This is a genomic window from Pseudoselenomonas ruminantium, assembly GCF_900104055.1.
GTDB classification, from domain to species: Bacteria; Bacillota; Negativicutes; order Selenomonadales; family Selenomonadaceae; genus Selenomonas_A; species Selenomonas_A ruminantium_C.
Genome location: NZ_FNJQ01000028.1, coordinates 1 through 46,733 on the forward strand (window position 1 = coordinate 1; position 46,733 = coordinate 46,733).

Below are 46,733 nucleotides of genomic sequence, written 5' to 3' on the forward strand. Positions count from 1 at the left end.
GTGCCCACCATGTGCCTTTGCGCTTTTGGTTGAGTTTTTCGGCTCTGTCGGTCAGGCGGCCTGTTTCATCATAGAGGTATTTTATCAGCTGGGTTTCTTCTGCATTGACCTTGCGCTCCTCACTGGTTCGTTTTCCTATGCTGTTGTAGGTGTATTTGACCTCTGCGCCTAAATTGTCTGTAACCCGGATAAGCCTATTCTGCTTATCATAGGTGTTGCAGATTGTGCGTGTCAGACCGCTGGCACTGGTTTCGCTTTGCAGGGTAAGCCATGTTTTTTCTTCGGTGATATTGTTATGAACATCATACGTCCAGCACCGCAGGCTGTACTGGATCGCACCATCTTTTTCGGAAACGGCCTTACGCTCCTCCAGCTTGTTGCCCACCAAGTCATAGCGATAGGTGGTGGCATAGACCATGCCCTCACGGCTGGCTTCAAGCTGGCCTGCATCCTGATGATAGATACAGCGGCCTTTGGCATCATAGCGGGAGACTTCCAGCAGGTCGCCAGCTTCATTTGTCACGGAAGTACGGCGATTGCCTGCGTCATAAGTGTAGGTCGTTCCTGCGCCATCATCGGTTGACGGATCATAATGGTTCGGCGTTACCTTCTTGATGAGATTCCCCTCTGCATCATAGAAAGAGCGCTCCACGCCGCCGTCCGGGTAATGGGTACGAATTTTGCGGCCATCAGCATCGTAATCATAAGAAATGCCCTCACCGGTTTCTGCCTCTGGGTGAATTTCTTTGGTTAGGCGGCTTTCGCCGTCGTATTCCTTTGCATAAACTATGCCCAATGGGCTTTCCGTGTGGATGGGATTGTCCATGCCGTCATAGGCATAACGCCAGTAACGAGACTGCTCCTCGCTGGCATTTTCCTTAGGGCTGCATTCCCGGCGCAGATTGCCCATCAGATCAAATTCTGCCGTATAAGAGTTCCCCAACGCATCGGTATCGCTGACGATATGGTCAAGGCTGTCATAGCCGAAACTGCGCTCACCGAATTCGCTAGCAATTATGCTCAAACGATTTGCGTCATCATACTCATAGCGGAATTCATCCCCACAGGGAGTGCGCATAGCACAGGGAACAGGGGAATCCTCCTTATACCAGTAGCGCGTTTCCTGACCATTTACGGTCTTACGAAGCATACGCCCCTGATAATCGTATTCGTAGGCTTCCACCTGCCACTTGCCTTCGGACTGTTTCGTTTTCTTTTCCCTGAGCCAGCCTTCCTTGGTGTAATTATAGCATATCTCACCGCCAAGATTGTCCTGTGTACGAATGCGTTGTCCCTGTTTATCATAGGTATGAGTGGTGATTAAGCCATCCGGTTTTATTTCCTGCAAAAGTTGGCCTTGGGCGTTGAATTCCCAACGCGTCTCACGCCCTAGGCGGTCTTTTTGATAGACCTGATTTTCCCATTTATCATAGCCACGTTCTTCCACTGTACCATCGGGATAGGTGATAGAATCCACAAGCTTCTGCCGGGTATAATGCACGGTCATTCGCTGGCCGGTATGTATTTCTGTGTAGATATTGATTCGATTCTGCGGATCATAAAACAGAAGATATTCTCCACCATTAATCATATCCTGCCGAATAATACGACAATCTCGATCATAGGTATTCTTTACATATGTCTTCCCATTAAGATCCCGGACAGACAGAATCAGTCCATTTTCATCATAGGTGTATTGGAAATTCCCTCCGTTCGGATATGTAACCTTGGTCAGCAAATCGCCATCATATGTATAACGCAGCACACGACCAAGCGGATCTGTGATGGAGCTGATCTTATCGTTATCGTAGGTAAAACGAATCTCCTGACCGCAGGAAAGGGTGATATGCTGGATAAACTTCCCCTGATAGGTAAGTTTTACTGGCCGCTGGTTATTCTGCTGAATGGAAATCAGCTTGCCCTCCGAATCAAAGGTATAGCATTTTCGTTCAGCAGGAAGTATAATCTGGTAGCCCGTTTTATCCTCACGGAGCTTCAAAGCTTCACTGCCGCCACGCTGGTTTTGCCATGTGCCATCTTCCTGTAGCTGGAATTTTTCCAGATGCAGGTCAGGCATCAGAAGCGTAATCCGGTTATTATCGCGGGAAAGGCACATCCCTACATTTATCAGCCAGCGGCGGCCAAGGTGCTGGTCTTTATTTTCATAGAGGGATTCATAACAGCGGGTAAGGACAAAGTATTCACCTAAATCTTTAAACGCCAAATCTGTTATATCAAGAATAAAACTCCCCGTTACTAAGTCTACAGGATCTGCAACCTTATCTTTAAATTTTCCCCATCCTCCTTTGACCATTTCTTTCATACGTTGCGTACCATTTTTAACCGTTTGAATAGCTTTTTCTGTTCTTCCTGCAAGCTTTTCTCCTATTCTGGAAATATCATCAATATGTGGCACCGCCTCTTTGGCTGCTTTAAGCACATCATCAGCAGCCCGGCTCACACGTTTTCCCGCTTTAAGTGCTACCTCTGCAGCTCCTGTCATTACATGTTCGATACTTTTGACAATGCCTTTAATCTTCTTGTCGATTTTAGCCATTACTTCAGCGGCTTTAATCAGTCCCTCACCGGCTTTGACTGCAACTTTTCCCACCTTTCCTAATTTCTCAGCAGCCTTTAGCCCCTTTGCACCAGTCTTCAATCCTTTTGCTACATTCCCCGGTCCGGGAATCGCGCAGAAAACATCCAAAGCGGCCATTCCCCAGTCGCCATTTTTGGCATCCTGATAGGCATCATAAAGACTCATGACATTCCCAACCACCGGAATCATTTCCGCTCCAGCCCAAAGCAATTCCTTGCCTACATCCACAGCAAGCTGTTCTGCTTCTTCTGCATCCATATGGTCAACAGCAATTTCATGCGTTCCTTTGATATAGCCGCTTTCTTCAAAAACCGGCGTTTCAATCTGTATATTGCCTTCCTTACTGATATCAATAGAACTTGCTCCCACCACCAGCGTCAGACCGTCTTTGCCTGTTGCCTGTATAAAACCGCTGGCAGGAGTTTCGCCTGCCGCTGGTTTTGCTTCTGCTTGTGCATGGGTTGTGCCGGTAGCTGCATCACAGACTTTCGCCTGTTCGGAGGCAACCACGGGCTCTGCGGGGGCACTACCGGATTTCAACTCGCCAACATCGGAACCAATTTCTGCATCACTGCCCATATCAACGGGAATATTGGCTCCACCATGTGCGGTATAATCGGACATTCCCTTTTCATAGTCAGCAGCAGGCTGTCCATGCTGTTCCGGTGTTTTGCTTTGCGCCGCCTGTATTTCTATGTCCTTATCGGCTTCAAAGATAATATCCTGCGTGGAATGAATGCTGATTCCTGCATCATCGCTCATGCTGATAATGGAACTATTGCACCCCTGCCGTCCTGCCAGCAATATCACACTTCCCGGCTGAAACTGCAACAGATTATTGGTACTGGTCAGGGAGCGATTCTCCGGCGTATCATAGTCGCTGTTACCATCCGTAGATGCGCGGTGGCTGCCCTGCGCCATCTTCTTGCCGTTTTCTTCCTGATAGACAAACACCTTGTCTCCTACATCCGGCATGGAGTACATATAGTTGTTGACAATATTCTCATAGGGAATCCAGCAGGCTTCTCTTTCATCCTGACTCTTATCCACATCAAAATGCACTTTGACATTGGTGCCATCCACGGCAAGAATTTTTCCACCCAGATATTTACCACGATTCCTATCCTGCAATTCTGCCAATGCAGATACCCGGCAACCTTCTTTATTGACCAGCTCCAAATGGTTTACCAGCAATCCGTCACGAGATTCAATATGGCTGCTCATAATAATCTGGTCGCGTTCGCCATTTTTTATCCCATAGCCCACGCCCAGAGAAATGTCTGGCGAATCGATAACCGTATTCGTATATTCACAGGGCAAGGCCCGGTGTACGGTATTATTTTCCTGTGCCAGCAGGCATTTTTCCAGCTGAACCTGCTGCCCCAGAACAATATCTTCGGCAGCAATTTTCCTCTGCCGAAAGGGAATATAGCCTAAACTAAGACGGATTCCCTTGCTTTTGGCATCAGCAAAGGTATAACGCCCGGTGCTCTCTGCCAAACGGCATAGAAATTCCCAATCCGTCTGTTCTTCCTGATAGACCAGACGGGAAACTGTTTCATCCTGCTGAACTAATACTTCTGCCTGATAGGGCTGCGCAATACTGTTCGCCATATCTGCTAAAGTCTTGCTTTCTGACTGGAAAGTTCGTGATTTTTTCCCAATATCCAATAAATAAGATTGCGAATACAATACCATCTGCAAGCGTTTTTCTTCTGCCTGACTGGTCAGCTGGCAGCTGACAACTACACCATTAAAAATTACTTTATCGTCAGTAGATACCATGATACACTGCTGTTCCAGCCGCAATATATCCTGTTCCGAAAATGACTTATCAACGCTGAGAAGCAGTACGCATTTCCCGTGATTTCCTGCTTTCTCAATAATTTCCAGTTCTTCAATCTTCCGATATGCAATGCCCGAAAGCCTAACCCGCCCTAGCGGAGTCTGCTCCATAGAATACCTTCTTTCTTAATTGACAGCAGGAATTATTCATAATATATTACTGGCTTCTTTTCTATAAACAAGCCATTCTGTCGTATTATTTTTAAATATTTTATGATTGACCGAATAGAATATCCCTTTATAAACACAATATACATATAGTAATCATATCCAAAATGCACCTCAACATTTTCGTTTATTAACTTACACCATACTTTTTCTCTGAGAATTGCTCTTACTAATTCTTCTATCTTATCTCTGGTAATTTCATCATCATCTTGCCATCTATCTATGTTTTTGTCGATCGGCTCCAGCCCCTCTATATGCAAGATTAACGAAGGATATATTTCATATAAATTCTTTATCACATTTAAATACCCATTCTCCACGGCTAGATACTGCTCTTCAGTAAATACCTCTCCTTCAAAGCATTTACCTATGTCATAATAGGATATCCATTCACTTTTTTTATAAGCTCCATTTTTATCTCTAAAAATCGGATTATACTTTGATACTCTTATACTAATCACACTAATCTCCTATCCTATTCAAATGCTTGTCATATGTTCCTTTTCGTGAAGTCCTATTTTTCAAAGCATCTACGGATTTTGCCATTTTCCAAAATCCACCATTATGCCTATTAACATCTGGTGTTATAAAATTATGTCCCTTTTTATAAATAGGCTGACCATGCGAGCGTTCACCAATTCGTTCATACCCTAATTCCTTTGCTGCTTTATCATAATCTTTTGATGAGCCACTGCGTTTGTCATTCAATGCGCCCTTTTTCATTGAATTTTCATTTACACTATTAGATGGTTGTTTTAATGATTGGCTATCTTCATCCATACCTTCATCAGAATATGCTTCCTGCTCTTTCATTTTCGCCTGCACATCAGCCGGCGGACCACAGAAGGTAATCACACCACCATGCATGCACATCAATTCACTTTGTTCGGTCAAGGCTGGTGCACCCTCAATCAGGTGTTTATTGGCAGTTTTGAGCCATACTTTCGGTGTTTTTGGCTTACAAACGCCGATTCGTTGGCAGAAACGATATCCATGTATATTCCTCTCCGGACCTTCATATTTATGGTCATTTGCATTAAGCAGCGGCTGCCCTGTTGTCATAGCAGTCACGCCATGATCAACGGGCAGATTGATATATTCCTCGCGGGAACCAAAGGAACATTGGGTAAAGTGGTAGCATGTCATATATTCATCAGCCATTTCATCACCTGATTTCTACAGAAGTAATCTGAACACCAGTCTGCCCCTTCCATAGCATTGCTTCTACGGCTGTAAGCGAGGCAAACCAAAGCTGACCTCCAGCCAGCGTGATATGCAGGAAATTTTTCTCTGCAAGTTTTTCTCTGCGCAGAACAGGCTCTACTGCCCGACCTAGTTCTATCTTCGTTTGGTCATGCAAAGCATCTTCCTCCGAAGGCAGAAACGGAACCCAGTAAAGTGGCATCGGAGCATTTTCCCGATTATTTGCTTCAAAAAACTGTACAGCCTTACCTAAAATATCCGGTTGCAGTTCCTGCCAGATTTTATACATGCTATCTTCAACCATAAAAGTCGGGTCAAATAAAAAATCTGGCTGATATAGCGGCTCCTTCATCTCATAATGGGTAACTGCATCTTCCATCTGTATAAAATGTTTTCCGCTCATAATGGCCGGATATTTACTTTGTTCCAGCTCCGTTGCCTGTATCACATGATGTAATGTTTTATCCTGTCCCAGTAAATACCAAGGCTCAATCATCGTTCACTGCCTCCTGTCCCATATGCTGAAAATCCGATGATTCCACCTGACAGCAATAGAGCGTTACATAGTCCTCTATGTCATCGCTCAAACGGGCATGACTAAGGTCACAATGGTCAAAAATACAATTCTCCCAGTGACAATCCTGCCAGCCTACACCTTTGTATATTTTTGTATCCGGCAGTTTGTCTGACTCAGGATTGCCATCACAGGATTGAAAATTACAGCCAACAAATTTACAGTCCGTAAATCTGGCACCGGCCAAACAGCAATCCGTAAAATCCACCTGATAAAACCGGCATTTCACAAAGATTGCATCCGCAAAGTTCACATCCTGCAACTGGATTGCTTCCCACTTACAGTCCCAAAAACGTGCCTCTGTCACATCCTCATGACAAATCGGCTTTGCCCGATAAACCGCCCGATAAAAATCCGTTGCTATCAGACTTTTGCCACCATGCAGATAGATATCCTGCGAAGGATTTATGGTATATATCGGTTCCTGCCAGCCACGATACTGCCCTACCATCATCTGAAACTGCGCTGACAGTCTTAAATCATGAAAGCCTCCACGCAGTACAAGGTCACCAGCCCAATAATGCCAATGACGCGAAAGAAGATACAGGACTTTTTCCATAGTTTGCGGAAAGAGACTGCAAATTGCCGCTGCTGAATAATAACGGGAAATCCAGTTGTTCTTTGCCAAGGCTTTTTCTGTAAAAGGTTTCCAAATAGCAAGCATGTCACTGGTATCCAGCCAGCTCATCAGCCAAGGCTCCTGCTGCTGCTCATCATAGAGTTCCACTTGAAATACTGGCTTATCCTGATAAAGAGAAACATATAGGAAAGAACATTGCAGATAGCGGCAATTCACGCACTGGCCTTCCTCTTTCAGCTTTGTCTGCGCCTGCGCTGCCTTGTGCAGAATATCTTCCATGGCCGCCAGCCATTTAATTTTTGACTCCTCCTCATTCACGCCCAGCCAATGATTAAAGTCCTGTAATAATTTAACTTCTGCGGCTGCATAATATTCTTTTTCATACTCATCAAGAGAAGAAAACACTTGTCCTGCTCCTTTCACGCATCAGGTAATGACTACATTTTTGGCCCCTAATACAATCTGATCGGTCTTCATCGCAATCTTGGAATCCCCAGTCTGCAACGTAAGCCCTTCCTTCGCCAGCATGGTCAGTTTCTTCTCCGCCGACAGTGTGACATTGGCATCAGAGGACACATGAATATCTTTGGACGATACGATCTTGATACCGTCGCCCTGTGTCAGGTCGATAAAGATGCTCTGGTGCTGGCACATGATGTAGATGCCCTCATCGGTCAGCAGTATCTCCTTGCCGCCGGGGGCTTTGAAGCTTTTATTTCTCGTGCTCTCCGGGGGGGATGAGTTGATGGAGCTGGCGGCAAAGCCGTCCGTTTCATTCTTCGAAGGGAACATGATGCGCACATAGTCATCTTTTTCCGGCATGACATACCAGCCGCTGCCGTCACTGCTGGAATACGCCGTAGAATAGGGGAACCACCAGTCGCCGCTACTGTCGTATTCCGAATCGATTTCAAAGAGATGCGCCTGAATCTGATCCCTTTTTACGGCCTTGACCTGCGCTTTCAACACTCGGCCTGCGCAGTTGGTATTCTTTTGCAGCGGCGCTACGAAGCCTTTTTCCCCAGTCAGTGCATAGGTCATCTGCATCAGGCCGTCCACCAGTTTGGCTTCCACTTTGCGAACAACATATTCTTCGCCATTCAATTTGACTTTGTCGCCAATCTGGGCATAGTCATAGGACTGCACGGAAATATCGGCAAAGTCCTGCCGCATCGCCTCGTTCCCTTCTGCCAGATAGTTTTGGCTGACACGCTGGAAATTCTTTTCCGAGCGACCATAGCTGATGGCTGCCGCTGTAAGTTCCAAAGTTCTGCGTGCGTCCGGGACGCCGAAGTAAATCAAGGGTTTGGTTGCGGTGATATCGGAAATCACGGGTACATTGAAGCGGGAGGCCATACGCTTGGTGAATTCCCAATTGGTTTCATCCATCTGCAAGATCAGCCCGCCAATCGCCTGGTCACTGCCCGTCACCTGCAGGGTTCCGCTATCGCCATAGGCCTGCTGCAAAATATCGCCATAGCTTTTGCCCGTGTTCTGGTAACTGCAGGAACATTTACGGATATCCAGCAGATAACTGGCATCTTTGGCCTCGATAATCAGGCGGCTGTAGTCAGCCTGCTGCTGAATCTGCATGCTGGTCACATAGCCGGAAAAATAAGTCACAGCCTGTCCGCCGCTTGTGCCAATCACGATATCCTGCATGGTATCAGCCCGCTGGATATATTCCTGCGCACGAGCGGTCGGAAGTTCTCCCACCACATGGGCGGCAGCATGTTCATTCGGCTCCTGCTGAATCTCAACCTCCAGTATCTTCTGGAAGTCAATTCCTTTGATTTCAATATTATTATGCTGGGTACTCACTTGACCGCCCCTTCTTCCTTCTTCGTCAGGTCACAGTAAGAAGCCATGATTTCTTCGGCCAGCGGCACCATCCATTCGCTGTCTGCCAGCGAGAAATGCAAGCTCCCTACCAGCATCCGGTTCTCCAGCGAACCCAAAAACATGATCTGATAGACCTTCTCCAGCAGGGTTTCATGGACATATTCCAGCACGCCCAAAGGCGCATTCTGGGCCTGCATGATTTTGGCGGATAGCAGCTGGGCATTATGGGCACTGTAGGGGAATACCTTCTTCATGATATTCATGGCAAAATCCAGCTGATTTTCTGTTATTTTTGTCTCGGCCTGCTTGAGTCCCAGAACGAAACAGCCCTGCTCGTTGCTGTAAAGACACCCCGGCGTATCGCTTACCGCATAGATTTTTCGCCGGGTGGCTTCATCCAGCAGCGCAAAATCCTCGGGTATCACGATAGATACTTTCCCCTCCAGCAGTTCCTGCCGGGTAAAGACCGTCCTTTTGTCATGCAGCATAACAAAGGGATCATATATGGATTGCTTTTTTTCTTCACTCATCGTCAAAATCTCCTAAAACAGCGCGATTTTATCCTTCATGGTTCCGTCCAGGCCGATAATACCGAAATGCACCTGCCAGAACACCCGGACGGAAAAGTCCAGCGGCAGGAACAAGCGGCAGAACAGCTGCCACTCCGCCTCCCGTGCCTGCAATTTTGGCTCGTCCAAATAAGCATACAGCTCGTTAGGTGTCAGCCGGCTTTGGTAGAGGATTCCCTTGGGGAACAGACGACGAAAGGCGTGGCTGAAGCCCTGCAGGCTGGAACCACATTTCATGGTATGCAGAAGTTCTTCGGCCACAGCCAGCTGCCCTTCCCGGTCCAAATCCCGAACTACCGCAGCCGCCTCTTTGCCGAATACACCATCCAGAAGTTCCTGCCGCAGTTTCCGCACATAGCATTCCTGCCGGGTGATGCCATGATGCAGGTCAATTTCACAGAGGATATGCATGATGCAGTCAAAGGCTTTTTGAATGAATTCTTCCTTATCTTTCTCCAGCAGATAGCGCACATCCGGATGCAGCAGATATTGGAAGATGGCACTGAAGCGGTAAAGGGCATTGACCGGCACAGCATCTTCGCCGATTCCCCTGCGGTTCAGATAGTCAAAAGCCAGCTCATAGTATGGACTGCCTTTCTCGGCCGGCGTGTAGTGCATAGCCTCTTTTTTCAGCCCCTGTTCTGCTGCTCTCAAAGCAGCATCCCAAATAAAGTTCATCAGACCAGCCTCCCTGCGCAGGTATATTCCGGAAAATAATGCTGCAGGCTCGTGGTCAGGAAACTGATGACATCCAGATTCCGGTAATCCTCCTGTTTTGCCCGGAAGTCCAGTTCCAATGTGTACGCACGGCTGCCCGTGCGGAATTCATAGTCAATGAAAGCGTCCGTGGAATAGGTTGCCGGCTGCCCTGCAGTTTTCCGCAGCCGCATATCGGCCAGTTCAAGATCCTGCATGCAGGCAAAGGAACGCAGGAAACGCTCGATTTCCCCCCGCGTCTTGATGCGCTGGCCAAAAGCTGCCACCAGATTCCGCGCAAAGCTCTCATCATGCTGATTGCCATACACCCGATAACCGTATTTTTCCTGACTCTTCACCGGATATAACCGCAGCATCTCCCAATCCTCAGCCTCCTGCCGGTCACAGGTAATGATCATCTCGCCGCCCTGCCAGCGCACATTGCGCACTTCGGCAGCAGAGCCAGCGAGCAGATATTTGCAGCCTGCAGGCAGTTGGCTGGCATACAGGCGATGCTCATAGGAAGTCCGATCCATGCAGGGTTCCGGGTAGCAGCTCGTATGCGCCTGCCAGGGGCGGATGTTCCAAAGCGGCACCATATCCTCATAGATGCGGTCAGCAAACTCCGCATAGTCAAGCATCACCCGTTCGATGGGCATATCATCTTCCCAGCCCTCCAGTGAGGTAATCCAGACCTCGGCAAATTTATAGAGATAGGGCGTCAGTACACTGCGCCAGGGAAGTGCATTCTGACCAGTCACATCATAGAGCGCTTCCACCTGTTTCCGATAACGCAGGCAGGGACGCAGTTCAAAGGTAGCCGCCACCTCGCTATAGGCACTCTTGACCGTACCGGAAAACTGCCGCTTCTCCCGCAACAGTTTTTCCAGTTCATTGGTTTCCCCGGCAAAGAACACCGGAAACAAAGCATATCCCTCACCAGCCTGCAGATGCCGCAGGATATCGGCTGCCGGGATCTCTTTCTGCTGCAGGTCAGCAGCATCCATGGGGAAAAACTCCCTGTCCGTCTGATCATAATCTTTCCGGGAGCAAAGCCCTGTCATGATATCCGGCATCTCGGCGGGAGCTTTCACCTCTGCCAGCATCCGCTGCTCCAACCCGTGATACTCTGCATACATATGCTGATACAGCTGGGTAAACATATCCCCAATGATGTTCCGGAAAAGGTCCCGGTTCTCCAATCCTTTGATTTCCATGGCCTGCCGTTCTACATAGCCAGCCAGATCAAATTCATCTGTAAAAATGCCCATACCTTATCTCCCTCAATCTACCAATACTTCCCTGCGCCGTCTGCGTTCCCGGCGGCACTCCCGCAAGCCTGCGGGGCGGATCTCATCCAATACGCGGGTAAGCCCGTCAAACAGGCTGGCATTATTCCATTCCTGTTCTTCCTGCTGCAGACGCTGACAGATATAAAAACCGATTGCCTCTGCTGACATAGGTTGACCAGTCAGTGCGGTCAGGCAGAATTGACGGTCAAATTCCGTAAGCGTAAACTTGCTGGCCTCCCGCGCAAAAGCCTGCGTAATATCTGGCGACAGAGTACTCTTTCCCACCGCCGCATAGGGCGCATAGATGTTATTGACCGTATCAAACTCCGTTGTCCGGTCAAAAAAATCCACATAATTGACACGCAGGATGGAGCCCCTTTTCAGCTTGAAGCGGCAAAGTTCCATTTCGTCAGGTGTCAAGGTCAGATCATTGGTCAGGTCCAGATCCAGTTCATAAACCATGGCCCCCTGCTGCTCCGTTGGTGCGGCAAACCTCAGCTTCAGGATGGCATATTCATCCGTAGGACGATAGGCAATGGTCATCGGCTCCTGCAGGTAATAGATAAAGCCCGCATGCTTGATCAGCCCCGGCTGCACCGTAATCGTCTCTTTGGTAGTCATCATGCGGCAGCCACTGATGATGCCATCGCTATAATCCTGATACAATAAAGGCAACGTATCAAAAGCCCTGTCCCGGACATCGCAAAGCATACTTTGCCTTAGGATATGCAAGGCCTCAAACTTCGGAATCCGCTGCTGATTATCACGCATATTGTTCACTCTCCCACAATCACACTTTCGCCACCGAAAGTAATCTGTTTTTCCGTTAATTTGACATGTGACGTTCCACTCTGCAGCAAAACCTGCATTTCAAATCCCTTTTTTGTACAGTAATTTTTAATACAGTATAAATATTATTTTTGCAAATATTCTTGACGATCACGATAACAAAGCATCACAATATTATACAAATACTGGCATGCATCAACTTCTCTTTTAAAAATCTTCATCCCTGTTTTCGTCCCTCTCTCACTACAATATACTTGCCATTTTTGTCCTTTTCTCTCTATACACATCATTTCATTAGGATTCCACCCATTTAAACTATACATATCTGTTGGTACATTTTGCTCATCAAGCTTTTTCTTCAATTCTTTTAGATTCATTTTCATTACCTTAATCATTCAACTTAACATTTCAAAAAATCATTTCAGCAAACAATAAAATAAGGATTTTCCTATTTAATTTCTCTTATTATCGCTTCACTAAGTAATTCATTTATTGGTTTTTCTAGTTTAAATTGTATTCCACCGCCAGGTTGATCAAACCATGGCGCAATGATACTACCCTCGCTACGGACAGGTTTACAAACTTCATACAAATGGTATTATTCCTAATTGTGGGCTTGTTTTAGGTGTGCGAAGTTTGAGATATTTTCGTTCTTCTTCGTTCATATCAAACACCTCTATGATTATCGTCAATACAACTCAACTCCTAATACATATCCCATGCCTGCCCGCCTTGGTTTCTATATATATTTTTTCTATACGATAATAGGGCAAGCCTTCGACCTCGAGCTGTCCCAGTGTAACCTGTTCCATTTATCCTCCTCAAAATGTCCATCTTTATATCACGATTCTCTTTTCCGTATCCACCATACTGTACAACTTGATTAGCTTCGATCATATTCAGGCAAAATCATTCATGCTCTATTGAATACACTGGGATGAATGGTGATAAATATAGTCTTGCATAACAATTTCCTTGTTCCAAAGAATCAGGATTATGCATAACCTTAATAATTTTCATTCCTATATAATAGGAAAGCGCCACACTATACGACATAATCCATGGTAAAATCTGCCAAACCAACTTATATGCAACACAAACGAAAACACCAAAATAAATACTATATTTGCAAATTATATTCAACGGAACTAACTCATGTGGGAAGCTATTCCAAAAGCCTTTTTTATTATTCAACGAAACCACCTAAGCTTTATTGTTTTAATGGATTTTTCAACTATATCCTTGCTCGTTTCATTTTCTTCGCAAGCAAGACATAAAGATAAATATGCTAAGAACTACCCATAAGCACCAATCGTCAGGTGTGCTCATTATCTCAATAACGGTTCTTATAATTAATATGTATATAATGTATATTGATTTCATAACTTATATTCTGTCCATGAGTATAATCTAGTTATTGTAAGATTTACAAATATACAAATTGTATTTTTTATTTTCATTATGAATTGAAATCTTCCATCCACCTCTAGCAAAAGCAATCCCATCTCCTCCCAAATCATCTACTTGATACCATCCAGCCAGAGGCAACCTTTCTATATAAAACTCCCTTATTCGCGTATTGGACAAATCAGTGCAATAATCTATATCCAACGAAACAAAATGTCTTTTCCTTATTATTTCTTTTTTCCCTAACTCGTCAGTTTTTTCTGGAACCGGCAGCTCTTCATAAATCTCATACATTTCTTTAGGATCCTTCTCAAAATCATCACCATGATACATAAAATTCATGGTAACATCATACAATGATAACAATACTCCTATAATAACAATATAATGCAAAATTCTCTTCATCAACAGACCACCTTCTAGTTAAGAATATATATTAAATATTCGTTTTGTTTCACGAAAACCTACTGACACCCCTACCCCTGTAGTTACACCCACTTCAGTAGATATTGGTGCATTATTCCAAGATGAAACTCCTACTTGCCCTCCCGCTGCAATGTTAACGCCAGCCGATTCGCCTGCTATAGAGTTAACATAATCATCAACATTATTTTTTCTTCCATTATAATTTCCATAACCAGCACTAATCTGTTCTGAAGCAAACTTTCCAAAATCCAAACTAGTCTCAGAGAATCTATAAACATTCCCCATTTTGTCCACGATAAGGCCAAATCCATCAACAGAACAATAATAGTAATCCTGATCCATATCTTTTGGATTAGGTAATATCCCTTTATTTATTAACTGTTCCATTTATCCTCCTGTCATATTGTCAATCATCTTTTTTAGATTCTTTTTTTCGTACCCACCATGCTGCACAACTTGCAAAAAACAAAGTAACCCATGTGAGTAAGTCATCCGGCGTGCTGATGATATCGATAACCAATCTTGCAATAACCAAATACAACAAATATAAAAATTTCATTAACTTCTCCACTTAAATTTCACATTATGTTCTAAATAGTTAACATCAGTCAGCTACTCCATAAAATTTAAAAATCTCTAAACTATAATTTTCTTCGCCTTTGTTAACTGCGATTTTCCAATCATCTTTTTTAAATAAAACTCCAATTCCTCCTTTATATTCTATTTGTTTCCATCCCCGTTTTGTGAATTGTTCTACATAAAAATTCATAATCTGTTCATTTGATAGTTCTGTATAATAATAAACCTTCAAAAACACAGACGACCTCGGTCTTGATTTATCTTTCTTTTTTACTTCTTTGGTACATTCTGGAATAGGAAGATCTTCATATATCTCTAATATTATTTGAGGATCTTTTTGAAATGCATCTCCATTTACTTTATAATTCATAGCTGTATACAATAGAGATAATGTCGAACAAAAGCAAATAAACGCCATAGTTATTTTTTTCATAACACCACACCTCATAATTGGTACATATTAATCATCAAATACATTAAACAAATATATAGTATTTCTTTCACTTACTGAGCAACCAACTCCAGATGTGATTCCAACATCTCTCGCGACAGGAGAATTAGCCCCCTTTGACACTCCAAATTGTACCCCCATATCTATATTAAATCCAGCAGATTCACCTTTTATAGCATCTCTATATTCCCCACTATTTTCTTTATCATCTGAATAAAAATCACCAAACCCTACACTACCCTGTACAGGAGTAGATACACCTAATCCTCCCCCTAATTCAGAATAAAAGTATACATTACCCATTTTATCTATAATCATCCCATCAGTTTGATCTATACTTGCTAATTCCCCATAAGAAAGCCCCAATGATACATAATAATAATCATGCTCCATATCCTCAAATTGTGGTATTTTTCCTTCTGCTATCATTTGACGAACTTTTTCCTTGGTAATACTATTTTTTATAGCCTCTCTTTTCTTTTGTAAAGAATCTAATTTTTCCATTATGTTATTCGTTACTTGCTCCCCAACAGTCTGTGGCGCATCTGTATCTCCAGGCTTAGGCGGGGCACAAAAACGAATTATACCTCCAAATTTACACTCTAAAAAACTATCTTTCGTCAGTACTGGAGCCCCTTCAATGACAAAATGCTTATCCACATTACGCCAAGCCTCTTCTGTCTGCGCATGGCAAACACATTTTACTCGCGGCCTTACGAATCTATTCTCATTTTGCTGGGCGCTATTGATCATTTTAGTCAATTTATTGTTGTCATCGCAAAAAGCACTGCACATGCCATATCCCAAAATATTATCCTGCCATTTATGGTCATTGGCATTCAGTACGGCTTTTCCTGTTTTTCTGGATAATACACCATGGTCGTTTATCATATTGATCTGATTCTTCATGCTTCCATATTGGCACTTTGTATAATCACTCATCATGGTCATGTATTCCTTAGCGCCCATAATATCAATCTCCCTTCGCTGTATTATCCTTATATGACAGGGCAATCTGTTTCGCTATCTCCCGAAAATTCCGCTGGGCATAGGTAAAGCTGATAGATCCTGTAACCGCCTCACTGCCAAGGCCGCTGGAAAACAGGCAGTTATACATGCGTTCTGTTACCGTTTCATTCGTATATTCCAGCCAAACAAGCGATTGCTCTTTTCCCTCAAGTATTTCTGCCGCATGGATTTCCTTTATACTCCTTTATTTCGTCCCATCAAAGAAGCTATTCATCCAGCCGTCATTTTCAAAGCTTTGGAATTTTTCTTTGCCCAGCATCAGTGTCTCGCCTTCGCGGTAGACGGGGACAATCATAAAGCCCCATTCTTTTGGCTCGGACCAGATGAAGAATTTGGCCTCGCGATGGATGATGGTATCGGTATCGTCCTGCGGGATATGGTCGCCATAGATGGCTTCGATCTCTTCCTGCGTTTTGGGTTCGAATTCATCCTGCGTGCAGGTATAGGTGAAGTTATAGCGATTATTTCCGTCCTGGTCTTTGAGGTAAAGCATCAGCGTCAGATTATCCATATTGCGGGAGAGTTCGCCGTGACTGAGCCTGCGGCTGCCGTCAATCAGGTCAATCTCCTCACCATTATGGGTAAAGCCCGTGAGTCTGTATGGGAGTTTTGGCGGCTGGCTGATGATATGGACATCTGCATAGCCGTATTTCTTGTCCCGCAGGTATTTCAGGGCACCGTCTATGCAGGTCATCTTGAGTTCCCGGCAGTCGGAGCTGTCACCGGATTTGCGTTTGGACTTGATGACTCTTCCCGGCACGAATTCCTTGAGCGAATCGCGGAACAAGTCAATCTTGCAGGATTGACCGGTCAATTTGATGATGTTGTAATCTTCGATATCCCCAGTTTCATAAAGCGGCTCCAAAAAACGCTGAATCACGCCATAGATATCCGGTGTCAGCAACAGATTGACGTCAAAGATACTGAATACGATATCGCTAAGCTGCTTGATGGTCACTATGCCGCCCGCCTGATGCACGGCTAGTTTCCATTTGTCCATATGCAGGACGATAGATTCTCCGTCATCAATGGGAATTTCCCGACTAAGCTGCCAGTTGCGTCCCGGTGCTTCATGGTTGCCTTCTGCGGTCAGGATGATCTTGAGGGCGCCAGCCTTCTCGAAGAAAGCTTTTTTGACCTGCTCAGCACAATGGAACAAGAAGTAGAAGTTGTTCTTGACCTTGAAGTAATCCGTGCGGCTTTCCTTCTCCCACTCCTTGAATTTCGTCGGAATGATGGCCTCTGCCATTTCATAGGCGTTGTCGATACCACGGTACAGCGCATCGGGACCGTTTTCGTCCACACTGCGGAAGATATCCACATCAAAGCCCCGCAGCAGTTCCTTGGAACTTGTAATCTGACGCATACGCTCCCTTGTCTGTGCATCAAAGGCAGCCTTATTGCCATATACCTCATGCTGCAAGGCCCAGTTGCCATCGGACTGCTGCTGGTCATAGGTTTGCGCCAAAAGTTCCGCAATCTTGAGTTTCAAGAGCTGCATGATGCGGTAGGTCAGATTGTTACCGCCAAAATCCGTATCGCCATTTTCGTAGGCCGTTTCGATATCGATCTTGTAGGAAACCCTTTGATCATCCACCCGGAACTTACAGGAGGATAAGTCGGTGGTACCGCCGCCGCAGTCGATGATCAAGGCATGATAGAGCTGATTCTTCCGGGCTTTTTTCTGCTCGATGAGTTCACTGACCGTATTGTAAAGAACCGAAACACCTTCATCCACGGTATCATGCTCCACCGCATACTCCGGCAGGATTTCCCGGAAGAGCTTCTGGAACAGGTATTTCTGCTTGACGGGGCTGGAGATATGGATACCTTGAATGCGGCATTTCAGGCGGTTCTCCAAGGCATGGATTACATGGAGGAAAAAAGCCCGCAAGATTTCCTTGCGGGGGACAAAGGCCCGGCGTCCATGGCGGTCGGTGATTTCCTCGTCCTTTTCATAATCACTGATCCAGCGCTTCATATCGTAGAAAACGCAGAAGCCCTCATCGATATAACTGTCTGCTGCCATCTCCACCGCATCATATCCGAAAAGATACTGCGATTCTTCCTGATCTTTCAGGGACAGCACCGAAACCACGCTGGGGAGCAGATTCGTTTCGGCAAAATCATGGAGCCGGTCGTAGAAGATAGCATAGTTGATTTCATTTTCCCGAATGCCCGGCGGCGTTTCGAGCTGCTGGCTCTCGAAGTAGAGATGATCAAGATACGCCCCGGCAGCGGTATTGGAGGTGCCAAAGTCAATGGCCACTGGCAGATGAAGGGTTTTGGGTTCCCGCACCGTAAAATCCACCAACGGCACCTGCGCCGTGCGGATGTTTTCAGGGACATAGCCCGCCTCGCCACTATAGATCCGGAAAATCTGCGCGGAAGCTGATCGGTCAAAAAAAAGCAGGGTGTAGCGTTTGACTGCCGCTTCCTTGCAGGGCAGTCCGGCTTCTTTTCGCAGATAGAGATAATCCTGATTCCTGCCCTTCGGTTCCACGTTGAAGATGCCGCAGAGATTCCGCTCCCCATCGAGCACCAGTGCATTGGTGCCAATCAGCTCCGGCGTGTATTTGACCGTCAGATTGTCATAGTAATCCACAGCCAGCTGCTGCCAGATGGTGAACTTTGCACTGCACTCCGGATGAAGCGTTGGCTGCGGCTGCAGATTCGTCCGGCGCAGGGCGTTTTCCAAAGTCTGCCAGCCTTTTTCTGAATACTTGCGGATCAGGAGTTTTTCATCCGCTCCGCGGTAGCGCAGGATGGTTTCGATCAGCGCTTCCTTGTCCATGGGATTGACAATGCCGGCAATCACTTTTTCCCGTCTGGCAATATCCCGCAGCTGCACCGTAGACATGCCCAAAAGCTCCCGGCGATAATAACGCCGCGAGCCTTCACTTTTGTTGGTTTCAATTTTCCCATTGCGATTTAACGTATATCCAATCTTCCTAGCCATACCATTCTTCCCTTGCTGTTATTTTCAGTGCATGATGAAATCGTCGATATTCATCGTGCCATTTCCCGGTGCCACTACTTTTTTGGCCTGCTTTTGTGCCTGCTGGACTGCATTGCCGGCCATGGTGGTTATCTGCGCTGCCTGACCGGCCAGGGGCGAAATCTTCTCTGCCTGCTTGATCACTTCTGCCTGTGCCGCCTGTTTGGCGATTTGCCCCATGATTTGACCAGAATTTGTCACATTGCCGATATCACCGAAGCAACCGTTCTGCGGCATGGCAGCCGTGATGATATTGCCCCCCATGTCAGACATCGCACTGCCCAGCGCTCCGCCGAAGCCGCCGCCAACGGCAGCAAAAGCGCCGCCTGCACCGGTGCTGCCTGCAGTCACCTTATCTACCAGGTCCGTTTTCTGCCGGACCACCAGACGGAAGGTGCCAAAGCCCTCAGTATCCTCATAGCTTTCCTTGTAATCCACGACAAAGGCCTTGGACAGATGCACCTGCCGGAAAGTCTTACCCGCAAAGACAACGGTCAGCATCACATCCCGATAGGCCTGATCCGATTCAGCAGGAACATGGGCCCAATTGAAAAGCTTCATGGTCTCGTTGCCCTCTGCTGCAGCATAGAGCTTGCCCGTCACCACGATGGTCGAAAGACTTTTTGAAGCCCGTGCTCGTGAATCCTCCGGTGTATAAAGCTCAGTCTCCGCCGTACGGATCATATTCTCATCCAGCGAAATCGTATCTGCACCTGTTACCTGTAATCTGAAACCCATGATGGAACTCCTTTCTTATAGCGGCTGTTCATTTTGTCCTGTGCAATGCGCAGGAAAGTCTCGTATTCCTCGCCCTTCTCCTGATTGCGTTTCACGCCATGGCCATTCTTGTAGGCATCGGCCAGCAGGCGTACCGATAACGGATCATGGGGCGCTCGTTCAAAATATGTGATGGCCCTTTTCTCATCTTTGGGCAGGCCGCGCCCGGTATAATAGGCCGAACCGATATAGGCGATGGCTGCCGGATCGCCCTCTCTGGCCCCCAGCTGACTCCAACGCACGGCCTTGTCATAACTCTGCCGCACCACATCCCCGGTATGTGCCCGGCGTCCAGCCATGGCATAGAGACGGCAGAGGGGCAATGTCTTTTTCGTATAAGCCGGACTTGCATAGACCTTGGCCAGCTCTCCATTTGCCCGGGCAGCTTTCTGCTGCCAGCTGGCCGCCTGCCCGGCATCCCGGGGAACCTGCTGCCCTGTGCGGCAGGCATAGGCAACGATGAACATGGCCTCGGGATCATTCTGCTCAGCCCAGGCCTGCACCTGCTGGAAATCATATTTCCGATAAGCCTGCAAGAGTTGGGCCTGCTTCTTTTTTTCCTCCTTGCGGGCCTTCCGGGCGGCCTTGTCCTGCCGGGACATTTTCGGATGGATTGCCGGCAGATGCAGCTTACTGAACACCTGCTCAGCCGTGGCCATCTTGCCCACATCGGCAAACACCTCGGTCGAGGAGGCGCTGGCCGTCCCGGTCAGGACAAGGAAGCAGGCCATCAGGCTTGCAGCGATCAGCGGCTTCTTTGACTTCATCATGCTCCGTACCTCCCTCACTGCGCCTCACCGCCATCGATGGCTTCATCGGCGGTAATCGCAGCGATCAGGCTGTCCATCTCCGAAGCCTTCTGGCTGTTGCCGCACTGCTGATAAGCCGCCTTGGCCTGTGCCGCTGCCTGCTTGGCATTTTCGTAATCATGGGCACCATAGAGATTCTGCGCCTTGTCTTCCAGGCTTCTGGCGTTTTCCTGCTGCTCGGTCATCGCCTGCAGCTTCGCCTGTGCATTGGCCAGCTTGTCGCTGACGTTGCTGGCTTCGCCATATTCATGCAGGGCGGCATACTTCCCATAGGCACTGTTATAATAAGCCACAGCCCCGGAATAATCGCCGTTAGCCGCTGCCCGGTCACCATTGGTTTCCGCTACGGCCGCCGCGCCAAAGGCATTGGCTTTTTCCTCGGCCTTCTGCTGCATATCCTTCTGCGCATCCCCCTGTGCCTTGTGCAGGTTTTCCAGACCGCTCATGCTCTGGTCACGGCCGCCCTTATCCCCGAGCTGAGCCGCCATGCGGCGGGCTTCGAGATAAGCGGCCTCGGCGCCCTTGTAGTCGCCGGCGGAAAGCAGGCTGTCGCCCTTGCTGATGGCTGCCTGCATCAGCGCCTTGCTGGCCTCATCCTGCTTGCCCAGCTGTTTTGCCTTGGCATCATAGAGCTTGTTCAACGCCTCCAGCGCCCGCTTCTTACCCTCATCATAATGCTGCCATTCGGCCTTGTCCCGGGCCTGGAAGTAGTAATCCTCGGCCTTGTCCAGATCACCGGAGGCCAAAGCATGGTCGCCCAGCGTGATCAGATCATCCACGGAAAGATGTTCGCCAGCCTGATGGATGCGGCGGTCGATATAGTCGCTGCCGAGCATATCCGCCTGCCGGGAAAGCTCCTTGGCCGACTGGAAGCGGTCATAGGCCGTCTCAAAATCCTTGTCACGGAAGGAATCATCCCCCTGCACGATGGCATCGATGGTCTGCTGATAGGATTCCAGCTTTTCCGCTTCGCTGTTTTCCTCGAGCTTCGCAGCCTTCTGCACGCAGTCATCGCATTCTTTCTGTGCGCGTACGAAATTCTCCGCACTGCAATAGGCCAGCACCCGCCGTTCCTGCGCATACATTTCCCGCACAGCCGTCTGATGGGCATGATAGCGATAGAACAGGAAACCGCCCACCATGATGAACAGGATGGCTGCGGCAATGGCAATCCGGATGCGGCGGCGGCGTTTGCGTGCGCGTTCCGGATCGGAATAGACCTTGTTGACGAAAATCGAAGCAATGGTATAATTGCGCAGCTCCTTGGGCTGGCGGGAAAGCAGAAGTTCTTCCACATAGTCCACGGATTCCTGCGGTTCATTGGTAGCATCGACAAAGACATCATCGAGTTCCCCTTCGTCTACATTCTCCCAGATTCCCGCCGTGTAGAGGCTGATGATATCCGCATCCATCAGCTTCATCTGCGGCGAGATAAAGGGCTCGAAATCGTCCCGCTTGCCTAAGTATGAATAGAGGTTATCCCGTTCCCTGCTCCTCGCTACCGGCGTCACAGCTTTGCCCTGATCCATGAGGTCCTGCGCCAGTGACTGATCCTTGGACTGCAGTTTCATCCGTCCCTGGCGATACATGCGCAGGCGGGCATTGCCGGCCGCACCATAACGCATCTTCTCATAGTCCGTGACCACGACGACGACAGATGCCCGCAGTTTCTCCCGCGAAGCACTGGCCACCAGCCGGTCATTGGCATCCTGCAGATAGCGCTTGAGGGCCATCTTCGAGATTCCCGGCTGCTCCTGAAAACTCAGCAGGATATTCTCCACGGCCCGCTTGGCCCCGACGGATTCCTTGAAATCCGTTATCCCGGAGGCTATTACATAGCAGGCATAATCGTCAAGTTCGACGAAGGCAAAATAGTCGTTGTTCACCAGCTGGCTGCCTGCTTCAGAGGCAAAGGCTGTCCGAAAGTCGCTGTTTGATTTTCTCAAGATGGTTACTCCTTTTCTTCTTTCTTCCCTGTTTCTTCTCAACCGGCATCTGCGCCGGATCATAGGTATCATAGAGGATCACACTGGCGTTGTCCTTGTCTTCCCGGGAACTTCCCTCTACCAGCGCGATGATCTGCTGGGCTTTTTCCTGCGGCGATGCCGCCTGCCCCAGACAATCCTCGATCTGCCGCCAGGGCGCCGTCTCGGTCACACCGTCCGACAGGATGACCACAATATCCCCGGGCTGCAGTTCGATGGGTTCACTGAAAAACTCGATGTCATGAAAGCCATCCTGCCCCACGAAATTATACAAGCGCCGCTCATGCAGCAGCTTCAGGGCCTGCTCCTTGGTGATACGCCCCTGCTGATAACGATGCTGGGCTAAGATGTCAATCGTCTGCCCCTCCGTGACCGGCACCAGATCCCCATCACGGAACAAGGCAATGCGGCTGTTGCCCACCAGGGCATAGTAAAGGAGTCCCCGCTGGATGATAGCCGCAGCCAGACAGGTAGAGCCCCGCCCGTCTTCGAGCACGCTCAATATCTTGTGATTGGCCGCCTGAAACGCCTTGCGGAAATAATACTGCGGCTTGTCCTGCCCCTGACACTCCTGATAGAGATCCAGACAGGTATCAATGGCCAGCTTCGCCGCAATCTTGCCGGCCTGTCCCCGGCCATCTGCCAGCAGCAGCAAGCCGCCCTCATCCCCCAGCGCACTGCCCGTCAGGTCCTGCTGCAACTGCCGCTGACCAATAGTCGAGGCTGTGCCAATAGGATTCGACGGCAATGCTGCTGCCTTTTCAGGCACCGTTTCTACTACCGTCTGTTTTTCGGGCCAAAAGCGGACGACCAAGAGCAGTACGATAATAACGCTCAGACCGATCAGACTATATATTCCCATAGGAACCGTCGCTTTCTCCCTCGGTCTCATAACCGCCCTCATCCGGGTAACTGGACGGATCTTCCCAACGGAAATGCTCGCCACAGAAGGGCACAAAGAGGAACTTGCTCTCGCCCATCTCAATCACATCGTAGACTGAAAGCACCACCGGCGTATAAACCGCAGCCTCGTTATGGTAAACCAAGCCATTGGAATCCCCCGGCAGAAGCACCGTTTCATGTTTCTTCGGATCATAGACCAGGATTGCATGGTTGCGCCGGGAAATCTTGTTATCACCGAGAATCTGAATATCCATATCATCGGCACGGCCAATGAAGTTCTTGCCGGATTTTATCTTGTAATCCTTTCCCTGCCGCGGCCCGTCAATGCAGACCAGCCAGCCGCAGACCGGGTCGATTTTCTCCAGCATCAGCATCTCGTCCACATCGACATCACTCTGGCCGACCATGCTCGTCTCCTTGCGCTCCTGCGTCGCCGTCTCGATATTGCAATACGGACAAACCGTACCATACCGCCGCGAACTGAATAAATGCCCATTGGGGCAACGAATAAGACCACTCATTCCTCAAAACTCCTTTTTTCTAAACAAATTCAAACAATCGCTGGACGATTCAATGCGAAAATATTTACCTTCCCTCACGCTAATTCCAACTGTGTCATGCCGACGATGATGATGTCGCCGATCTCCACCTTACAGGGTTCACCGGCGGTCAGCTGGTATTTGCGACCGTCGCGGACTTTGCAGAGCTGGGTGCCGTTGCGGCTCGAGAGGTCTTCCACGTACCAATCCGCATTGGCGTAGTTGAGCACCGCATGTTCGATATCGATAAGCGGTGCGTAAGGACTCCTGGTCAGGTCGATATCCACCATGTTTTCCCGGCAGTCCCGACCGATTACAAGGCCGGTGCGGTTGAAAAGATCCCAGCTTTTCAGGATATCGCCCTTTTCGCTGAGCCAGTTGAGCTGCGTAATGCCAGCGGCAGCTACAGGTTCCGGCTCACTTTCCTCCTGCACGGGCACGATTTCCTCTGCGGGCTGGCGCAGGAAGAGGATCAGGCTGACCAAAGACCAAATAAAAAGAATAATACCTATCGCCATCAAAATCCCGGTTGCCAGTTCACTGCCTAAATCCGTCAGGAAGGCGGTCATCGCCAGCAGGATACCGGCCACACCCAAAAGGGCTGTTGTAATCTGTTTCCGATACATGATTGCTTTCTCCTTTCCGTAGAAAATCACTTAGGAAAAGCCGAAGAAACGCTGGAACATATCGCTGGTATCCAGCGGATCTTTCTTCTTTCCCTGCTTGCCATCTGCCGGATTTTGCATCCCGGCAAAAAATGCTTTTTCAAAGGCCTCCTGCGAGAACGCCCTGCCAAAATCGGGACCAAACGGCCTTGCTCCCGCCGCCTGCTGCCGGGGACGTGCCTGCCCGCTTCCATTTGTACCAGCCTGCCGCTGCCCCTGTTGTTTCCGGTCGAGGTCATAACGGGCGCGCTTGCTGTCGTCACTCAATATCTGACAGGCCTCATTGATGAGCTTGAACTGCTCGGCAGCCGCCGCATCGCCGGGATTGAGGTCCGGATGATATTTTTTCGCCAGTTGGCGGAATGCCTTCTTGATGGCTTTTTTATCCGCATCCGGCGTCAGCCCCAGGATCTTATAGTAATCTTTCATATGCTTATCTCCAGATAATAGGAAAAGCTGTGAAAAATAGCCTGCTTTTCACAGCTTTCATCCATGGCTTATGTGCTTGTCTTAGGCAGAATATCCGCCCTCTACCTGCAGTTCAGCCATCTTGTCCTTTTTCTGTTTGAGCCAGAGTGTGAACGTGCCATTGCCGTCACCATCATCATAGACTTCCTGATAATCCACCACAAAGGCATTGGTGAAGGTGTATTTGCGTTCGACCACACCGCCCGCTACATAGGTAACCGTGACGTTGCGATAAGCTTCGGCCCGTTCTGCGGGAACCACCGACCACAGGAGCATCTGGCGGGTGCTGTCCGCAGCCGCGCCCGTGGCATTGGCCAGGATCTTGCCGGAGATGACCAAGGTCGCGCCGACATCTTTCGTGCGTGCATCGGAATCCATGGGGATATCCGTGCTGAATTTTACATGCTTCGTGCATTCCGGCTCAATGGAAAAAGGTTCCGCGCCGGTAACCTGTACCTGAAAAGACATTGTTTCTTCCTCCCTCTATCAAGCGCCAAAACCGCCGTTAAGCTGTACCGAAGTGTTGAGGTCCTTCTTCTGCTTGATATGCAGATAGAACTGACCGACACCGGCTTCATCATCCAGGTCTTCCGTATACTCCACGACAAAGGCGTTGGGGAAGGTATACTGGCGCACCATCTGTCCCGCAGCGACGACATCCACGACGGCGTTGCGGTAGCAGTCCGAACGTTCTGCCGGCACCTGCGCCCATTTGGCCACGCCCATGGTGCTGTCCACGGCCTGACCGCCCAGGGAGAAATTCATCTTGCCCCAGATCTTGACGCTGAGACGGATGTCTCTGGCTCTGGCGTTGGAATCATCCGGTGTGTCGGAGAAGAACTCCACTTTCGTGATACTGCGTTCGTCGAACGAAATCTGTTCGGCGCCGCCGGTAACATTAACTCGAAAACCCATAATCTTTATCCTCCTTTGGAATCAGGATCTTCTAAAAACATCTATGCAACTATCGCGTCAGGAGGCGCGATGAGCTGTCGTGATACGGTTGGTCTCGATGGTGAGATTGCGCATATTGCCATTGAAGGTGATATCGAGCGTGCACATGCCGTTTTCCTCGTCGATGGCATAGTCGATATCGTCGCCCACGCCGATGATGGCATTGACCATATTGCGCTTGCTGAGCCATTTGCTCTTCTGGCTGTTGGGATTGTTGCTGAAGAATTCCACGATATGGTCCTGCTTGAAATCCCCGGAAGCATGGCGCAGGACGCGTTCGATATAGGTCGTGACCTGCGTCTTGTACACCGGCTCGAATACACCGAGATTCTCATCATAGAGCAGGTTGCGGGCCTTGTAGACCATGATATTCGTGATATTGTGGCCGGCAAACACCGCATTTTCCGAGGAAAAGACAAAACCAAAGCCCCGGCGGTTGATCTCATCCTTGATGGGATTCGTGAAGCCCGTGATTTCCTTGGCCAGCGTCGTGCGTACCTGCAGTGCATGGTCGCCGGACTCAAAGTCAAAGGCCACGCCCGGCAGCTCGCTGTCCACGTCGCGGCGGAACACGTCGCGAAGGTAAGCCGGATCCTGGCAGGCCGCTTCAATGCCAGCTGCCACATAGGAAGCGTCGATATAGACACCATCAATCCAGAGTTTCATGATATCCTGCTGATCCTTGGACAGTTCCACGAGATTGTCTTCGTTGATCTTCATCTTGGCATCCAGCAGCACACCGGACTTATCCCGCGGGATAACCGTGAAGTTCGGCAGGCAGGGAATCGCATATTCGCTGTAGAGATGATCCGTCAGCGGCTGGCAACGTTCCACATATTTATCAATGCCCTCGGTGGCCATGCTGCTGAAGCTCGTCTTGTCACTCGTCTCGAAATTGAAGAAGCACTGCACCCGGAAATCCTTGAGCACATCGAGGATTGCACTCAGCGATTCCAGACTGTTGGCGCCGGTATTCTTCGGCGCGTTGTTGCCGGCAAAGCGCTGGCGGGTGATGCGGGCCTTGGCCGGACGGTCGAGTTCCAAAGATGGATAGATGGCATACCAGACGGTATTCTTGAAATCGTTCTTGGCATTGACCGTGTTGAGGAAGGTGCGCAGACGCGGCAGATAGGATGCCTGGGCCAGCTGGTCATTCTTCACGTTGGTGATGAAGAGCGACGGGCGCATCCCCTTGGTGCGGGCCGGATACTGTTCAAAGAACATGCGCACACCCAGGATCTTTTCGATCAGCGGCTTCACTGTCTTGATGAAATCATCCTTGGCCTGCTTGTAGAAATCCAGATAGGTGTTGTAGTTCTCGATTTCCTGCGCCACATCCACTTCCGAAACGATAGAAGACGGCAGCGGGCAGAAGGTGCGGGTTACGAGCGCCTTGACATAATCGTTGTGATTTTCTTCATTCAGCGCTTCGTAATCGTCTTCGATTGCCGCAATCAAGCCTTCGTTGATATTGTCGTCCAGCGTCATCAGCGCATTGGTCTCGGGCTTCGGTGCTTCGATGACTTTGAGCTCGCCGCTATCGCCCATGGTCAGCACGCCGAGTGCCAAGGCCGTATCCTGCTTATTGTTCTGATCCGTGCCCAACAGCAGGCGCGTCTTGATATCCTCAATGGCCAGCGGCAGCATGGCCATGACATTGTTGTAGTTGGTGCTGGCTTCCTCGAACATGACATTGAGCTTGTCGCCGTAATCGAGCTTCTTCGGATCGCCCTCTTCGAGTTCCACATACTTGCTGTAGACATAGCGCAGTTCCTTGCGTTCCTGCTTGATATCCTCCATGACCTTATGCGGGGAAATCAGGTCCGTGAGCTTCTCAAACTTGAAGTCCACATTCAGCAGGCCCTGCGACCGCTTCGTGTCCACCAGCGTCAAGAGCATGCGCAGGAAATCATTGTGCATGTTCAGATGAATGGCCGTGAGCAGGTCCTCTGGCACATTCTCCGGCTTTTTCAAGGTGTACATGACACGCTGGGTATTGGCATTGAAGAATGAATAGACTACCGGATCGAATTTATCCAAAAATTCCTGAAAGTCATGAACCAGCAGCTTTTCATTAAGCTCCTTGATCTTCTCATCGCTCAGGCTGTCCAGGGCCTTCGTATCCCCGACCATCGTGAGCAGGTCCAGCTTTTCGGGGTTGATTTCCTCGAACAGCATCGTGCGGTTCGTCTGCGAAATAATTTTTGCCATTTCATTAACTCCTTTTTATTTATGTTTATATAATCATACGATTAGCTAAGATTGTGGCTTGAGATCCTTTAGGACCATGGTCAGGGCCAGCTGCCCATCACCGAAGGAAAGCTGCACCGGCTCATCATAGCCCATAAAGCAGCTCGTCCCCCGCAAGACAAGTTCCCCGTCTTTGAGGACCGTCGCCCGGGAATCGTTATCCAGCCAGATGCCCTTCCGGCCGGGGTGCAGTCCCAGCCCATCCAGCTCCGGCATCGTATCCGGCAGCTGACATTCCCGGAAGATATTCCGCAAGGGCAGGGCAATATGCTCCAAATGACGGTAAAGATTGATGACGCGCACCCGATGATCGCGCCCCGACCGCGTGCGGATATCCCGGATGGTCAGTTCGCCCGTGTAATGTTCCGGCCAGGACGGACGGTTCTGAGGGATGGGCTGACGCCGTTTCGCCTGCCGGCCTGCTTTCAGCCGCAAGGCGATAAACAGTCCCACCAGCAGACAGATGCCCACGCCGCCAATCACCAGGATCAGCAGGACTGGCTGCATCGGCTGTTTCTCTGCCTTGGCTATGTCCCGTGTCACCGCTGCCGGCTGGCAATCTGCATTCCAGCCCCATTCAGCAAAAGCAGGCAGGATCCTGCCTGTGCCCTGCCAGTCCTGCGGCAATTCCACACAGATACTGCCATCCTGCACCGTCCCCGGATAATAATCATCATCCAGCCAGACCGGTATTTCCCGGCCGTTGAAAGAAGCATCCGCCACCAAAGACTGCCCGTTACCATCCACAGTTACCGGGGTAATCTTCAAAGTGACGTTCTGCGCTTCCTTATCTTCCACGACTTCTGTTTCCAGATCAGCCGCCAGCTGCGGGTAAACATCCACCGTTTCCCCGTTTTTTAGTCCTATCAGCTTGATATCCTGTGCTGGATTCTGCACCGCAAAGATGCGCAGTGCCGGGCCATCATAAACCTCCTGACCGGCATTATGACCGGTCAATTGACCACCGGCAGTTGTATCGCCTGCCTGCTTGCGGACCACGACGCGCAGATGCCGGACCGCCGCAGACGGTACGGGCATGGACAGATCCACCACGCCGCTGTTGTCCGCCGTCCGCTGCAGCTTGCCCACCGCCCAGTTCGCCTCAATCAGTCCGGCTCCCATCTGCGGGACTGCCGAGGCGTCTGGGGCCGTGGCATAGATGATATCACTTGCGTAGATATTGGCCTGCGGCGTTGTCTGCTTGCCGCCCAAAGCCAGCATATATACCTTGATGCCCCGCTCCCGGCAGGCCGTCATGGCCTCCTGGAACGCTTTGACCGAAGCTAATGTCTCGCCACTGCTGGGCAGCATGATTTCCCCATCGGTGATGATCACGATGCTGCGGGCAGCCTCCCCCTCCGTCGAAAAAGCCGCCACAGCCTGCTGCATAGCTGCTCCGGTATTGGTATAGCCCGCGTAGTTGATGGCCTGCAGGGACTTGGCCGGCAGTCCGCTCATCCCGGCCAAAGGCTGCAGCTTATTCACCTCATTGCTGTAGGCATAGATTCCCACAGAACAGTGCCGGGGCAGGATTGCACTCATCTCCAGCACCGTTTCCGGAATCAACCGCAGCGGATCTGAATCCACCATCGACTGACTGGAATCAATCAGGAAAATGACCTCCTGACGTTGCAGCTCTCTGGGCAGTGATGCCTCTGTCCGACAGCTCAACATAAAAAAGGCAGTCAACAATACTGCCAAACCTCTCCATAAAGTAGAAAAATCAATCCGTTCCGTTTCGTTTCCCCCCGACCTGTCAAATTTTTCAAAAAAAAAGTACATCAGACGCAAGTTACATGTTCCTTGACCTGATGTACTCTTTTGTACATTTTACTGTACCATTTGTATCCCTTGTGCATCCATATAATATGATACTATCAGTGATAATTAGTGTCAATTAAAGGCAAATTAAAGTTCCATAAAAAATTGATTAAAATTATACGTAAACCCATTTTTGTTAGGACTATTTTCCCTGAATAAAAAAGAAATGGTTCCAATAACTAAAAAAATAGTTATTGGAACCATTTGATAATCTTATAAAAACTTTGGCTTATTCAAGATCCAAATCAGCCGTTACCTGATAGTAATCGCAGGCATGTGAGGTATAGTTCTTGACATTTGCCTTGGAAATCATGCTCATCTTGAGGAAGGAGCAGAATACGAAGGCATGGTCATCGAGGACAACCTGCTGCATCTCCAGGGCCAGCTGGGCACGTTTGGCCGGATCGAATTCCTGGCTCAGCTGTGCTTCCAGTGCATCGAGCTTGGCACTCTGATATTTGCCCTGATTCTTGGTGGCATTGCCCGTGGCAAATACCGTGAACCAGTATTCCGGATCACCGGTCGGTGCCTGCACGTTGGCCATAGCGTAGACATCCCAGCCCTTGACATCCTTGACAGCCTGATTGTTATCAGCGGTGCAGTTGACTTCCACCTGCATGCCGATGTCCTTGAGCGTTGCCTGCGCGGATTCAGCCAGCAGCGGCAGTTCCTGACGGCTCGGATAGGTCAGCCATTTCACGATAAGCTTCTTGCCGTTCTTTTCGCGGATGCCGTCACCGTCGGTATCCACCCAGCCAGCAGCTTCGAGGACCTTCTTGGCCCCTTCCGGATCGAATTTCTCCGCTTTGACCTTGTCGCCGCCAAAGGCCGGACCTGCCGGGAATACGCCATTAGCCGGGAAGCCATTGCCATCCAGCAGCTTGGCCACGAAATTTTCCTTGTCGATGCCCATGGAGATGGCCTGACGCACTGCAGGATCGGAACATACGGAATCCGGATCGAAATTCATCTTGCCGAAGAAGCAGCGGGACGTAGCGATCTGGGAAATCGTGTATTTATCGTTGCGGAACAGCGGATAGCTTTCATAGGCCATCCCGTAAGCAGCCTGCACCTCACCGGACTGCAGGGCATTAGACAGCGTATTGCCATCCGTGATCGTGCGGATGGTCAGCTTGTCCAGCTTCGGCGTGCCGCCCCAATAATTCTCATTCTTCTTGAGCGTCAGATGGTCATCAGTCTTCATATCCACGGCGATGTACGGGCCCGTACCAGCTACGATGCCTTTGTCAAAGCCAGCATCTACATCGATGATGCAGCCATAGGGATCGCCCAGATAGTTCAAAAGTGCCGGTTTGGGTTCCTTGGTCTTGATGATGAGTTCCTGCCCATTGGCCTCAATGGAGGCAATCTTCAGGTCCTGCGCGGCCCGCTTGTTATTGGCAATCAGGTGCTCCAGGCACTGCTTGACCGCAGCCGCATCCATAGCACGGCCACTCGAGAAATTCACGCCATCCCGCAGCGTGAATTTCCAGGTCAGCGGATCGACATTCTCCCACTTCACAGCCAGCCAGGGCTGGATTTCCATATTGTCGGAGTATTTGATGAGTGTCTCACCGATACCATAGCGAATGCAGGCCCAGCCAGCATAAGCATTATGCGGGTTCACATCCGGCTCCTCATTGGAGCTGTTGAAGGTCGTATCACCGATGGTGAGCACCTTTTCCCCATTTCCCTTGCCGGCCGTGTCGTTACCGCAGCCAGTCAGTACGCCCACGCTAAGACATACGCCTAAGCCCAGTGCCAGTAATTTTTTCCATTTCATTTGTAAAAATCTCCTTCCCTTCTAAATGATCTATCCTATCACAAGACGCTGTCAATCAACTTCTTGGTATAAGCCTGTTGCGAATTGTTGATTACATCATCCGGCGTTCCTTCTTCTACAATCCGGCCATTGTGCATGACGATCACCCGGTCGCAGAAGTCCTGCACCAAGGCGATATCGTGGCAGATGAAGAGATAGGCTATGCCCCTGTCCTGCTGCAGGCGGTTCAACAGGTCCAGGACCTCTGCCTGCACGGTCACATCCAATGCCGATGTGGCTTCATCGAGGATCACGAGTTCCGGTTCGATAGCCAAAGCCCGGGCGATAGCTGCCCGCTGGCATTGGCCGCCGCTGACCTCATGAGGATAGCGGTGGGCAAATTCTTCGCCAAGGCCGCACAAGGCCAGCAGGTTCTTCGTCATATCTGCCGCCTGTTTCTTGCTTTTGCCATGATTGCTCAGGCTTTCGCTGATGCCATCGCCCAATGTGCAGCGCGGATCAAAGCTGTCCTGCGGATTTTGGAACACCATCTGCATCCGGGTATAGGCCTGTTTGAGCTTTGTGCCTTTGGCCTGCGTTATATCCTCCCCGTCCAGCATGATGCTGCCGGCATCAGCTTCCAAGAGCCGGGCAATCATGCGGGCCACAGTGGTCTTGCCGCTGCCGCTTTCACCGATGATCGCCAGCTTCTCCCCTTTCTGCAGGGAAAAGCTGACATCATCTACCGCTATGATATCCGGGCCGTCCTGACGGGAAAACACTTTTTTAAGATGCGCAACTTGCAAGATCTCGTTCATTGCGTGCCTCTGACCTCCTAAGCCGGGGCACCGCCGCCAGCAGTTTTTTCGTATAGGCAGACTGGGGATTTGCCAAAACCTCTTTGGCCTTACCATACTCCATCATCTTCCCCTGATGCAGCACGAGCATGCTGTCTGCCATGGCCCGGATTACGCCGATATTATGGGTGACAAGAATGATTGCCGTACCGAACAGCTTGCGGGCCAGCAGCATTTCCTCGATGACCTGTTTCTGCACCGTAACATCGAGGGCCGAAGTCGGCTCGTCGGCCAGCAGGATCTTCGGCCGCAGGAGCATGGCCGCCGCTACGCCGACACGCTGCTGCATGCCGCCGGACAGTTCAAAGGGATAACTGTCCCAGATGCGCTTGGGCTCGCTGAAGCCAAACTTCGTAAACAGTTCGCAGGTTTCCCGCTCCACCATTTGGGCATCCTCATGGCCATGTGCGGCCATCATTTCTTGAATCTGGACGCCCACCGTGCGGATGGGACAGAACGAATTTCCCGCCAGCTGGAAGATCATGCCGATTTCCGCACCGCAGATCTTCTGCATTTCCTTCTCGCTGATATCCGGCAAATCCAAGCCCTTATAATAGATATCCCCGCGCGTGACCAAACCATCCCGGCCCAGCATATTGAGGGCCGCTTTCAGCAGCGTGGACTTGCCGCTGCCGCTTTCGCCCACAATACCCAGGATTTCCCCCTCCTGCAGGGAAAAGCTGATATCCTGAACAGTCAAATTACCATTATAGCGGATATCCACATGTTCATAACGAATGATTTCTGACATTCCTATCTCCTGTTCTTCGGATCGAGATAATCCCGCACCGTATCGCCGAGCAGATTAAAGACCATCACCGAGAGAAAGATTGCAAAGCCCGGCGCCAAGGTCACCCACGGCTGGGTGGGCAAAAGATTACGGGTATCGCTCATCATGCTGCCCCATTCCGGGATGGGCGGCTTGGCCCCGAGTCCTAGAAAGGACAACCCGGCCAGTTCCATCATCATGGTGCCGATATCGAGCATGGCCGTCACGAGGATGGGCCCCGAGATATTGGGAATCACATGCTTGCGGATGATCTTGAAGGTGCTGCTGCCTGCCATCTGCGCCGCCTGCATGAAGGCCGCCGATTGCAGCGCCAAGGTCTGGCTGCGCGCGAGCCGCGCATATTTGGGCCAGCTGATGGCCGCCAGGGCAAAGATGGCGTTATGGACACCGCCCCCCAATACCGCTGCCACGGCCAACGCAAATACCAGGCCAGGAAATGCCAAGAACATATCGGACAGGCGCATAAGCAGGGTGTCCACCCATTTTCCCGCCCAGGCGCAGATAATGCCGATCAGGCTGCCAAAGACGGTAATAAAACCGACCAGCAATAATGTCGAGAATATACTGGTCTTGCTGCCCGCAATGACTCTGGACAGCATATCCCGGCCATAGCGGTCGGTGCCCAATAAATGCTCAGCCGAGGGAGCCGCCTTGGTCAGTGACATATCCTGCATATAGGGATCATAGGGACAGAGGTATTCGCTGAAGAATGAAGCCACGATCAGCAATACAGCCAGGGCCCCAAAGAAATAGAGCTTGCGCTGCAGGCGGTTCTGCCGCACATTCTGCACACGGATCGTCGGCGCTATCGCCTGACTCATTTGGCATTCACCCCCAGACGGATACGCGGATCAAGATGATGGTAGAGAAGATCTGCCACCAGATTGACAAACACATAGATAATGGCCATCCACATGACGTAGGCCTGAATGATGGGATAGTCGCGCATATTGATGGCATCCACGGCGAGTTTGCCCACGCCGTCCCACATGAAGATGCTCTCGATGATTGCCGTACCGCCGAGCAGGCTGCCAATGGACAATGCCAGCAATGTCATGATGGTCAGCATGGAAGCCTTCATCACATTTTTCCAGAGGATAACCTGGGCACTTATGCCGCGCGCTCTGGCCCCCAGCACATAATCCTTGTTGAGCTCTTCGAGCACCGTACTGCGCACCTGCCGCAGATATTTGGCCGACATGGCAATCGCGAGCGTCAGCGTCGGCATGATGGCACTCTTGATATCCGTGCCGCTGGAAATCACCGGCAGGATGCCCAACTGGATGCCCAAGAATTCCATCAGGAGCATGCCCACAAAGAAATTGGGCATGGCATTGCCCAGGAAACTGCCAAACCGCAGTACGATATCCGCGATCTTGTCATGGCGCACGGCTGCCAGTATGCCGCAGGGCAGGGAAATAACGACCGTCATGGCGATGGAAAGCGCCGTCAGCAATAAGGTTGCCGGCAGTTTCTTCATAAAGGCCCCCAGCACGTCTTCTCCGGTCACATAGCTTACGCCCATATTGCCATGGAACATGCCCCAGAGCCAGTTGAGATACTGCTGCAGGAAAGGCAGGTTGAGCCCCAGCGCAGCCTTTTTCTCATCGATGATTTCCTGGGCCACTTCCACGCCCCGGTTGGTATACATCTCGGTGACCGCATCACTGCCTGCCAGATACATCAGCAAAAACGATAAGAACGTAATGCCGAACAAAATCGGTATCAGCTGGATAAAGCGTTTTACCGCATAATTCATGCTTGTCAAGACCTCCCTGTTCTTTCTCTAATATTTTATGATACAGGATTTTTCCGTGAAAAATAAGCCCCCCAGGGGGATATGCGAAGCAGTTTATCCTGATCACGTGCTTTTTCGCCCTTATTATTGTCAAATAAAATATAATTTTCTATTTTTTTTAACTTATATCCCCCGGGGGAGCTTGTGAACCTTCCATAAAATTTTTATAATGATTCATGAAAGAGCAATCCCCCTTCTTGCGGTGGCTCGGTTGGATGGGGAACGCTCCCTGTGCAGAAAACAAGATCCCGTTTGTCCTCTGCAATATTAAGGCGCCGCGCAGCAGTATCCCTGCTATGCCCGGCGTCTTGTTTCATATTGGCGTAAAGGAGAGCGATAACATGTACAATCCGAAATCCAGCAAGGCGGAAGAATTCATCAACCATGAGGAAATCCTCACGTCCCTTGCTTATGCAGACCAGCACAAGAACGATACCGAGCTTATCGATGCCATCCTGGCCAAGGCACGGGAATGCAAGGGGCTTGACCACCGGGAGGCCTCCGTGCTGCTGGCCTGCGATATTCCCGCCAAGAACGAGGAGATCTATCATCTGGCCGAAGAAATCAAAAAAGAATTCTACGGCAACCGCATCGTCCTGTTCGCACCGCTTTACCTCTCCAACTACTGCATCAATGGCTGCATCTACTGTCCCTATCATGGCATTAACAAGAATATTCCCCGCGTGAAACTCAGCCAGGAACAAATCCGGGAGGAAGTCATTGCCCTGCAGGAAATGGGCCACAAGCGGCTGGCCATCGAAGCTGGCGAAGATCCGGTGAACAATCCCATCGAATACATCCTCGACTGCATTCATACCATTTATTCCGTCAAACATAAGAACGGCGCCATCCGCCGCGTCAATGTGAATATTGCCGCCACCACCGTAGAAAATTACCGCCGCCTGCACGAAGCTGGCATTGGCACTTATATCCTGTTTCAGGAAACCTATCATAAAGACTCCTATGAAGTGCTCCATCCCACCGGCCCCAAACATGATTATGCCTACCATACTGAAGCTATGGACCGCGCCATGGAAGGCGGCATTGATGATGTGGGGCTCGGCGTTCTCTTTGGCCTGGATAAATATCGCTACGAATACGCCGGTCTCCTGATGCACGCGGAGCATCTGGAAGCCAAATTCGGCGTCGGCCCCCATACCATTTCCGTGCCCAGGATATGCCCAGCCGAAGACATCGATGTGAGCACCTTCAGCAATGCTATCGATGATGACACCTTCGCCAAGATCGTCGCCTGCATCCGTATTGCCGTCCCCTATACGGGCATGATCGTTTCCACCCGCGAGTCACAAAAGTCCCGGGAACGTGTCCTGCATCTGGGCATTTCCCAGATTTCCGGCGGTTCCCGTACTTCTGTCGGCGGCTACACACAGGAAACCCGCCCCGAAGACACCGTGCAGTTTGATGTATCCGATACCCGCTCATTGGACGAAGTGATGAAGTGGCTGATCGATATGGACTATGTCCCCTCCTTCTGCACCGCCTGCTATCGGGAAGGCCGTACCGGCGACCGGTTCATGGCCCTCTGCAAGGCTAAGCAGATCCAGAACTGCTGCCTGCCCAATGCCCTGATGACGCTGAAGGAATATCTGGAAGACTACGCCTCCCCGGAAACAAAAGCCGCCGGCGAGAAGCTTATCGCCAAAAACATTCCGGAAGTAAGTAATCCCGTGGCCCAAAAGACATTGCAAACGCGTTTACAGAAAATCGAACAGGGCGAACGGGATTTCCGCTTCTAAAGAAAAACTGCCATACCACAGAACATTCTGCGGTATGGCAGTTTCCTTCATCTCATCAATCAGTTCTTATTGGTCTCTTTGATCTCATGTTTCGTCCACAGCGGATGATGTTCCTGGGCATGCTGGGCGTTGATGGTCCCGTCGCCAAACATACTGCAGAACTCCGGCCAGTTATAGATGCCCAGTGGGATATGGCCCCCGACAATGCACAGGAACAGGAATATGCCCACCACCAAATGGATGCGGTCAGCATAGAAGGCAATTTCCTTGGGCACCAGCGGCAGTGACACATAGAGCACCAAGCCGGTCAGGATGAGCAGCGTGGTGCCGACCAGCACCATAACTCCCATCATTTTCTGCCCGGAATTGAGCTTATTCATGGGCGGAACCTCATATTCCAGCATCAGGAACTTATGGATATAGCCGCCGGAAATCTTCATCCAGGCATAATCATCATCCGTCCAGGTGGTGATTTCCCGCCAGAAGGCAATTACGCGCCCGGGACAGAGCAAGAAGAACAAGGCACAGGCGATAAACAAGATCCAGCCGCCCACGATATGCACCTGCATCGCCAGATTCATGCCAGCATCTCCCAGCGGACGGAAGAACAGGATCAGCCCGGTAAAACCAGCCGGCAAAAAGCTCAAGACTAAACACCAGTGGAATAGTCTTGTCGGCAATTTATGATGCAGGATGCGCTCATTTCCTTTGAATTTTTTCATCATTCTCCCGCCTTTCTTACAGGATGCTGCGGTCTATATAATGGGTATGGAACAATTCTTCGGCCAGCGGGCTCATGGGTTGGAAGTTCAGGCTCTTATACATGTTCAACAGGCTTTGATTGTTATGGCTCTGCCGCTTCGCCTGCTTCTCATCATCCTGATAAAGCCCCGCCGTGCGCATCTTGATGTATTTCGTCCGGTCAACGACCAGATCGGTCATCGTGTAGATACCGGTCCAAAGGAAAGCGGTCACCACACCCACAAAGCCCAAAAACTCCCGGCGACTGATCTTCACGCCTTTTTCTTCATAGGAATATCGTTTCATGGTGCACCTCCTACGACCACGGCAGAATTGCCTTGAACTTGCCTGTCCATGACGTCCCCATGGGATTGATGGGCTGACCGCCGCCATTCACGCAGCCGCCCGGACAGTTCATGACTTCGATGAAATGATAGCTCGATTTCCCGGCCTTGATTTCCGCCAGCAGGGGTTCCACATTTTTCGTGCCATGAACCACCGCAATCTTCAAGGTGATTTCCTGACCGCCATCCTTGAGCTTCAACGGGATTTCGGCAGATTTCACTTCGTCCAGGCCACGCACAGGCTCATAGTCTAGGTCGGCCAGCTCCTGACCGGTCAAGACAAAGTACGCCGTGCGCAAGGCAGCCTCCATCACACCGCCCGTGGCGCCGAATATCGTTCCCGCCCCGGTATACTCTGCGAGTGGATTGTCTTTTTCCTCGGCAGGCTGCACATTGCGGATATCAATATCCAGCTTCTTGAGCAATCTTGCCAGGTCTCTGGTCGTCAGCACCACATCCGTATCCTGATAAGCAGCGGTATGTCCCTGCTTCTTCCAATAGTCCGCCGCCGCGGTAAATTCCGGCCGCGAGGCTTCCAGTTTCTTGGCGGTGCAGGGATAGACGCCCACACAGAAAATCCGCTCCGGCTCGACCTTCCAGATTTCCTTGGCACCGTAGATTTTTGCCACGGGCCCTGCCATCCCCTGCGGGGATTTCGCCGAGGACAGATGCTGGCGCAAATCCGGATGATAAAGTTCCATATACCGCACCCAGGCCGGACAGCAGGAAGTAAACTGAGGCAGCGGTCCCAACTCCTCCGTTACCGGCTTGTTCAGCACATATTTCTGGATCTTATGGATGAGTTCTGTACCTTCCTCCAGAATGGTGTTATCCGCCGCAAAATTGACATCCATGATCTTGAAACCCGCCTGTTTCAGCGCGCCATACATCTGCTCGGTTATCAGTTTCCCCGGTTCCATCCCGAACTCTTCCCCTAGCGCCACGCGCACAGCTGGCGCTACCGTGGCCACCACCGTGGTCTTGCCATCCTGCAGTTTCTCGATCACCTGATCCACCACATCCGCGGTGTCCTCAATGGCACCGAAGGGGCAATTCACCAGACACTGCCCGCACTGCAAGCAGCGGTCACTGTTGATGCGGTGATTCGCACCATAGGGGCCATCGATCGCATCAGCCGGACAAAACGATTTGCAGGTGTCACAGCCCTTGCATTTCGTTTCATCAATCCTGATGATGCTGGATAGTTCATTCTCCTGATAGGATCTTGGCATAATTTCCTTACCTCCCTGTCCCAAAAAATCTCAGTCTCTGACCATGTCAAATCCTTAAATCTATTTTAAAAAATTTCAAATATTCTCACAAGCTCCCCCGGGGGATATGAATTGCATATTTTTCCATAAAAAACAGCCTATGAAAACACACGGTTTTCATAGGCTGTTCCTATTTATCTATGCACGGTAAACACCGAGGCCAATAATTTTTTCGTATAGGGATGCTGGCAGGACTGCAGCTTATCCCCCGGCAGTTCCTCCACCACATTGCCCTTCTGCATCACCATCACCCGATGGCTAATCAGGCTCACGAGGGCCAGATCATGGCAGATGAAAATATAGCTGACACCCTTTTCCCGCTGGATCTTGGCCAGCAGCTTGGCAATGCTATCCTGCACGGACACATCAAGCGCGCTAGTGGCCTCATCGCAGATGATGATTTCCGGCTCTAAGATCAGTGCCCGGGCAATGCCGACACGCTGACGCTGACCGCCAGAAAGCTCATGCGGATAGCGCAGGGCGATTTCCGGCGCCAGTTCCACCTGCCGCAATAGGTCAACGGCCCTGGCCTCGGCTTCCTTATCACTGACGCGCTCAAAATTGCGCAAGGGCTCGCAGATGATGTCCTTGATGCGCATTTTGGGATTGAAAGCCGTCGCCGGATCCTGGAAGATCATCTGGATATGCTTGGCCATCTCCCGGCGCTTTTCGCCCGTCAGATTGGTGATATCCTCCCCCTTGAACAGGATCTTGCCGCTGGTCGCAGGATGCAGCCCCATGATCGTGCGGACGAAGGTGGACTTGCCGCAGCCGGATTCGCCTACGAGTCCCAGCGTCTCGCCCTTGTGCAGGCTGATGCTCACCTCATTGCAGGCTGTGAATCTCGTCCCATCCTTCAAGGTAAAGATTTTGCTTACCTTGTCAGTGGCGAGCAGGACTTCCTTAGCTGACATAGCGCTGACCTCCAATCTCCGGCACGGAACCCAGCAAAGTACGGGTGTATTCAGCCTGCGGATTTTTGATGATTTCATCCGTTTTGCCGTATTCCACGACCTTGCCGCCAGCCATGACCATGATCTTATCGGCCATATGGGCCGCCACGCCGATATTATGAGTGACGATGATCATGGCCGAACCGGCTTCGTGGACCACCTGCATCAGCTCATCGACGATCTGCGCCTGAGTGGTCACATCGAGCGCCGACGTCGGTTCATCTGCGAGCAGCAGCTGCGGCGAGAAAGTCAGCGCCATGGCAATGCCTACGCGCTGGCGCATGCCGCCACTGAGTTCAAAGGCATAGGAGTCCATCACGCGGGCCGGATCCGGCAGATTCATGCGGGCGAGCAGGCCGCAGGCCTTTTTCACGGCCTCACTATGGCTCAGCTTGCTATGCAGCTGGATGTATTCCACAAACTGCCGGCCGATGGTCTGCACAGGATTGAGCATATTTCCGCTGTCCTGGAAGATCATGGCCATATCCTTGCCCCGGATGGCGAGCCATTCCTTATTCGAGAGATGCGCGATATCGCGGCCGTTGAAGTTGATTTCCCCGGCAGATACCTGCCCCGTGCCCGAAAGGCAGCCTAAGATAGCGCGAATCACAGAAGTCTTGCCACTGCCGGATTCACCGACAATGGCCATGATTTCCCCGGCTGACAAGTCAAAATTGACATTTGCCACGGTGTTTTTGCCTTGATAGTCAATAGCAAGCTCTTTTACATTCAACAACATGATTTATCCCTTATTTACCAGCCGGTTTGATGATATTCGTGATCCAATAGTAGTCAGACGGATACATCTTCACATTGGCCAGAGCCTTGTTGCTGACGATATTGGTCTGCGGATAGCCCAGGAACAGAGCCGCACCATCATTAAGCAGGATCTGCTGGATGTCGATGATCAGCTGACGACGTTTGCTCTTGTCAAATTCAGCGGCCAGTTCATTGAACTTAGCGTCGAGGGCCGGATTGCTGTAACCGGAACCATTCTGCGGATTATCGCCATTGTGGTTGGTCTTCCAATACCAGGACAGGAAGATTTCCGGATCGCCCGTGTTGGCCGTCGTGATGTTGGAAATCAAGAGGTCATATTCGCCCTTGATGCCCATCTGGTCTACAAGATTGTAATCCACGGTCTTTATATTGATGTCAAAGCCCAGCTTCTTGAGGTCAGCCTGCACAGCTTCGGCATAGAGCGGCAGTTCGGCGCGGCTGTTGTAGACCACGAAGTCCAGCTTCAGCGGCTGGCCATCCTTTTCGCGGATGCCATCGCCATTGGTATCCTTCCAGCCAGCTTCATCGAGGAGCTTGGCTGCCCGTTCCGGATTGTAGGCGTTAGGATCGGTCAGCTGGTCAAAGCCATAGTCCATGGATGGCGGTACCGGAGCCTTGCCCGGCAGGAAGGTGCCCTTCAGGAGTACATTATTGTAAGTTTCCCGGTCGCAGCCGCAGATCAGTGCAGCACGCACCTTGTCATCCTTCAGGATGCCCTTATGGTTCAGACGGGCCAGCACCGTACGCAGGGAGGAAATCTCATCCACGAAGAACTTGTCGTTGCCGCGGAACGTATCCATATCGCCAGCGGCAATGTTCACGGCCATATCCACCTCGCCGGACTGCAGCGCCATAGCGCGGGTGTTCGGATCGTCGATGGACGGGATCTCTACGGTTTCAAACGGCACTTCGCCATCCCAATAGTTCGGGTTCTTCTTCATCACGGCCTTTTCCTTCACGAAGGATTCCACCATATAGGGGCCGGTGCAGATGGGGCCTTCCTTGGCAAAGTCACGGCTGCCCTCAGCGCTGGTATCCACGATGATGAACAGGGGATCGGCCAAAAAGCCCGGCATATTCGGCATGGGCTTTTCCGTCACGATGGTCAGTGTCTGGCCTTCGGCCTTGATTTCCTTGTACTTGAAGAAAGTCGCGGCGCGGTTGTTCTTCTCGAAAGCGCGTTCGATGGATTTCTTGACCGCATCAGCCGTCAGCGGATTGCCATTGGAGAACTTCACGCCCTCACGAATCTTGAATGTCCAGGTCGTATGGTCATCGCTGATGCTCCAGCTTTCAGCCAGCCAGGGCTGCACGTTCATCTTCTCGTCAAATTTCGTCAGGCATTCGCCCAGGCCATAGCGCATGACCACCCAGCCAAAGAAATTCTGCGTAGGCTCTAAGGTATCGGCAAAATTCGTCACACCAACCTTGAGCACGCCCTTATCCACCGAGCTGCTGTTATCCGCACCGCAGCCGGCCAGCATCACAGTCAGAGCCGCACCGCAGAGACCAAGGCTCACGGCTTTCCATAACTTCTTCGCGTTAAAAATCTTCATTTCTCAAAACTTCCCCTTTGCTAAAATAGTTTATTCCTGCCGTGGGTCGAGCACATCCCGCAGGCTGTCTCCCCACAGATTGAATATCGCCACCACGATAAAAATAGCCAGCCCTGGATAAATCATCAGCCAGGGTGCCGACTGGATATACTGCCGCCCCTCATTGAGCATCAGTCCCCATTCCGGTGTCGGCGGCTGGGCGCCAAAGCCCAGGAAGGACAAGCCGGCAATCTCCATCATCATCGTGCCGATGTCCATGGCCCCGGTGATCACCACCATAGGCAGGACATTGGGCAGGATATGACGCCAGAGAATGCTCGCCGTACGCGCGCCCTGAATCTTGGCGGCCAAAATGAAATCCTGGCCGCGCAGGCGGATGACCAGGCTCCTGACCAGCCGCGCGTATTTGGCCCAGCTCACCACCAGCAGAGCCAGGATGGTATTGACCACACTGCCGCCCAGGATACCGGCAATGGCGATGGCCAGCACGATGCCGGGGAACGCCAGCATCATATCCGCAAAGCGCATCAGGATCGTTTCCAGCCAGCCGCCGAAGTAACCGGCCAATACTCCCACCAATGTGCCTACGACGGCAATCAGGGCCACCAGGCACAAAGCCATAAACAGGGAAATCTGCGTGCCGCAGAGTATGCGGGAGAAAATATCCCGCCCCAGTTTATCCGTACCGAGTACATGCTGGGCCGACGGCGTCTGCAGGACCAGCTTCATATCGCCGGCCATGGGATCCTGCGGCGCCAGGAAGGGCGCAAACAACGCCAATAGCACGATCAATGCGACCAGCGCCGTATAGAAGGCAAATAATTTATTTTCCCGAAAAACCGTCATGCCCTGCCCTCCTTTTTCAGCCGCGGATCCAGATAGACATAGGATAGATCCACCAGCGCATTGATGCCCATGTAGACGATAGAAATCCAGAGCACGAAGCCTTCAATCAGCGGATAATCACGCATGGAAATCGCCCGCACCGCCATATTGCCGATGCCCGGCCAGGAGAACACCATCTCGATGACGGCCACACCGCCCAGCAGCCAGCCAATGGACATGCCGAGCAGGGTAATCAATGGCAATACGGCATTGGGCAGCACATGCTTCCAAAGGATGGCCTGCTCCGAAAGGCCTCTGGCCCGGGCGCCCACCACATAATCCTGCCGCAGTTCTTCCAGAAATACCGTGCGCACCTGACGGATGTACTTGGAAGACATATAGAGCGCCAGCGTCAGCGCAGGCAGTACGATGCCCTCCGCCGTCACGGCGGATTTGGCTATTGGGAACCAGCCCAGCCTCAGGCCAAACACATAGAGAAAGATCAGACCAATCCAAAAGCTCGGCATGGACACGCCGATAAAGGACACGCCCCGCACCAGATAATCCTGCCAGCCATTGCGGTGTACCGCCGACCAGATGCCCAAGGGCAGGGAAATCAGCAGCACGAACACGATGGTCACAGCCGCCAGCGTCAATGTTCCGGCAAAGCCCTCCAACAACTTGTCCGTCACCGGTTTCTTGGCCGAATAGGACATGCCCATATCCCCATGCAGCACGCCCCCGGCCCAGTTGGCATACTGCACCAGAAAGGGCTTGTCCAGACCTAATTCCGCACGCGTCTTGTCCAAAGTCTCCTGGGACACGATGGTATCCCCAGCCTCTAAGAGCATCGCCGCCGGATCCCCCGGCGCCAGATAGGTCAGGCAAAAGGTCAAAAAGCTGACGCCTACAAGCGTCACCAGCATTTGTGACATCTTGCCGATGATTTTTTGCAAAACATCCCACTCCTCATAAAAAATAATATAAAAAAGCCTGTCCGCATAAAAACAGACAGGCTCACCATAAACTACTCCAGCAAAATCCCCATCCCCATCGCTCGCGGGTATCGGGAGCCGCAGTGCAGCTCCCAGCGGTGATTATCAATCCGGCAGTTCTCCTGGCTCCAGTTCATCATCATATCGCGCCTTCCCGAAAGTGCTTTGCCCCTTTCAGTGACCTAAATGCCATATGACTCCCTGTTACAGTGGCGGGACCGCGCTGGCTTATACCAGCTTCTCTATTAAGTCTTCCGACACCGGATTCAATCCATATTCAGCTGTAATCGTATGATAAATATCACAAACATGCACAATTTTATCATCATCATGGACCTGTGTCAAGTCTCATAGGCTGCCTGCGGCCGGCTGCGCCACAAACGCCAGAGCAGGAAGGACGCACAGCCAGCCCGGATGGACTGGTCGATAGCCAATGCCAGCCATGCCCCAGCAAGTCCCAGCTCCAATACCTGCAGGAAAAAAGCCGTGATCAGCGGCCGCAGGAACGCGATGCTCACAAAGGAATAAGCCGCGACCTGGCTGGTCTGCCCGCTCCCGCGCAGGACGCCCGCACAGACCATCGCATGCGCTTCGGGGAAGCTCACCGCGGCCACAAAGATCATGATCATCGCGCCCAAGGGCAAAAGCTCAGCCTCATGGGAATAGAGGCTGAAGATTTCTTCCCGCAGGGCAAATGTCAGCACAAAGGAAACCATAGAGAACAGTACGCTCCACTTAAGCCCGGCTCTGAGCTGGCGCTGCCAATAAGCCCAATCCCCCGCCCCATGCGCATGGCCGGCCATGACCATATTGGCCTTGCCCAAGCCGCCAGCAAAGCAGTAATAGAAATCGCAAAAGTTCATGCAGATGGCATGCACCGCATAAGCCGCTGTCCCCAGCTCTGCCACCATGCGGGTATAGAGCACCATGCCAATGCGCTCAAAGCCCTGTTCGCTGAACACGCCTGCAAACACGGGCAGGAACTCCCGGAAGTATTCCCGCGTCGGCAGGAAGCGTCCCCAGCCGGCCCATTCGCTCTGCCGCAGCTGCCAGCCCGTTGCCGCCAGTGTCCAGCTCGTGCCCATTACCGTCCCGATAGCCGCGCCCACAACGCCCAGCTCGGGAAATGGCCCCAGTCCGAAGATGAACAAGGCATTGCCGATAATGTTGACAACATTTCCCTGCACATTGGCGCTCATCACCTGTCTGGTATGTCCATAACCCAGCTGCACCGCCTGTAAGATTGTAGACAGCGTGGTCAAAAACACGCCCAGCAGGGCAATATCCCCATAGGACAGGGCCGCTGCCATATAATCCTCCTTGGCCCCCATCCAGCTCAGGATTCCCTCCAGGTGCCAGAAGAACAGCAGATGCAGCGCCCCCATCAGGATAATCATGCAAAAAAGTGTCCGCGAGAGCAGTGCAGGCACCTCCGAAAGCTTTTGCGCCCCAAACTTCCGGGCGGTCAGCAAGGTCAGCACCGAAGCCACCGAACGCACCACGCATAAGAGCATCATGCGTGGCTGGGTAAAGATGCTCACCGCCGCAATCGCCGACGTGCCCAATGCGCCCACCATAATGATATCCACCGAGCTCAGAAGCACCATGAACAGTCCTTCCCAAGCGGCAGGCATCGCAATCCCCAAATAATGTCTGTCTTCATCCTTCAAGCGCACGCCATCACTCCTTATCACCGAAAATCAGTATCAATTCCATGATAGCAAGTGCGACAACAACTCCACAAGCCCCCCGGGGGGATATAAAAATTGCAGTTTGTCGGTTAGTTCGTGCCAAAATAATCCCGCACATACGCAGTCAGGGGTGAACGGGGGCGTACTTTTGCTGTTTCCGCTAAACGACCCTCCCTGCAAATTTAGAGCTGTTTAGCTGGATGCGCCGGGCAGGCCAACGGCGCGTCTTTCAGCGTGCTATCTAGCAACTTTTTCTGTCGGGCCGGTCTTCGCTGCGCTCAGACTGTCGCTCCCACAGCAAAAGCACGCCCCCGTTCGCCCCAAGATACGAAATCTGCAATTGGCACGAACCGTTGCTCCCGTAACAAGAACATCGATGTACTTGTTACTTACAG

Annotated in this window: 46 protein-coding genes and 1 riboswitch; of the genes, 1 reads left to right on the plus strand and 45 read right to left on the minus strand. The window is 50.8% G+C overall.

Features of this window, described 5'->3' with window-relative positions:
* The 36 genes from BLQ59_RS11525 to nikB (BLQ59_RS11685) form a co-directional block, all read right to left on the minus strand.
* On the minus strand, positions 1-4,555 hold a 4,555-nt coding region (locus BLQ59_RS11525), incomplete at its 3' end, for a DUF6531 domain-containing protein (protein ID WP_256324666.1).
* Positions 4,556-4,587: 32 nt separating this feature from the next.
* A complete protein-coding gene (locus BLQ59_RS11530) occupies positions 4,588-5,073 on the minus strand; it encodes a hypothetical protein (RefSeq protein WP_074573034.1) in 486 nt (161 codons plus the stop codon).
* 1 nt (position 5,074) lies between these two features.
* A complete protein-coding gene (locus BLQ59_RS11535; protein WP_074573035.1) occupies positions 5,075-5,773 on the minus strand; it encodes a toxin C-terminal domain-containing protein in 699 nt (232 codons plus the stop codon).
* 4 nt (positions 5,774-5,777) lie between these two features.
* On the minus strand, positions 5,778-6,311 hold the full coding sequence (locus tag BLQ59_RS11540; protein WP_074573036.1) for a hypothetical protein: 534 nt from the start codon (positions 6,309-6,311) through the stop codon (positions 5,778-5,780).
* A complete protein-coding gene (locus tag BLQ59_RS11545; protein ID WP_074573037.1) occupies positions 6,304-7,374 on the minus strand; it encodes a pentapeptide repeat-containing protein in 1,071 nt (356 codons plus the stop codon). Before BLQ59_RS11545 ends, BLQ59_RS11540 begins: the two co-directional genes overlap by 8 nt.
* Before the next feature lie 21 nt (positions 7,375-7,395).
* Entirely contained in the window at positions 7,396-8,790 is a 1,395-nt protein-coding gene (locus BLQ59_RS11550) for a hypothetical protein (protein ID WP_074573038.1), read from the minus strand.
* A complete protein-coding gene (locus BLQ59_RS11555; RefSeq protein ID WP_074573039.1) occupies positions 8,787-9,341 on the minus strand; it encodes a hypothetical protein in 555 nt (184 codons plus the stop codon). Before BLQ59_RS11555 ends, BLQ59_RS11550 begins: the two co-directional genes overlap by 4 nt.
* Positions 9,342-9,353: 12 nt before the next feature.
* A complete protein-coding gene (locus tag BLQ59_RS11560; RefSeq protein WP_014423969.1) occupies positions 9,354-10,058 on the minus strand; it encodes a hypothetical protein in 705 nt (234 codons plus the stop codon).
* Complete coding sequence (locus BLQ59_RS11565) at positions 10,058-11,347, minus strand: hypothetical protein (protein WP_074573040.1); 1,290 nt, start codon at positions 11,345-11,347, stop codon at positions 10,058-10,060. The genes BLQ59_RS11560 and BLQ59_RS11565 overlap by 1 nt, the downstream gene beginning before the upstream one ends.
* A 12-nt stretch (positions 11,348-11,359) precedes the next feature.
* Positions 11,360-12,139 carry a hypothetical protein gene (locus BLQ59_RS11570; RefSeq protein ID WP_074573041.1) on the minus strand — a complete coding sequence of 260 codons (780 nt, stop codon included), beginning with the start codon at positions 12,137-12,139 and terminating at the stop codon, positions 11,360-11,362.
* A gap of 143 nt (positions 12,140-12,282) precedes the next feature.
* Positions 12,283-12,552 (minus strand): hypothetical protein, encoded by a 270-nt coding sequence (locus BLQ59_RS11575; RefSeq protein WP_218122900.1) that lies wholly within the window; start codon positions 12,550-12,552, stop codon positions 12,283-12,285.
* A gap of 53 nt (positions 12,553-12,605) precedes the next feature.
* A complete protein-coding gene (locus tag BLQ59_RS16550) occupies positions 12,606-12,749 on the minus strand; it encodes a TNT domain-containing protein (protein ID WP_081342551.1) in 144 nt (47 codons plus the stop codon).
* A gap of 317 nt (positions 12,750-13,066) precedes the next feature.
* Positions 13,067-13,351 (minus strand): hypothetical protein, encoded by a 285-nt coding sequence (locus BLQ59_RS15795; protein WP_143005350.1) that lies wholly within the window; start codon positions 13,349-13,351, stop codon positions 13,067-13,069.
* 216 nt (positions 13,352-13,567) lie between these two features.
* Positions 13,568-13,972, minus strand: a complete 405-nt coding sequence (locus BLQ59_RS11585; RefSeq protein ID WP_143005351.1) for a hypothetical protein — start codon at positions 13,970-13,972, stop codon at positions 13,568-13,570.
* Positions 13,973-13,987: 15 nt separating this feature from the next.
* On the minus strand, positions 13,988-14,377 hold the full coding sequence (locus BLQ59_RS11590) for a hypothetical protein (RefSeq protein ID WP_074573042.1): 390 nt from the start codon (positions 14,375-14,377) through the stop codon (positions 13,988-13,990).
* A 19-nt stretch (positions 14,378-14,396) separates the two neighbouring features.
* Positions 14,397-14,549, minus strand: a complete 153-nt coding sequence (locus BLQ59_RS16055; protein ID WP_014423964.1) for a hypothetical protein — start codon at positions 14,547-14,549, stop codon at positions 14,397-14,399.
* A gap of 45 nt (positions 14,550-14,594) precedes the next feature.
* Positions 14,595-15,002 (minus strand): hypothetical protein, encoded by a 408-nt coding sequence (locus tag BLQ59_RS11595; protein ID WP_014423963.1) that lies wholly within the window; start codon positions 15,000-15,002, stop codon positions 14,595-14,597.
* A 27-nt stretch (positions 15,003-15,029) separates the two neighbouring features.
* Positions 15,030-15,989 carry a PAAR-like protein gene (locus tag BLQ59_RS11600; RefSeq protein ID WP_074573043.1) on the minus strand — a complete coding sequence of 320 codons (960 nt, stop codon included), beginning with the start codon at positions 15,987-15,989 and terminating at the stop codon, positions 15,030-15,032.
* Positions 15,990-15,993: 4 nt separating this feature from the next.
* Positions 15,994-16,137: a hypothetical protein gene (locus BLQ59_RS16060; protein ID WP_014423960.1), complete on the minus strand. Its 144-nt coding sequence runs from the start codon at positions 16,135-16,137 to the stop codon at positions 15,994-15,996.
* Between the two features lie 96 nt (positions 16,138-16,233).
* Positions 16,234-19,008, minus strand: coding sequence for an Hsp70 family protein (locus tag BLQ59_RS11605; protein WP_081342553.1), 2,775 nt, complete (start codon positions 19,006-19,008; stop codon positions 16,234-16,236).
* A 24-nt stretch (positions 19,009-19,032) separates the two neighbouring features.
* Positions 19,033-19,785: a hypothetical protein gene (locus BLQ59_RS11610; protein WP_074573044.1), complete on the minus strand. Its 753-nt coding sequence runs from the start codon at positions 19,783-19,785 to the stop codon at positions 19,033-19,035.
* Complete coding sequence (locus BLQ59_RS11615) at positions 19,764-20,594, minus strand: tetratricopeptide repeat protein (protein WP_074573045.1); 831 nt, start codon at positions 20,592-20,594, stop codon at positions 19,764-19,766. The genes BLQ59_RS11610 and BLQ59_RS11615 overlap by 22 nt, the downstream gene beginning before the upstream one ends.
* Before the next feature lie 14 nt (positions 20,595-20,608).
* The gene (locus BLQ59_RS11620) at positions 20,609-22,579 is read right to left on the minus strand and encodes a PP2C family protein-serine/threonine phosphatase (protein WP_074573046.1); all 1,971 of its coding nucleotides are present in this window, start codon (positions 22,577-22,579) and stop codon (positions 20,609-20,611) included.
* Entirely contained in the window at positions 22,536-23,480 is a 945-nt protein-coding gene (locus tag BLQ59_RS11625; RefSeq protein ID WP_074573047.1) for a PP2C family protein-serine/threonine phosphatase, read from the minus strand. Before BLQ59_RS11625 ends, BLQ59_RS11620 begins: the two co-directional genes overlap by 44 nt.
* Positions 23,467-24,042, minus strand: coding sequence for an FHA domain-containing protein (locus tag BLQ59_RS11630; RefSeq protein WP_074573048.1), 576 nt, complete (start codon positions 24,040-24,042; stop codon positions 23,467-23,469). The genes BLQ59_RS11625 and BLQ59_RS11630 overlap by 14 nt, the downstream gene beginning before the upstream one ends.
* A 74-nt stretch (positions 24,043-24,116) precedes the next feature.
* The gene (locus tag BLQ59_RS11635; protein WP_014423951.1) at positions 24,117-24,686 is read right to left on the minus strand and encodes an FHA domain-containing protein; all 570 of its coding nucleotides are present in this window, start codon (positions 24,684-24,686) and stop codon (positions 24,117-24,119) included.
* Between the two features lie 30 nt (positions 24,687-24,716).
* Positions 24,717-25,154 carry a DnaJ domain-containing protein gene (locus BLQ59_RS11640; RefSeq protein WP_074573049.1) on the minus strand — a complete coding sequence of 146 codons (438 nt, stop codon included), beginning with the start codon at positions 25,152-25,154 and terminating at the stop codon, positions 24,717-24,719.
* 81 nt (positions 25,155-25,235) lie between these two features.
* Complete coding sequence (locus BLQ59_RS11645; RefSeq protein ID WP_014423949.1) at positions 25,236-25,661, minus strand: hypothetical protein; 426 nt, start codon at positions 25,659-25,661, stop codon at positions 25,236-25,238.
* 18 nt (positions 25,662-25,679) lie between these two features.
* Positions 25,680-26,108, minus strand: a complete 429-nt coding sequence (locus BLQ59_RS11650) for a hypothetical protein (protein WP_014423948.1) — start codon at positions 26,106-26,108, stop codon at positions 25,680-25,682.
* A gap of 57 nt (positions 26,109-26,165) precedes the next feature.
* The gene (locus tag BLQ59_RS11655; protein ID WP_074573050.1) at positions 26,166-28,358 is read right to left on the minus strand and encodes a transcriptional regulator; all 2,193 of its coding nucleotides are present in this window, start codon (positions 28,356-28,358) and stop codon (positions 26,166-26,168) included.
* Between the two features lie 45 nt (positions 28,359-28,403).
* Positions 28,404-30,071 (minus strand): vWA domain-containing protein, encoded by a 1,668-nt coding sequence (locus BLQ59_RS11660; RefSeq protein WP_176756798.1) that lies wholly within the window; start codon positions 30,069-30,071, stop codon positions 28,404-28,406.
* Between the two features lie 376 nt (positions 30,072-30,447).
* Positions 30,448-32,001 (minus strand): ABC transporter substrate-binding protein, encoded by a 1,554-nt coding sequence (locus BLQ59_RS11665; protein ID WP_074573052.1) that lies wholly within the window; start codon positions 31,999-32,001, stop codon positions 30,448-30,450.
* A 38-nt stretch (positions 32,002-32,039) separates the two neighbouring features.
* Complete coding sequence (locus BLQ59_RS11670; protein WP_074573053.1) at positions 32,040-32,798, minus strand: ABC transporter ATP-binding protein; 759 nt, start codon at positions 32,796-32,798, stop codon at positions 32,040-32,042.
* Positions 32,767-33,588, minus strand: a complete 822-nt coding sequence (locus BLQ59_RS11675; RefSeq protein WP_074573054.1) for an ABC transporter ATP-binding protein — start codon at positions 33,586-33,588, stop codon at positions 32,767-32,769. Before BLQ59_RS11675 ends, BLQ59_RS11670 begins: the two co-directional genes overlap by 32 nt.
* Before the next feature lie 2 nt (positions 33,589-33,590).
* Positions 33,591-34,448 (minus strand): nickel transporter permease, encoded by an 858-nt coding sequence (nikC, locus tag BLQ59_RS11680; protein ID WP_014423942.1) that lies wholly within the window; start codon positions 34,446-34,448, stop codon positions 33,591-33,593.
* A complete protein-coding gene (gene nikB / locus BLQ59_RS11685) occupies positions 34,445-35,386 on the minus strand; it encodes a nickel ABC transporter permease (RefSeq protein WP_074573055.1) in 942 nt (313 codons plus the stop codon). Before nikB (BLQ59_RS11685) ends, nikC (BLQ59_RS11680) begins: the two co-directional genes overlap by 4 nt.
* A gap of 380 nt (positions 35,387-35,766) precedes the next feature.
* On the opposite strand from nikB (BLQ59_RS11685), the gene hydG reads away from it, so the two are divergent.
* Positions 35,767-37,182 (plus strand): [FeFe] hydrogenase H-cluster radical SAM maturase HydG, encoded by a 1,416-nt coding sequence (gene hydG / locus BLQ59_RS11690; RefSeq protein WP_074573061.1) that lies wholly within the window; start codon positions 35,767-35,769, stop codon positions 37,180-37,182.
* A gap of 59 nt (positions 37,183-37,241) precedes the next feature.
* Here hydG and BLQ59_RS11695 read toward each other — a convergent pair whose 3' ends face one another.
* The 9 genes from BLQ59_RS11695 to BLQ59_RS11735 all read right to left on the minus strand — a co-directional run bounded on the left by BLQ59_RS11695 (position 37,242) and on the right by BLQ59_RS11735 (position 46,323).
* The gene (locus tag BLQ59_RS11695; RefSeq protein WP_256324667.1) at positions 37,242-37,907 is read right to left on the minus strand and encodes a cytochrome b/b6 domain-containing protein; all 666 of its coding nucleotides are present in this window, start codon (positions 37,905-37,907) and stop codon (positions 37,242-37,244) included.
* 13 nt (positions 37,908-37,920) lie between these two features.
* Complete coding sequence (locus tag BLQ59_RS11700) at positions 37,921-38,229, minus strand: iron hydrogenase small subunit (protein ID WP_014423938.1); 309 nt, start codon at positions 38,227-38,229, stop codon at positions 37,921-37,923.
* A gap of 10 nt (positions 38,230-38,239) precedes the next feature.
* On the minus strand, positions 38,240-39,499 hold the full coding sequence (locus BLQ59_RS11705; RefSeq protein ID WP_014423937.1) for a [FeFe] hydrogenase, group A: 1,260 nt from the start codon (positions 39,497-39,499) through the stop codon (positions 38,240-38,242).
* A 173-nt stretch (positions 39,500-39,672) separates the two neighbouring features.
* A complete protein-coding gene (locus BLQ59_RS11710; RefSeq protein WP_074573056.1) occupies positions 39,673-40,452 on the minus strand; it encodes an ABC transporter ATP-binding protein in 780 nt (259 codons plus the stop codon).
* Entirely contained in the window at positions 40,442-41,230 is a 789-nt protein-coding gene (locus BLQ59_RS11715; protein ID WP_014423935.1) for an ABC transporter ATP-binding protein, read from the minus strand. Before BLQ59_RS11715 ends, BLQ59_RS11710 begins: the two co-directional genes overlap by 11 nt.
* Before the next feature lie 10 nt (positions 41,231-41,240).
* On the minus strand, positions 41,241-42,827 hold the full coding sequence (locus BLQ59_RS11720) for an ABC transporter substrate-binding protein (protein WP_074573057.1): 1,587 nt from the start codon (positions 42,825-42,827) through the stop codon (positions 41,241-41,243).
* A 30-nt stretch (positions 42,828-42,857) separates the two neighbouring features.
* A complete protein-coding gene (gene nikC / locus BLQ59_RS11725) occupies positions 42,858-43,673 on the minus strand; it encodes a nickel transporter permease (RefSeq protein ID WP_014423933.1) in 816 nt (271 codons plus the stop codon).
* Positions 43,670-44,608, minus strand: coding sequence for a nickel ABC transporter permease (nikB, locus tag BLQ59_RS11730; protein ID WP_014423932.1), 939 nt, complete (start codon positions 44,606-44,608; stop codon positions 43,670-43,672). Before nikB (BLQ59_RS11730) ends, nikC (BLQ59_RS11725) begins: the two co-directional genes overlap by 4 nt.
* Before the next feature lie 134 nt (positions 44,609-44,742).
* A riboswitch (cobalamin riboswitch) is annotated at positions 44,743-44,927 on the minus strand.
* A 61-nt stretch (positions 44,928-44,988) separates the two neighbouring features.
* Positions 44,989-46,323, minus strand: coding sequence for an MATE family efflux transporter (locus tag BLQ59_RS11735; protein WP_218122901.1), 1,335 nt, complete (start codon positions 46,321-46,323; stop codon positions 44,989-44,991).
* Between the last annotated feature and the right edge of the window lie 410 nt (positions 46,324-46,733).

Coding starts and splice junctions, on each gene's coding strand:
- BLQ59_RS11700 (WP_014423938.1), bottom strand. CDS start 38,229: ATGAAACGATATTCCTATGAAGAAAAAGGCGTGAAGATCAGTCGCCGG.
- BLQ59_RS11570 (WP_074573041.1), bottom strand. CDS start 12,139: ATGCGTGATAATCAGCAGCGGATTCCGAAGTTTGAGGCCTTGCATATC.
- BLQ59_RS16055 (WP_014423964.1), bottom strand. CDS start 14,549: ATGAAATTTTTATATTTGTTGTATTTGGTTATTGCAAGATTGGTTATC.
- BLQ59_RS11560 (WP_014423969.1), bottom strand. CDS start 10,058: ATGAACTTTATTTGGGATGCTGCTTTGAGAGCAGCAGAACAGGGGCTG.
- BLQ59_RS11720 (WP_074573057.1), bottom strand. CDS start 42,827: ATGAAGATTTTTAACGCGAAGAAGTTATGGAAAGCCGTGAGCCTTGGT.
- BLQ59_RS11640 (WP_074573049.1), bottom strand. CDS start 25,154: ATGAAAGATTACTATAAGATCCTGGGGCTGACGCCGGATGCGGATAAA.
- BLQ59_RS11535 (WP_074573035.1), bottom strand. CDS start 5,773: ATGGCTGATGAATATATGACATGCTACCACTTTACCCAATGTTCCTTT.
- BLQ59_RS11600 (WP_074573043.1), bottom strand. CDS start 15,989: ATGGGCGCTAAGGAATACATGACCATGATGAGTGATTATACAAAGTGC.
- BLQ59_RS11655 (WP_074573050.1), bottom strand. CDS start 28,358: ATGGCAAAAATTATTTCGCAGACGAACCGCACGATGCTGTTCGAGGAA.
- hydG (WP_074573061.1), top strand. CDS start 35,767: ATGTACAATCCGAAATCCAGCAAGGCGGAAGAATTCATCAACCATGAG.
- BLQ59_RS11710 (WP_074573056.1), bottom strand. CDS start 40,452: ATGTCAGCTAAGGAAGTCCTGCTCGCCACTGACAAGGTAAGCAAAATC.
- BLQ59_RS11590 (WP_074573042.1), bottom strand. CDS start 14,377: ATGGAACAGTTAATAAATAAAGGGATATTACCTAATCCAAAAGATATG.
- BLQ59_RS11715 (WP_014423935.1), bottom strand. CDS start 41,230: ATGTTGTTGAATGTAAAAGAGCTTGCTATTGACTATCAAGGCAAAAAC.
- BLQ59_RS11625 (WP_074573047.1), bottom strand. CDS start 23,480: ATGGGAATATATAGTCTGATCGGTCTGAGCGTTATTATCGTACTGCTC.
- BLQ59_RS11675 (WP_074573054.1), bottom strand. CDS start 33,588: ATGTCAGAAATCATTCGTTATGAACATGTGGATATCCGCTATAATGGT.
- BLQ59_RS11660 (WP_176756798.1), bottom strand. CDS start 30,071: ATGTTGAGCTGTCGGACAGAGGCATCACTGCCCAGAGAGCTGCAACGT.
- BLQ59_RS11575 (WP_218122900.1), bottom strand. CDS start 12,552: ATGATTAAGGTAATGAAAATGAATCTAAAAGAATTGAAGAAAAAGCTT.
- BLQ59_RS11695 (WP_256324667.1), bottom strand. CDS start 37,907: ATGATGAAAAAATTCAAAGGAAATGAGCGCATCCTGCATCATAAATTG.
- BLQ59_RS11595 (WP_014423963.1), bottom strand. CDS start 15,002: ATGAAAAAAATAACTATGGCGTTTATTTGCTTTTGTTCGACATTATCT.
- BLQ59_RS11670 (WP_074573053.1), bottom strand. CDS start 32,798: ATGAACGAGATCTTGCAAGTTGCGCATCTTAAAAAAGTGTTTTCCCGT.
- BLQ59_RS11565 (WP_074573040.1), bottom strand. CDS start 11,347: ATGGGCATTTTTACAGATGAATTTGATCTGGCTGGCTATGTAGAACGG.
- BLQ59_RS11650 (WP_014423948.1), bottom strand. CDS start 26,108: ATGGGTTTTCGAGTTAATGTTACCGGCGGCGCCGAACAGATTTCGTTC.
- BLQ59_RS11610 (WP_074573044.1), bottom strand. CDS start 19,785: ATGGGTTTCAGATTACAGGTAACAGGTGCAGATACGATTTCGCTGGAT.
- BLQ59_RS11605 (WP_081342553.1), bottom strand. CDS start 19,008: ATGGCTAGGAAGATTGGATATACGTTAAATCGCAATGGGAAAATTGAA.
- BLQ59_RS11555 (WP_074573039.1), bottom strand. CDS start 9,341: ATGAGTGAAGAAAAAAAGCAATCCATATATGATCCCTTTGTTATGCTG.
- BLQ59_RS11635 (WP_014423951.1), bottom strand. CDS start 24,686: ATGTATCGGAAACAGATTACAACAGCCCTTTTGGGTGTGGCCGGTATC.
- nikB (WP_074573055.1), bottom strand. CDS start 35,386: ATGAATTATGCGGTAAAACGCTTTATCCAGCTGATACCGATTTTGTTC.
- BLQ59_RS11615 (WP_074573045.1), bottom strand. CDS start 20,594: ATGATGAAGTCAAAGAAGCCGCTGATCGCTGCAAGCCTGATGGCCTGC.
- BLQ59_RS16060 (WP_014423960.1), bottom strand. CDS start 16,137: ATGTATAACTGCCTGTTTTCCAGCGGCCTTGGCAGTGAGGCGGTTACA.
- nikC (WP_014423942.1), bottom strand. CDS start 34,448: ATGAGTCAGGCGATAGCGCCGACGATCCGTGTGCAGAATGTGCGGCAG.
- BLQ59_RS11705 (WP_014423937.1), bottom strand. CDS start 39,499: ATGCCAAGATCCTATCAGGAGAATGAACTATCCAGCATCATCAGGATT.
- BLQ59_RS11540 (WP_074573036.1), bottom strand. CDS start 6,311: ATGATTGAGCCTTGGTATTTACTGGGACAGGATAAAACATTACATCAT.
- BLQ59_RS11630 (WP_074573048.1), bottom strand. CDS start 24,042: ATGAGTGGTCTTATTCGTTGCCCCAATGGGCATTTATTCAGTTCGCGG.
- BLQ59_RS11645 (WP_014423949.1), bottom strand. CDS start 25,661: ATGTCTTTTCAGGTACAGGTTACCGGCGCGGAACCTTTTTCCATTGAG.
- BLQ59_RS11665 (WP_074573052.1), bottom strand. CDS start 32,001: ATGAAATGGAAAAAATTACTGGCACTGGGCTTAGGCGTATGTCTTAGC.
- nikC (WP_014423933.1), bottom strand. CDS start 43,673: ATGACGGTTTTTCGGGAAAATAAATTATTTGCCTTCTATACGGCGCTG.